Annotated in this window: 51 protein-coding genes (1 of these 51 cut by a window edge); 12 read left to right on the top strand and 39 right to left on the bottom strand. The window is 64.7% G+C overall.

The genetic code is table 11. The features are described 5' to 3' along the window. Window positions 1-111: the end of an SH3 domain-containing protein gene (locus tag AC0L3K_RS01280; protein ID WP_007598358.1), read on the top strand. Its footprint begins 420 nt before the window's first position; the window shows 111 of its 531 coding nt (coding positions 421-531); its start codon lies off the left edge, out of view; its stop codon occupies window positions 109-111. 152 nt (window positions 112-263) lie between these two features. On the opposite strand, the gene irrA is transcribed toward AC0L3K_RS01280, so the two are convergent. Continuing rightward, complete coding sequence (gene irrA / locus AC0L3K_RS01275; protein ID WP_007598357.1) at window positions 264-755, bottom strand: iron response transcriptional regulator IrrA; 492 nt, start codon at window positions 753-755, stop codon at window positions 264-266. Window positions 756-1,109: 354 nt separating this feature from the next. Between irrA and fabA the strand changes: the two genes are divergently transcribed. The 3 genes from fabA (at window position 1,110) to fabI (ending at window position 3,851) form a co-directional block, all read left to right on the top strand. Then, window positions 1,110-1,631, top strand: a complete 522-nt coding sequence (gene fabA, locus AC0L3K_RS01270) for a bifunctional 3-hydroxydecanoyl-ACP dehydratase/trans-2-decenoyl-ACP isomerase (RefSeq protein WP_007598355.1) — start codon at window positions 1,110-1,112, stop codon at window positions 1,629-1,631. Between the two features lie 39 nt (window positions 1,632-1,670). Then, entirely contained in the window at window positions 1,671-2,894 is a 1,224-nt protein-coding gene (fabB, locus tag AC0L3K_RS01265; protein WP_007598354.1) for a beta-ketoacyl-ACP synthase I, read from the top strand. Between the two features lie 156 nt (window positions 2,895-3,050). Next, window positions 3,051-3,851, top strand: a complete 801-nt coding sequence (gene fabI / locus AC0L3K_RS01260; protein ID WP_007598353.1) for an enoyl-ACP reductase FabI — start codon at window positions 3,051-3,053, stop codon at window positions 3,849-3,851. Here fabI and AC0L3K_RS01255 read toward each other — a convergent pair. The 4 genes from AC0L3K_RS01255 to AC0L3K_RS01240 all read right to left on the bottom strand — a co-directional run bounded on the left by AC0L3K_RS01255 (window position 3,848) and on the right by AC0L3K_RS01240 (window position 6,863). After that, a complete protein-coding gene (locus AC0L3K_RS01255; protein WP_007598352.1) occupies window positions 3,848-4,444 on the bottom strand; it encodes a glutathione S-transferase family protein in 597 nt (198 codons plus the stop codon). The genes fabI and AC0L3K_RS01255 overlap by 4 nt on opposite strands. A gap of 101 nt (window positions 4,445-4,545) precedes the next feature. After that, entirely contained in the window at window positions 4,546-5,373 is an 828-nt protein-coding gene (locus AC0L3K_RS01250) for a hypothetical protein (RefSeq protein ID WP_354127080.1), read from the bottom strand. Window positions 5,374-5,464: 91 nt separating this feature from the next. Then, window positions 5,465-5,929: a GNAT family N-acetyltransferase gene (locus AC0L3K_RS01245; RefSeq protein ID WP_007598350.1), complete on the bottom strand. Its 465-nt coding sequence runs from the start codon at window positions 5,927-5,929 to the stop codon at window positions 5,465-5,467. A 7-nt stretch (window positions 5,930-5,936) separates the two neighbouring features. Then, window positions 5,937-6,863, bottom strand: a complete 927-nt coding sequence (locus AC0L3K_RS01240; RefSeq protein ID WP_027514694.1) for a hydrogen peroxide-inducible genes activator — start codon at window positions 6,861-6,863, stop codon at window positions 5,937-5,939. Between the two features lie 114 nt (window positions 6,864-6,977). Between AC0L3K_RS01240 and katG the strand changes: the two genes are divergently transcribed. Next, window positions 6,978-9,146, top strand: a complete 2,169-nt coding sequence (gene katG / locus AC0L3K_RS01235; RefSeq protein ID WP_354200273.1) for a catalase/peroxidase HPI — start codon at window positions 6,978-6,980, stop codon at window positions 9,144-9,146. 193 nt (window positions 9,147-9,339) lie between these two features. Here katG and pnp read toward each other — a convergent pair whose 3' ends face one another. From pnp to rimP, 8 genes are all read right to left on the bottom strand, one after another. Further along, window positions 9,340-11,493, bottom strand: coding sequence for a polyribonucleotide nucleotidyltransferase (gene pnp, locus AC0L3K_RS01230; RefSeq protein ID WP_007598347.1), 2,154 nt, complete (start codon window positions 11,491-11,493; stop codon window positions 9,340-9,342). Window positions 11,494-11,869: 376 nt separating this feature from the next. Continuing rightward, entirely contained in the window at window positions 11,870-12,139 is a 270-nt protein-coding gene (rpsO, locus tag AC0L3K_RS01225) for a 30S ribosomal protein S15 (protein WP_007598346.1), read from the bottom strand. A 3-nt stretch (window positions 12,140-12,142) separates the two neighbouring features. Further along, a complete protein-coding gene (gene truB, locus AC0L3K_RS01220) occupies window positions 12,143-13,261 on the bottom strand; it encodes a tRNA pseudouridine(55) synthase TruB (protein ID WP_473365402.1) in 1,119 nt (372 codons plus the stop codon). Next, window positions 13,258-13,689, bottom strand: a complete 432-nt coding sequence (rbfA, locus tag AC0L3K_RS01215; RefSeq protein WP_007598344.1) for a 30S ribosome-binding factor RbfA — start codon at window positions 13,687-13,689, stop codon at window positions 13,258-13,260. Before rbfA ends, truB begins: the two co-directional genes overlap by 4 nt. 156 nt (window positions 13,690-13,845) lie before the next feature. Beyond that, complete coding sequence (gene infB / locus AC0L3K_RS01210; protein WP_219678861.1) at window positions 13,846-16,551, bottom strand: translation initiation factor IF-2; 2,706 nt, start codon at window positions 16,549-16,551, stop codon at window positions 13,846-13,848. Window positions 16,552-16,621: 70 nt separating this feature from the next. Next, window positions 16,622-17,305 (bottom strand): RNA-binding protein, encoded by a 684-nt coding sequence (locus AC0L3K_RS01205; RefSeq protein WP_473365401.1) that lies wholly within the window; start codon window positions 17,303-17,305, stop codon window positions 16,622-16,624. A 22-nt stretch (window positions 17,306-17,327) separates the two neighbouring features. After that, entirely contained in the window at window positions 17,328-18,938 is a 1,611-nt protein-coding gene (gene nusA / locus AC0L3K_RS01200; protein WP_007598336.1) for a transcription termination factor NusA, read from the bottom strand. Window positions 18,939-18,940: 2 nt separating this feature from the next. Next, a complete protein-coding gene (rimP, locus tag AC0L3K_RS01195; protein WP_473365435.1) occupies window positions 18,941-19,720 on the bottom strand; it encodes a ribosome maturation factor RimP in 780 nt (259 codons plus the stop codon). Between the two features lie 363 nt (window positions 19,721-20,083). Here rimP and AC0L3K_RS01190 point away from each other — a divergent pair, with 363 nt between their 5' ends. After that, the gene (locus AC0L3K_RS01190; protein WP_007598332.1) at window positions 20,084-21,166 is read left to right on the top strand and encodes a DUF2336 domain-containing protein; all 1,083 of its coding nucleotides are present in this window, start codon (window positions 20,084-20,086) and stop codon (window positions 21,164-21,166) included. Here AC0L3K_RS01190 and AC0L3K_RS01185 read toward each other — a convergent pair. The 16 genes from AC0L3K_RS01185 to murJ all read right to left on the bottom strand — a co-directional run bounded on the left by AC0L3K_RS01185 (window position 21,163) and on the right by murJ (window position 36,148). Next, window positions 21,163-21,873, bottom strand: coding sequence for a tRNA (guanine(46)-N(7))-methyltransferase TrmB (locus AC0L3K_RS01185; protein WP_473365400.1), 711 nt, complete (start codon window positions 21,871-21,873; stop codon window positions 21,163-21,165). The two genes, AC0L3K_RS01190 and AC0L3K_RS01185, sit on opposite strands and share 4 nt — an antisense overlap. Continuing rightward, the gene (locus AC0L3K_RS01180; RefSeq protein WP_473365399.1) at window positions 21,870-23,027 is read right to left on the bottom strand and encodes a M20 family metallopeptidase; all 1,158 of its coding nucleotides are present in this window, start codon (window positions 23,025-23,027) and stop codon (window positions 21,870-21,872) included. The genes AC0L3K_RS01185 and AC0L3K_RS01180 overlap by 4 nt, the downstream gene beginning before the upstream one ends. An 85-nt stretch (window positions 23,028-23,112) precedes the next feature. Beyond that, complete coding sequence (locus tag AC0L3K_RS01175) at window positions 23,113-23,526, bottom strand: helix-turn-helix domain-containing protein (protein ID WP_007598327.1); 414 nt, start codon at window positions 23,524-23,526, stop codon at window positions 23,113-23,115. 210 nt (window positions 23,527-23,736) lie between these two features. Further along, complete coding sequence (gene lnt / locus AC0L3K_RS01170) at window positions 23,737-25,350, bottom strand: apolipoprotein N-acyltransferase (protein WP_354170441.1); 1,614 nt, start codon at window positions 25,348-25,350, stop codon at window positions 23,737-23,739. Beyond that, on the bottom strand, window positions 25,347-26,465 hold the full coding sequence (locus tag AC0L3K_RS01165; protein ID WP_473365398.1) for a hemolysin family protein: 1,119 nt from the start codon (window positions 26,463-26,465) through the stop codon (window positions 25,347-25,349). Before AC0L3K_RS01165 ends, lnt begins: the two co-directional genes overlap by 4 nt. A gap of 1 nt (window position 26,466) precedes the next feature. After that, entirely contained in the window at window positions 26,467-26,976 is a 510-nt protein-coding gene (ybeY, locus tag AC0L3K_RS01160) for an rRNA maturation RNase YbeY (protein ID WP_007598322.1), read from the bottom strand. A gap of 61 nt (window positions 26,977-27,037) precedes the next feature. Then, window positions 27,038-28,096 carry a PhoH family protein gene (locus tag AC0L3K_RS01155; protein ID WP_219678884.1) on the bottom strand — a complete coding sequence of 353 codons (1,059 nt, stop codon included), beginning with the start codon at window positions 28,094-28,096 and terminating at the stop codon, window positions 27,038-27,040. Window positions 28,097-28,100: 4 nt separating this feature from the next. Next, window positions 28,101-29,489 (bottom strand): tRNA (N6-isopentenyl adenosine(37)-C2)-methylthiotransferase MiaB, encoded by a 1,389-nt coding sequence (gene miaB, locus AC0L3K_RS01150; protein WP_473365397.1) that lies wholly within the window; start codon window positions 29,487-29,489, stop codon window positions 28,101-28,103. A 190-nt stretch (window positions 29,490-29,679) separates the two neighbouring features. Next, the gene (locus tag AC0L3K_RS01145) at window positions 29,680-30,360 is read right to left on the bottom strand and encodes an HAD family hydrolase (RefSeq protein ID WP_354200269.1); all 681 of its coding nucleotides are present in this window, start codon (window positions 30,358-30,360) and stop codon (window positions 29,680-29,682) included. Next, the gene (locus tag AC0L3K_RS01140) at window positions 30,361-30,816 is read right to left on the bottom strand and encodes a Fur family transcriptional regulator (protein WP_007598312.1); all 456 of its coding nucleotides are present in this window, start codon (window positions 30,814-30,816) and stop codon (window positions 30,361-30,363) included. A gap of 38 nt (window positions 30,817-30,854) precedes the next feature. Further along, window positions 30,855-31,340: a ribosomal protein S18-alanine N-acetyltransferase gene (gene rimI, locus AC0L3K_RS01135; RefSeq protein WP_007598311.1), complete on the bottom strand. Its 486-nt coding sequence runs from the start codon at window positions 31,338-31,340 to the stop codon at window positions 30,855-30,857. After that, on the bottom strand, window positions 31,337-32,032 hold the full coding sequence (tsaB, locus tag AC0L3K_RS01130; RefSeq protein WP_473365396.1) for a tRNA (adenosine(37)-N6)-threonylcarbamoyltransferase complex dimerization subunit type 1 TsaB: 696 nt from the start codon (window positions 32,030-32,032) through the stop codon (window positions 31,337-31,339). Before tsaB ends, rimI begins: the two co-directional genes overlap by 4 nt. An 84-nt stretch (window positions 32,033-32,116) precedes the next feature. Then, the gene (locus tag AC0L3K_RS01125; RefSeq protein ID WP_354170455.1) at window positions 32,117-32,686 is read right to left on the bottom strand and encodes a NifU family protein; all 570 of its coding nucleotides are present in this window, start codon (window positions 32,684-32,686) and stop codon (window positions 32,117-32,119) included. 183 nt (window positions 32,687-32,869) lie between these two features. Next, window positions 32,870-33,364 (bottom strand): universal stress protein, encoded by a 495-nt coding sequence (locus AC0L3K_RS01120; RefSeq protein ID WP_007598307.1) that lies wholly within the window; start codon window positions 33,362-33,364, stop codon window positions 32,870-32,872. Between the two features lie 107 nt (window positions 33,365-33,471). Further along, window positions 33,472-34,524: a tryptophan--tRNA ligase gene (gene trpS / locus AC0L3K_RS01115; protein WP_473253898.1), complete on the bottom strand. Its 1,053-nt coding sequence runs from the start codon at window positions 34,522-34,524 to the stop codon at window positions 33,472-33,474. Window positions 34,525-34,591: 67 nt separating this feature from the next. Next, window positions 34,592-36,148, bottom strand: coding sequence for a murein biosynthesis integral membrane protein MurJ (murJ, locus tag AC0L3K_RS01110; RefSeq protein ID WP_473365395.1), 1,557 nt, complete (start codon window positions 36,146-36,148; stop codon window positions 34,592-34,594). Between the two features lie 125 nt (window positions 36,149-36,273). Between murJ and AC0L3K_RS01105 the strand changes: the two genes are divergently transcribed. Beyond that, window positions 36,274-37,275, top strand: coding sequence for an adenosine kinase (locus tag AC0L3K_RS01105; protein WP_007598303.1), 1,002 nt, complete (start codon window positions 36,274-36,276; stop codon window positions 37,273-37,275). Window positions 37,276-37,392: 117 nt separating this feature from the next. Here the strand turns inward: AC0L3K_RS01105 and AC0L3K_RS01100 are convergent, their stop codons facing one another. Both AC0L3K_RS01100 and AC0L3K_RS01095 read right to left on the bottom strand, forming a co-directional pair. Beyond that, complete coding sequence (locus tag AC0L3K_RS01100; RefSeq protein WP_473365394.1) at window positions 37,393-39,087, bottom strand: AMP-binding protein; 1,695 nt, start codon at window positions 39,085-39,087, stop codon at window positions 37,393-37,395. Between the two features lie 78 nt (window positions 39,088-39,165). Further along, window positions 39,166-40,359: a serine hydrolase domain-containing protein gene (locus AC0L3K_RS01095; RefSeq protein ID WP_007598301.1), complete on the bottom strand. Its 1,194-nt coding sequence runs from the start codon at window positions 40,357-40,359 to the stop codon at window positions 39,166-39,168. Window positions 40,360-40,707: 348 nt separating this feature from the next. Here AC0L3K_RS01095 and AC0L3K_RS01090 point away from each other — a divergent pair, with 348 nt between their 5' ends. Both AC0L3K_RS01090 and AC0L3K_RS01085 read left to right on the top strand, forming a co-directional pair. Next, complete coding sequence (locus tag AC0L3K_RS01090; RefSeq protein WP_007598300.1) at window positions 40,708-41,028, top strand: hypothetical protein; 321 nt, start codon at window positions 40,708-40,710, stop codon at window positions 41,026-41,028. A 123-nt stretch (window positions 41,029-41,151) separates the two neighbouring features. Next, a complete protein-coding gene (locus AC0L3K_RS01085; RefSeq protein WP_473365393.1) occupies window positions 41,152-42,645 on the top strand; it encodes an NAD-dependent succinate-semialdehyde dehydrogenase in 1,494 nt (497 codons plus the stop codon). 122 nt (window positions 42,646-42,767) lie between these two features. Here AC0L3K_RS01085 and AC0L3K_RS01080 read toward each other — a convergent pair whose 3' ends face one another. From AC0L3K_RS01080 to AC0L3K_RS01070, 3 genes are all read right to left on the bottom strand, one after another. After that, window positions 42,768-44,984, bottom strand: coding sequence for an SLC26A/SulP transporter family protein (locus AC0L3K_RS01080; RefSeq protein ID WP_473365392.1), 2,217 nt, complete (start codon window positions 44,982-44,984; stop codon window positions 42,768-42,770). Between the two features lie 293 nt (window positions 44,985-45,277). Beyond that, window positions 45,278-46,192, bottom strand: coding sequence for a phosphoribosylaminoimidazolesuccinocarboxamide synthase (locus AC0L3K_RS01075; protein WP_007598297.1), 915 nt, complete (start codon window positions 46,190-46,192; stop codon window positions 45,278-45,280). A 77-nt stretch (window positions 46,193-46,269) separates the two neighbouring features. Beyond that, the gene (locus AC0L3K_RS01070) at window positions 46,270-47,187 is read right to left on the bottom strand and encodes a pirin family protein (protein WP_007598296.1); all 918 of its coding nucleotides are present in this window, start codon (window positions 47,185-47,187) and stop codon (window positions 46,270-46,272) included. A gap of 272 nt (window positions 47,188-47,459) precedes the next feature. Between AC0L3K_RS01070 and AC0L3K_RS01065 the strand changes: the two genes are divergently transcribed. Together AC0L3K_RS01065 and AC0L3K_RS01060 are read left to right on the top strand one after the other, a co-directional pair. Further along, a complete protein-coding gene (locus AC0L3K_RS01065; RefSeq protein WP_473365391.1) occupies window positions 47,460-48,521 on the top strand; it encodes a helix-turn-helix domain-containing protein in 1,062 nt (353 codons plus the stop codon). 145 nt (window positions 48,522-48,666) lie between these two features. Further along, a complete protein-coding gene (locus AC0L3K_RS01060; RefSeq protein WP_473365390.1) occupies window positions 48,667-50,091 on the top strand; it encodes a serine hydrolase domain-containing protein in 1,425 nt (474 codons plus the stop codon). Window positions 50,092-50,097: 6 nt separating this feature from the next. On the opposite strand, the gene AC0L3K_RS01055 is transcribed toward AC0L3K_RS01060, so the two are convergent. Beyond that, a complete protein-coding gene (locus tag AC0L3K_RS01055; protein ID WP_219678925.1) occupies window positions 50,098-51,465 on the bottom strand; it encodes an MmgE/PrpD family protein in 1,368 nt (455 codons plus the stop codon). 123 nt (window positions 51,466-51,588) lie between these two features. Between AC0L3K_RS01055 and AC0L3K_RS01050 the strand changes: the two genes are divergently transcribed. After that, window positions 51,589-52,704 carry an FUSC family protein gene (locus AC0L3K_RS01050; protein WP_007598281.1) on the top strand — a complete coding sequence of 372 codons (1,116 nt, stop codon included), beginning with the start codon at window positions 51,589-51,591 and terminating at the stop codon, window positions 52,702-52,704. 1 nt (window position 52,705) lies between these two features. Here the strand turns inward: AC0L3K_RS01050 and AC0L3K_RS01045 are convergent, their stop codons facing one another. The 4 genes from AC0L3K_RS01045 to murA form a co-directional block, all read right to left on the bottom strand. After that, window positions 52,706-53,356, bottom strand: a complete 651-nt coding sequence (locus AC0L3K_RS01045) for a 2-hydroxychromene-2-carboxylate isomerase (RefSeq protein ID WP_354200258.1) — start codon at window positions 53,354-53,356, stop codon at window positions 52,706-52,708. After that, window positions 53,353-53,841, bottom strand: a complete 489-nt coding sequence (locus tag AC0L3K_RS01040; RefSeq protein ID WP_219678929.1) for a DUF2867 domain-containing protein — start codon at window positions 53,839-53,841, stop codon at window positions 53,353-53,355. The genes AC0L3K_RS01045 and AC0L3K_RS01040 overlap by 4 nt, the downstream gene beginning before the upstream one ends. Next, window positions 53,838-55,232 carry an MATE family efflux transporter gene (locus AC0L3K_RS01035; protein ID WP_354200257.1) on the bottom strand — a complete coding sequence of 465 codons (1,395 nt, stop codon included), beginning with the start codon at window positions 55,230-55,232 and terminating at the stop codon, window positions 53,838-53,840. Before AC0L3K_RS01035 ends, AC0L3K_RS01040 begins: the two co-directional genes overlap by 4 nt. A 214-nt stretch (window positions 55,233-55,446) precedes the next feature. Then, window positions 55,447-56,742, bottom strand: a complete 1,296-nt coding sequence (gene murA, locus AC0L3K_RS01030) for a UDP-N-acetylglucosamine 1-carboxyvinyltransferase (protein ID WP_354200256.1) — start codon at window positions 56,740-56,742, stop codon at window positions 55,447-55,449. Between the last annotated feature and the right edge of the window lie 322 nt (window positions 56,743-57,064).

Here is a 57,064-nt window from a genome sequence, read left to right as displayed (position 1 = left end):
CAGGTGAAAAAGTGCACCACAAATTGGTGCCACGTCACCGGCAACGGCTTTGACGGCTGGATTCAGCAGGAGCGCCTCTGGGGCGTCTACTCGGACGAGCAGGTGAACTGACCCAACGGGTCATCCCGGGGCGATGCACAGCATCGAACCCGGGATCTCGAGATTCCGGGCTCGGTGCTGCGTACCGCCCCGGAATGACGGCGTAAAACAATATGGCCGGGAAATCCCGGCCATGAAAATCAAATCAGTGATGTAAGACGATCTCAGCGCTTCTTGCGCAGCCGTACGACCATGTCGATGCGGGCGATCTCGTAACCCGCGGGCACCTCCGGCATCTTGGACAGCGCCAGATGCGGATCCTCGATGTCGACCAGCTCGTGGCTGTTCTCGAGATAATAGTGATGGTGGGTCGTGACGTTGGTGTCGAAATAGGTCTTGGTGCCGTCAACGCTGACCTGACGCAGCAGACCGGCGTCGGTGAGCTGGTTCAGCGTGTTGTAGACGGTGGCCAGTGAGACCGGCACCTTGGCCAACGTCGCTTCCTCGTAAAGCATTTCAGCCGTGAGGTGTCGCGCACCCTTGCCGAACAGGAGCCAGCCGAGCGCCATACGCTGGCGCGTCGGGCGAAGCCCGGCGGATTGGAGCATTTCGTTGACGTCGTGCCACGGGCAACCGGTCAAAGCCGGCTGGCGGCCCGACATAAGAGCCGCCGCGTGAGCCTCGTCGTCGCGATGGGGCGCGTTATTTTCGTTCATTTCCAGCTTCGGGCACGCGTGAACACTGTGATCTCCAACATATATGGAGAGATAGATGCAGATGCAAGTTTCTCGCAACTAGAGTGGTTCTAATTAGCAGGGGAACCGGGCCGGCGGCCCGTCATTTTACCTTCATGAGAGCGCTTTGCTACCCGAAATGGCCTGTGTTAGAGAGCCCGCGGTTCCGCTTAACCGATTTTGGCGCGACCCGGCATTGAAGGCCGTTCGCTATCCATCCGGGGTCCTTCGTTATTCTCGTCTGACAATGGCAACAGATGTTGCTTTTCGAACAGGATGGGGCCCATTTTCGCCGGAAACGCCGCTCAGTCGGGGTTAGAACACAAAGGCTTCCGCATGCTGAACAGGCGCAACGGTTACGAATATGAAGATCTGCTGGCATGTGCCCGCGGCGAGATGTTCGGCCCTGGCAATGCGCAATTGCCGCTGCCGCCGATGCTCATGTTCGACCGCATTTCGGACATCAGCGAGACCGGCGGCGAATTCGGCAAGGGGGTAGTGCGTGCCGAACTCGACGTGAAGCCCGACCTCTGGTTCTTCGGCTGCCACTTCAAGAACGATCCGGTGATGCCCGGCTGCCTCGGCCTCGATGCGCTGTGGCAAATGGTCGGCTTTTATCTGGGCTGGAGCGGCGGTGAAGGTCGCGGTCGCGCGCTTGGCCTGAACGAGCTGAAGTTCAGCGGCCAGGTGCTGCCGGAGGCCCGCAAGGTTGTGTACAACATCGATATCAAGCGCGTGATGCGTTCAAAGCTGGTGCTCGGTATCGCCGACGGATGGCTTTCGGTCGATGACCAGATTATCTATCGCGCGAAGGATTTGAAGGTCGGCCTGTTCAAGCAGGGCACGAGCCTGGGCTGAGCGCATCACCACGAAGATAACGATTGAGGCGAGGCTGTCATGAGGCGGGTTGTGGTCACCGGGATGGGCATTGTCTCTTCCATCGGAAACAACACCCAGGAAGTGCTTGCGAGCCTTCACGAGGCGAAGTCGGGCATTTCGCGGGCTGAGAAATATGCCGAGCTCGGCTTCCGTTCGCAGGTGCAGGGTGCGCCGACGCTCGATCCCTCGACGGTGGTCGACCGCCGCGCCATGCGTTTCCTCGGTCAGGGCGCGGCGTGGAATCACGTCGCGATGGAACAGGCGATCCAGGATTCCGGTCTTTCGCCTGACGAAATTTCCAATATTCGCACCGGCATCATCATGGGATCCGGCGGTCCGTCCGCGCGCACCATCGTCGAGGCCGCCGACATCACCCGCACCAAGGGACCGAAGCGCGTCGGGCCGTTTGCAGTGCCGAAGGCGATGTCCTCCACGGCCTCCGCGACGCTTGCAACCTGGTTCAAGATCAAGGGCGTGAACTATTCGATCTCGTCGGCCTGCGCGACGTCGAACCATTGCGTCGGCAACGCCTATGAGACGATCCAGATCGGCAAGCAGGACGTCATCTTCGCTGGCGGCTGCGAGGAGCTGGACTGGTCGCTGTCGGTGCTGTTCGACGCCATGGGCGCGATGTCCTCGAAGTACAACGACACGCCCTCCACGGCCTCGCGTCCCTACGACGTCAACCGCGACGGCTTCGTGATTGCTGGCGGCGCCGGCGTGCTGGTGCTGGAAGAGCTCGAGCATGCCAAGGCGCGCGGCGCGCGCATTTACGGCGAGATCGTCGGCTACGGCGCGACGTCCGACGGCTACGACATGGTCGCACCATCAGGCGAGGGTGCCGAGCGCTGCATGCGCATGGCGATGTCGACCGTGAAGACCAAGGTCGACTACATCAATCCGCACGCGACATCGACGCCGGCCGGCGATCCGCCGGAGATCGACGCGCTCCGCAGGGTGTTCGGAAGCGGCGAGAAGTGCCCGCCGATCTCGGCGACCAAGGCGCTGACGGGCCACTCCCTGGGCGCAACCGGCGTGCAGGAAGCGATCTATTCGCTGCTGATGATGAACAATGGTTTCATCTGCGAGAGCGCCCACATCCAGGAGCTCGACCCCGTGTTCGCCGACATGCCGATCGTGCGCAAGCGCATCGACAACGTCAAGATCGGCACCGTGCTGTCGAACTCCTTCGGCTTCGGCGGCACCAACGCCACGCTGGTGTTCAGCCGGCTTGATGCGTGAGGTCCTTGCGGACGCGCTGGTAATTTTCTCGTCATGGCCGGGCTTGTCCCGGCCATCCACGTCTTTGCTCACGTCTTGGCCTCCGGCTTCGAAGGGCGTGGATGCCCGGGACAAGCCCGGGCATGACGAAAGCGGAAAGTGAAAGGTGACCGTGAAATGGAAGGTTTGATGAAAGGCAAGCGCGGTCTGATCATGGGCATCGCCAATGATCATTCGATCGCCTGGGGCATGGCGAAGACGCTGCATGCCCATGGCGCCGAGCTTGCCTTCACCTTCCAGGGCGAGGCCTTGGGCAAGCGCGTCAAGCCGTTGGCGGAGCAGCTTGGCGTCGACATGGTGCTGCCCTGCGACGTCGAGGACATCGCCAGCGTCGATGCCACCTTCGATGTGCTCCGCGAAAAATGGGGCAAGCTCGACTTCGTCATCCACGCGATCGGCTTCGCCGACAAGAACGAGCTCAAGGGCCGCTACGCCGACACCAGCCGCGAGAATTTTTCGCGCACCATGGTGATCTCCTGCTTCTCCTTCACGGAAGTGGCAAAACGCGCCGCCGAGCTGATGACGGAGGGCGGCAGCATGATCACGCTGACCTTCGGCGCTTCGGAACGCGCGATGCCGAACTACAACGTGATGGGCGTGGCCAAGGCGGCGCTGGAAGCCTCGGTGCGCTATCTCGCCTCCGACTTCGGACCGCGCGGCATCCGCGTCAACGCGATCTCCGCCGGCCCGATCCGCACGCTCGCCGGCTCCGGCATCGGCGAGGCGCGCGCGATGTTCGCCTTCATGCAAAAGCATTCCCCGCTCCGCCGCGGCGTCACGCTCGACGAGCTCGGCGGCTCGGCGCTGTATCTGTTGTCGGATCTCTCCGGCGGCGTGACCGGCGAGATCCACTATGTCGATAGCGGCTACAACATCGTCCTGATGCCGAGGCCGGATGATATGAAGACGCAGGACTAACCCGCCGCGATCTGCTCCGCGCGCTGGAACGCCGGCCGTGCCATGCAGCGGGTGAGATAGGCCTCGAAGGCCGGGCGCGACGGCACCATCTTGAACAGGCGCACCGCGAAGTTCAGGCCCGAGCCGATCGTGATGTCGGCGGCGGAAAATTCCTCCCCGAGGACCCACGGCCCCTTGGCAAGCGCGGCTTCCAGCACGTCGAAGACCTGCGTTGCGCTGCCCCAGGCCGCGGTCGATGTCGGGATCTCGATCTTCGTGAAGATCTGGATGATGGCGGGTTCGATGCAGCCCGGCGAGAAGAACAGCCATTGCAGGTAACGCGCACGGCGCGGGTCCGTCACGGCTGGGGCTAGCCTGGTCTCGGGATAGCGATCGGCAATGTAGGCGCAGATGGCGGCGGCTTCGCCAAGCGCGGCATCGCCGTCGGTCAGCGCCGGAACCTTGCCCATCGGATTGACCTTCAGGTAGTCCGGCGCCTTCTGTGCGCCGGTCGAGATGTCCGTCAGCACGCGCTCATACGGCAGGCCACTCTCTTCCATCAGCCAGAGCGTCGTGAATGAGCGCGAACGGGGCGACCAATAGAGCTTGATCATGGAAGCGGACCTTTCATCGGTGGCAGCCGAACAGCGCGCAATTTCATGGCGCGTCCGCAGCGAATCCGCAATGCACTACGCCAGGTATGGAATGCTCCGGCTCAATCTTCCTTGAGATAGCCGGGGAGTCCGCGGTCGAGCCTGTCTGCGACGAGTGTTCGTGTCCTCTCGCGCAGCGTCGCGTTGGCTGAAGCTGCCGCGGGCGGCTCGGGGAACAGCGAGTTGTCGAGCTTGGTGAGCGGGTCTTCGGTCAGCCGCAGACTTGCGGCGAAGTTCGCGCCGAAATTCACAAAGGGGCGCTTGATTTCCTCATAGCTTCTGCCGTCGATCAGGTTGATCGAGATGTTGGCGAACAAATGCGAATGCCGGATCAGATTTCCGAGCCCCTGATTGAATGTGCCGATGCCGTTTAACATCAGGCGGGTGCCCGGCAGTTCTCCCTTGTACGTGGTCGCAACCAGATAGCGAGCGCAGCTCCCGTTCGGAGTGATGCCGCGCACGATCGCTGGCAGGCGTTCGTTGGGATCGGGAATGAATCGCGATTTCGGATTGTAGAAGGGTTCGAAGGCCCCCTTGGGGTAGGCGATCCTGCGAACACCGGGATCGCCACCCGTTGCGGCTTTAACCCGCGCAAACACGAGATCGTCGAGACCCCAGTCGATGGGAATCTCGGTCTCCTCGCTCTCGAAAATGGTCAGCCCGAATTTCTGGACGGAATAGCGCTCGCCGATCACCGAGATCACGCCAAGCCGGCACGGGCCGCTCTCGACCGCGACCGGCTGCTTCGCCACCGGTTTGGCCTTCGGCGCGGCCTTCTTGGCAGCTGGTTTTGCCGGTGCGGGAGATGCGGTGGTTGCGGAAGGGGTTTGCGCTACTGCCGGAGCCAGAAAGGACAGCAGGACGAGCAATGAGGCAGCAGATCGAAACATGGATTCCAGGGGAGCAGCGGCAGGAGGACATCGGAGATGCCACACTAAGTTGGGATCGTGACAACCGCAAGCTGCATCAGAAGATCGTTGTCTATGCGGAGGGCCGCTGCCGCTTCCATCTATAATACTTCATCACAAACCCGTTCGAGGGCTCGATCTCTTGCTTCTCGAACACAAAGCCCTCGCGCTCGTACCAGCGCCAGGCTTTCTCGTTCTCGCGGACGCAGCGCAGATACATCTCGTCCGGCATTTGCGTACGCGTGAAGGCGAGCAATTGGCGGCCGAGCGATTGGCCCTGATAGGCGGGCGCGACGAACAGCATGTCGAGATAGAGTTTTGGCAAATGCAGCGCCAGCATTGCGGCGATCGTGCCGTCGTCGTCGGCGACGAACAGGCTCCAACCGTCCTCGATCTCGCGCCGGACGCGTGCACGCAGGTTTGCGAGCAGGAATTCACTCGTCTCGCCGAGCCCGGTCGAGACCCAGCTCTCCATCCAGACGCGGCCGATCTCGTCGTATTCGTCCGCGCGGGCCGGGCGGATGATGGGATGCGACATCGAGGGCTCAAATCGGCTTGCTGCGCACGGATGGGCGCGCGCGCACCTTGCCCGCCGACAGGCACACCACCTCGGAGATTTGCAGGAGTTGCCGCGCCAGCGGGCTGGTCTTGCGCCAGACCATGCCAATGGTGCGTGACGGCTGCGGGTCGCGGAAGCGCGCGAGCGAGACCGAAGCCGATCGCGTCTCCACCGACACGGCCATCTCTGGGATCAAGGTGACGCCGATGCCGGCGCTGACCATCTGGACCAGCGTCGACAGCGAATTGGCATCCAGCATCTCGCGCGGCGGCGCCGATTGCATGTTGCAGAATGACAGCGCCTGATCGCGGAAGCAGTGCCCCTCTTCGAGCAGCAGCAGCCGCATCTCGCGCATCATCTCCCGCGACGGTGCCGGCGTTCCCTCATCTGCGCTCGGCCGCACCAGCAGGAATTTTTCCTCGAACAGGGCGACCTCGGTGAGCGAGGGCTCGGACACCGGCAACGCAACGATGGCGGTATCGAGCCGGCCTTCCACCAGTTCCTGGATCAGCCGCGGCGTCATCGTCTCGCGCACGCGGATGTCGAGCTCCGGATGCATGCGCGTCAAATTCTTGGTGATCGTCGGCAGCAGATAGGGCGCGATCGTCGGAATCATGCCGATGCGCAGCCGTCCGGAGAACCGGTCCTGCGAGGCGCGGGCGAAATCGCCGAGTTCGTCGACCGAGCGCAAAATGTCGCGGACGCGCTGCGCGAGCTCCTCGCCAAATCGGGTCAGCGCCACCTGCCGAGCGCTGCGCTCCAGCAGCAGGCCGCCGAGCGCCTCCTCCAGCTCCTTGATCTGCATTGACAGGGCCGGCTGCGAGATCGAACAGGACTCAGCCGCGCGGCCGAAATGACTGTGACGCGCCAGGGCGTCGAAATACCGGAGCTGGCGCAGCGTGAGATTTAGCATCAGAAAATCTTATCGCTGCGATCATTAAAGTCAACTTCCCCTGATCGAACGTGAAGCCTAGAGTGCTTCTACCTGGTCAATGGCGCGAGTTCGACGCCACCAGAGGAGGTATTCATGGACGACACTTCAAAGTGCCCGTTTTCGGGTGGAAAACGTGTGCCGGCGAACCGCGATTGGTGGCCGACCCAGCTCAGCATCGAGATGCTGCACAAGAATTCGGCCAAGTCCGACCCGATGGACAAGGACTTCGACTACACCAAGGAATTCAAGTCGCTCGACCTGAACGCGGTCATCAAGGACCTGACCGCTCTGATGACCGAATCGCAGGAATGGTGGCCCGCTGACTTCGGTCACTACGGCGGCCTCATGATCCGCATGGCTTGGCACAGCGCGGGCACCTACCGCATCACCGACGGTCGCGGTGGCGCCGGCGCCGGACAGCAGCGTTTCGCGCCGCTCAACAGCTGGCCCGACAACGCCAATCTCGACAAGGCACGCCGTCTGCTCTGGCCGATCAAGCAGAAATACGGCCGCAAGATTTCCTGGGCCGATCTGATGGTGCTGGCCGGCAACGTCGCGCTGGAGTCGATGGGCTTCAAGACCTTCGGCTTCGCCGGTGGCCGCGCCGACGTGTGGGAGCCGGAAGAGCTCTATTGGGGTCCCGAAGGCACGTGGCTGGGCGATGAGCGCTACAGCGGCGAACGTCAGCTCGCCGAGCCGCTCGGCGCGGTGCAGATGGGCCTCATCTACGTCAATCCGGAAGGCCCGAACGGCAAGCCGGATCCGATCGCCGCGGCAAAGGACATCCGCGAGACGTTCGCCCGCATGGCGATGAACGACGAGGAAACCGTCGCGCTGATCGCCGGCGGCCACACCTTCGGCAAGACCCATGGTGCCGGCGATCCGTCGCTGGTCGGACCGGAGCCGGAAGCGGGCGCGCTCGAGGATCAGGGCCTCGGCTGGAAGAGCAAGCACGCTTCGGGCATTGGCGGCGATTCCATCACCAGCGGCCTCGAGGTGACCTGGACGACGACACCGACGAAGTGGAGCAACAACTTCTTCGAGAACCTGTTCAAGTACGAATGGGAGCTGACGAAGAGCCCGGGCGGTGCGCAGCAGTGGACGGCCAAGGGCGCCGAGGCGATCATTCCCGACGCCTTCGACAAGTCCAAGAAGCATCGGCCGACGATGCTGACGACCGATCTGTCGCTGCGTATGGATCCGGCCTATGAGAAGATCTCGCGCCGCTTCCTGGAGAATCCGGACCAGTTTGCGGACGCCTTTGCCCGCGCTTGGTTCAAGCTCACCCATCGCGACATGGGCCCGGTCCAACGCTATCTCGGCCCCTTGGTGCCGAAGGAAACGCTGATCTGGCAGGATCCGATCCCGGCCGTGAATCACGAGCTCGCCAGCGAGCAGGATATCGCCTCGCTGAAGACCAAGATCCTTGCCTCGGGTCTGTCGGTGTCGGAGCTGGTCTCGACCGCCTGGGCGTCGGCCTCGACGTTCCGCGGCTCGGACAAGCGCGGCGGCGCCAATGGCGCGCGCATCCGCCTCGCCCCGCAGAAGGATTGGGAAGTGAACGAGCCGGCTCAGCTCTCGAAGGTTCTGGGCAAGCTCGAAGCGATCCAGAAGGACTTCAACGCGTCATCCGGTGCGAAGAAGGTCTCGCTGGCGGACCTCATCGTGCTCGGCGGCACCGCCGCGGTCGAGAAGGCCGCCAAGGATGCCGGCGTCGACGTCAAGGTCGGCTTCACGCCGGGCCGCATGGATGCCTCGCAGGAGCAGACCGACGCCGCTTCGTTTGCTCCGCTGGAGCCGCGGGCCGATGGCTTCCGCAACTTCATCGGCAAGCGGCAGCAGTTCATGATGCCCGAGGAAGCTCTGGTCGATCGTGCGCAGCTGCTCCGGCTTACCGGTCCGGAGATGACGGTGCTCGTCGGCGGTCTGCGCGTACTCGGTGCCAATGCGAACGGTTCGAAGAACGGCGTCCTCACCTCGAAGGTGGGAACGCTGAGCAACGACTTCTTCGTCAACCTGCTCGACATGAGCACGCAGTGGACGCCGGCCGGCACCGACGGCACCTATGAGGCCCGCGACCGCAAGACCAACGCGGTCAAGTGGACCGGCACGCGCGTCGACCTGATCTTCGGCGCACACTCGCAGCTTCGCGCATACGCGGAGGTCTATGCCACGTCGGATTCCAAGGAGCAGTTCGTCAAGGACTTCGCCAAGGCCTGGACCAAGGTGATGAACCTCGACCGCTACGACATCGCGGCTTGAGGTGTTTGACCTCTCCCGCTTGCGGGTGAGGGCTCTCTCCTCATTGGGAGTCTCTCTGCGGAAGCAACCCTCTCCCCGACCCTCTCCCGCAAGCGGGAGAGGGAGCGCAGATCGGCCGGAGCGGGCACAAACGAACACAAACAAAAAGGGCGGCCGCGAGGCCGCCCTTCGTGTTTCTGGCAGGTAGCGAGATTTACTCGCCGGCTGCTTCGCGCGCGGGCTGCTGGCTCTCGCCCTTGCCCTCGAGGTCTTCGCCGGTCTCCTGGTCGACCACCTTCATCGACAGGCGGGTCTTGCCGCGGTCGTCGAAGCCGAGCAGCTTGACCTTGACCTTGTCGCCTTCCTTGACGACGTCGGAGGTCTTCTGCACGCGCGCCGAGGCGAGCTGGCTGATGTGGACGAGACCGTCCTTGGAACCGAAGAAGTTCACGAAAGCGCCGAACTCCATCACCTTGACGACGGTGCCGTCATAGATCTGGCCGACTTCCGGATCGGAGGCGATCGACTTGATCCACTTGATCGCGGCCTTCATGGCCTCGCCGTCGTTGGAGGCGACCTTCACGGTGCCGTCGTCCTCGATGTTGACCTTGGCGCCGGTCTTCTCGACGATCTCGCGGATCACCTTGCCACCGGTGCCGATCACTTCGCGGATCTTGTCGGTGGCGATCTTGAAGGTCTCGATGCGCGGCGCGTATTCGCCGAGCTCGGCACGGGCGTTGGTCAGCGCCTTCGACATCTCGCCGAGGATGTAGATACGCCCATCCTTGGCCTGGCCGAGCGCGACCTTCATGATCTCTTCGGTGATGCCCTCGATCTTGATGTCCATCTGGAGCGAGGTGATGCCCTGCTCGGTACCGGCGACCTTGAAGTCCATGTCGCCGAGATGGTCCTCGTCACCGAGGATGTCCGAGAGAACCGCGAAGCGCTTGTCTTCGAGGATCAGCCCCATCGCGATGCCCGCGGTCGGCCGCTTCAACGGCACGCCGGCGTCCATCAGCGCGAGCGAGGCGCCGCAGACCGAAGCCATCGACGAGGAGCCGTTGGATTCGGTGATCTCCGATACCACGCGCGTGGTGTAGGGGAATTCGTGGTGCGGCGGCAGCACCGGGTGGATCGCGCGCCACGCGAGCTTGCCGTGGCCGATCTCGCGGCGCTTGGTGCCGCCGAGGCGGCCGGTCTCACCGACCGAGTAGGGAGGGAAGTTGTAGTGCAGCAGGAACGTCTCTTTGTACGTTCCCGACAGCGCGTCGATGTACTGCTCGTCCTCGCCGGTGCCGAGCGTGGTCACGACCAGCGCCTGGGTCTCGCCGCGGGTGAACAGGGCCGAGCCGTGGGCGCGGGGCAGCACGCCGACTTCGGCGACGATGTTGCGCACGGTCTTGGAATCGCGGCCGTCGATGCGCTTGCCGGTGTCGAGGATGTTCCAGCGAACGATCTTGGCTTCGAGCTCCTTGAACACGCCGCCGATGCGCAGCTTGTCGTATTTCGGCTCCTGGCCTTCCGGGAAGTAGTGCGCGATCACCTTTTCCTTGACCTTGCCGACCGCGGCGTAGCGATCCTGCTTGACCGGAATGGCGTAGGCGGCGCGCAGTTCCTGCTCGACCATGCCGAGCATTTCCTTTTCGAGCGCCGAATTGTCGATCGTGGTGACCTCGCGCGGCTCCTTCGCGGCCTTTTCGGCGAGCTCGATGATCGCGTTGATCACCGGCTGGAAGTGGCGGTGACCGAACATCACGGCGCCGAGCATGATCTCTTCGTTCAGCTCCTTGGCTTCCGATTCGACCATCAGCACGGCGTCTGCGGTGCCGGCGACGACGAGGTCGAGCTGGGTGTCGACCATCTCGTCGAGCGTCGGGTTGAGGATGAACTCGTCATTGGCGAAGCCGACGCGCGCGGCGCCGATCGGGCCCTTGAAGGGAGCGCCCGACAGGGTCAGCGCAGCCGACGAGGCCACCAGCGCGACGATATCGGGATCGTTCTCCATGTCGTGCGAGAGCACGGTGACGATCACCTGGGTCTCGTTGCGCCAGCCGTCGACGAACAGCGGACGGATCGGGCGGTCGATCAGGCGGGAGACCAGCGTTTCCTTCTCGGTCGGACGACCTTCGCGCTTGAAATAGCCGCCGGGAATGCGGCCGGCTGCGTAGGTCTTCTCCTGGTAGTCGACGGTCAGCGGCAGGAAGTCGACGCCTTCGCGCGGTGACTTCGCGGCAACGACGGTGGCGAGCACCACGGTCTCGCCGTAGGTCGCGACGACGGCGCCGTCGGCCTGGCGGGCGATCTTGCCGGTTTCGAGCTTGAGAGGGCGTCCACCCCAGTCGATCTCGACTGAATGCTTATTGAACATAGAGGTCTTCTTTCATGGGTTCTCGAAAGAAGGACGGGTCGAAAAACAAAAACCATGCGCAAGATTGCGGGACGTTGATCGAAGCGGGCGATCAGCGTCCTGCGATCCTGCCATGGGTTTTGGATTTCGGATGGCGTCCATCCCTTCGGGTCATACGGGCGCCTTGCCCGTTGTGCCCAGCCGCCGGATTGCTGCTGGACTGTCAGTCGGCACGAACGCGAACACCGAAGCGCGGTGTTCGCCCATCATGCCCGGATGCTCGCCGTCAACGGCTCGCATCCGACGCGCACGCAGCCTCGACGAAAAACCTTTAAACAAACGCTTTCGTTCGAAATCACGCGCGAAAACGCGCGCCGGTTGGCGCGCGCAAGAACTCTTAACGACGAATGTTGTGCTTCTCGAGCAGCGCCTTGTAACGCGCCTCGTCCTTCTTCTTCACATAGTCGAGGAGCGAGCGGCGGGTCGAGACCAGCTTCAAGAGGCCGCGACGCGAATGGTTGTCCTTCACGTGGGTCTTGAAATGGTTGGTGAGGTTGGCGATGCGTTCCGACAGGATCGCGACCTGAACCTCTGGCGAGCCGGTATCGCCGGCCTTGTTGGCATTCGTCTTGATGACTTCCGCTTTGCGTTCTGCGGCAATCGACATCGGTCAATTTCTCTCGTTGCGATCGGCGCTGGCAGTCAGGCCGGTCAGGTTGAACACACGCTTGGGGATGATTTCGCCATTGCCGACTTCGGCAAGCGCGAGAAGCCGGCCTGCCACCGTGACATAGACTGTGCCGCTACAAGTGGGCGCATCCCGTCCGCGCAACAAAACGGCTTGGCCCCGATGGAGCCTTGCCGCATCAGCCCGAGTGAGGGCCAGTGCCGGGATGTCGTCCAGCGCGGTCTCAACGGGCATAAGCGCGTCGGCGAGGCTACCCTCGCCGGACGCGGCTCTATCGCACAAAGCCTCCAACTGATCCAGCGGAATCATGTCGTTCTCGCCAAATGGGCCGACCAGGGTCCGCCGCAGCGCGCAGATATGGCCGTAAGTGCCGAGAATCCGGCCCATATCGCGGGCCAGCGCGCGGACATAGGTGCCCTTGCCGCACTCGGCCTCGAACACGGCCCGGTCACTATCCGGTTGATCTACAAGGCTTAAACGGTGAATCTCGACGGGGCGGGGGGCCAGTTCCACGATCTCGCCGTCGCGGGCGAGGTCGTAGGCGCGCTCGCCCTGGACCTTGATCGCGGAATAGCGCGGCGGGATCTGCTGGATTACCCCGGTGAAACGGGGCAGCAGGGCCTCGATGGCCTCCCGGGTCGGGCGCTGGTCCGAGGTTGCGGTCGCCCGGCCCTCGATGTCGTCGGTGTCGCGCTCCTCGCCCCAGCACACCGTGAACCGGTAGCGCTTGCGGCCGTCCATGACGAAGGGGACGGTCTTGGTGGCCTCACCGAGCGCGATCGGCAGGCCGCCGGAGGCGAGCGGATCGAGCGTGCCGGCATGGCCGGCGCGCTTGGCGTTGAACAGGCGCTTGAGCACGGCAACAGCCTGCGTCGAGGTCATGCCGATCGGCTTGTCGAGCACGACCCAGCCATGGACGTCGCGGCGATCGCGGCGCGGCTGGTTGCCCTTCTGCTTGTTGGCGCGCGGATCGTTGTTGACGCGGCGCGGCTCCTGGTGCGGCTGAGAATTGCCGCTCACATCCGCAAAATTATTTTTCTGCACGTCGAGCTGATCGGCCTCTTCGCCGCCGATCGTGCCGTGAGCCGGGTCCATCGTCATCGTTCTTCTTCCCGATCCGTATCCGGATCCTGTTCCAGGTCCTTCTGCACCGCGGGTGTTCGCAAAAGCTTCTCGATCCGTTCCGCTTCGTCGAATCGTTCGTCGACGCGGAAGCGAAGGTCAGGTGCAAATTTCAGGTTAACGCGCCGCGCGACCTCGCCGCGCAGGAATTTCTTGTTGCGCTCGAGCGCAGCGAGGACGACCTCGGTGTCGCGGCCACCGAGCGGCATCACGTAGACTGTCGCGAGCTTCAGGTCGGGCGACATCCGCACCTCCGGCACGGTGATGATGTGGCCTTCGAGGTCAGCATCATGCACGCTGCCTTGCGCCAGAATCTCGGCTATCGCATGGCGAACCTGCTCGCCGACCCGCAACTGACGTTGCGAGCCGCCGGACGCGGAACTCTTTTTCTGATGATGGCGGGGCATGGTCTGAAAATCACCTCGTCATGCCCGCTTTTGGGACACGGGCATTGTCATTTGTCTTGCTGAAACGAAGAGGGGTGGATGGCCGGAAAAAATCCGGCCATCGCACTCCCGCAATTCAGTTCAAAAAAGATCCAGGCGCTTCGGTAAGATTTGGACTTACAGGGAGCGCTGGATCGTCTCCACGCGGTAACACTCGATGACGTCACCGGCGCGCATGTCGTGATAGTTCTCGAAGGCCATGCCGCATTCCTGGCCGGACTGGACTTCCTTCACTTCGTCCTTGAAGCGCTTCAGCGTCGACAGCTTGCCTTCGTGCACGACGACGTTGTCGCGGATCAGACGCACATTGGCGCCACGTTCCACGGTGCCGTCGGTGACGCGGCAGCCAGCGACCTTGCCGACCTTGGAGATGTTGAAGATCTCCAGGATCGCGGCATTGCCGAGCATGGTTTCCCGCAGGGTCGGCGCGAGCAGGCCGCTCATGGCCTTCTTCACGTCGTCCACGAGGTCGTAGATGATGTTGTAGTAGCGGATCTCGATGCCGTTGCGCTTGGCGGCCGCAGCGGCCTCCTTGTTCGCACGAACCGAGAAGCCGATGATCGCGGCGTTGAAGCCTTCCGCGAGCGTCACGTCCGATTCCGAGATGCCGCCGACACCGGCATGCAGGATACGCGCGGCGACTTCGTCGGTGCCGAGCTTCTCCAGCGAGCCGAGGATCGCTTCCAGCGAGCCCTGCACGTCGGCCTTGATGATCAGCGGGAATTCCTTGCGGCCCGCCGTCTTCAGCTGCGACATCATCTGCTCGAGCGAGCCGCGCATGCCGGAGATCGAGGCAGCCGCGTTCTCGCGCTTCTGGTGCGCGCGGTAGCTGGTGACCTGGCGGGCGCGGGCTTCGTTCTCGACCACGGCGAGACGATCGCCGGCTTCCGGCGGACCGTTGAAGCCGAGCACCTCGACCGGCACTGACGGACCTGCCTCCTGCACCGTCTCGCCCTGATCCGAGATCAGCGCGCGGACGCGGCCCATTTCAGCGCCGGCGACGATGATGTCACCGACACGGAGCGTGCCGCGCTGGACCAGAACGGTCGCGACCGGACCGCGGCCACGATCGAGCTTGGCTTCGATCACGGTGCCTTCGGCCGGGCGATCCGAATTGGTCTTGAGGTCGAGGATGTCGGCCTGGAGCGCGATCATCTCGAGCAGCTTGTCGAGATTGGTCTTGTTCTTCGCCGACACTTCGACGTCGACGACTTCGCCGCCGAAGGATTCCACCTGCACCTCGTGCTGGAGCAGCTCGGTGCGCACGCGCTCGGGCTTGGCGTCGGGCTTGTCGATCTTGTTGATCGCAACAATGATCGGCACCCGCGCCGCCTTGGCGTGGTTGATGGCTTCGATCGTCTGCGGCATCACGCCGTCGTCGGCCGCAACCACCAGCACGACAATGTCGGTGACCTTGGCGCCGCGGGCGCGCATCGCGGTGAACGCGGCGTGGCCGGGCGTGTCGATGAAGGTGATCTTCTTGCCGCTTTCGGGCGACAGCACCTGATAGGCGCCGATATGCTGGGTGATGCCGCCGGCTTCGCCGGAGACGACATTGGCATGACGGAGCGCGTCGAGCAGCGAGGTCTTGCCGTGGTCGACGTGACCCATCACGGTCACCACCGGCGAGCGCGGCTCGGTGTCGGTGGAATCGTCGATGGCGTCGAACAGGCCTTCTTCAACGTCGGACGCGGCAACGCGCTTGACGGTGTGACCAAGCTCCTCGGCGATCAGTTGCGCAGTGTCGGCATCGATCACGTCGGTGATCTTGTGGATCGCGCCCTGCTTCATCAGCATGCGGATGATTTCCACCGCGCGCTCCGACATGCGGTTGGCGAGCTCCTGGATGGTGATCGCTTCCGGAATGACCACCTCGCGGATGAGCTTTTCCTTCGGCTCGTTCGCGGCATGGCCCTTCAGGCGCTGGGTGCGGCGGCGGAACGAGGCGATCGAGCGCTCGCGGACGTCGTCGGCATTGAAGGCGGTGACGACCGTCAGGCGGCCGCGCTCCTTCTGCGGGCCGGGCTTGTGGGTGGGCTTGGGAGCGACCACAGGCCGCGCAGCGCCGCCGGGGCCGCGACGGATCTGGCGCGGACCTTCGTCCTCGTCCGGTCCGGCTGCGACAGCGGGGGCGCGGCCCACCGGGCCTCCCGGCCGCTGTGTGGTCGTTCCGGGCCGCGCGGTCGTTGTTCCCGGGCGTGCCGTGGTGGTTGTGCCGGGTCGCGCCATCGGCGCGCCGGGGCGCGCTGCAGGAGCGGCCGAGGTCGCCGTTGCAGGGCGGGCCGCAGATTGCGGTTGCTCGCCTTCGCCAAAACGCTTCTTGGCCTCGGTTTCGGCCTTCCGCTTGGCTTCCTCTTCGTGGCGGTGACGCTCCTCCTCGGCCTTGCGACGGGCCTCGGCGGCCTCGCGATCGGCACGCTCGGCGCTTTCGCGGACCGCGCGGCGCTGGGCCTCTTCCTCGGCATGGCGGCGCTCTTCGACTTCGCGCACCTTGGCATCGGCCAGCGCGCTGGCGCGGGCGGAACGTTCGTCCTCGGTCAGCGTACGCAGCACCACACCGGAGCCGGCGTTGCGCGGCGGCGCGGGGCGGGCCGGAGCAGGCTTGGGCGCGGCGGCGGCCGGCGCGGGCTTCGCCACCTCGGCCACCTGCGGCTCGGGGCTGCCGTCGACACGGCGCTTGCCACGCTTCTCGACCACGACCTGCTTGCTACGGCCATGACTGAAGCTCTGGCGCACGGTGCCCGTTTCGACGCGCGGCTTGAGCGATAGCGTCTTGCTCGGAACGCTCAGCTTCTTGTCGCCAGGGGTCTTGGTATCAACCATTAAGCAGTCCTAATCCTGATCTTGTTGTCTTGTGCGTTGCCGCACCGTGCTATCGGGTGGTCGTTGTCTCTCAGAAATCCTGGCCGGGCTTTTCGGCAGTCCTGTCAGCGTCCGCCATCCGGTATCGGACCAGCATCTGGCTACGTGACAGGAATGACTTGCTCGCCGGGCCCGCGAGCAGGGCAGCATGTATCACATTTGACCGGGTAAGTGCCAAATCCAATTCTGTCGATTTTAGTGCGGTGACGACCGGAATCGGCGGCTTGGCGCCGCGATTTCCCTCATTTTGACGCGCCAGCATGTCCAATTTGCGGATTCCGTCCGCGGCCCCGTCGCTGGCATGGATCAGGACCTCGACCGTACCTTCCCGAAGCGCGCTTTCGACCTTGCCGAAACCGGCGACGATCTGGCGCGCTTTGGCCGCAATCCCAAGGGCTTCGACCACGCTCCGGACCAGGAGCGCCTCGAGGTCGGCGGGAAGCGTCTGAGGGATGCGCAGCTCGCGCTTGAAGGCTTTGGTAAAATGGTGACGCCGAACGGCTTCCGCAACCACCTCGCGCGAGGCGGTGACCCACATGCCGCGTCCGGGCAGCTTGCGCTTGAGATCGGGAACTATGTGCCCTTGGGGCGAGACGACGAAGCGGATCAGCTCGTTGATCGGCCGGACCTCGCGGCTGACCGCACACATCCGCATGGTCGCGGACCTTTCGGTCCGCGGTCCATGGTCGAGTTCGGGGTCAGTATCGGCGAGCATCCGGGTGACATCCTCCTTCGCCCTAAGCCGGCTGATCTTCGGTCGCCTCGGCCTCTTCAGCGGGCTTGGCGAGATCGGCCTCGGTAATCCAGCCGGCCTTGACGCGGGCCTGCATGATCATCGCTTCAGCATCGTCACGCGAGATATCGAGGCCATCGAGCGCACCCGGATATTTGGTCTGTTCGCCGCCTTCCTTGCGCTCGGTCCAGCCGACCAGATCGTCCGTGGCGCAGCCGGCGAGATCGTCGACCGTCTTGATGTCGTTCTCGCCGAACTTCACCAGCATCTTCGAGGTGACGCCGGGCACGTCCTTGACGGCGTCCTCGACCCCGAGCTCCTTGCGCCTGGCCTCGAGCTCGGCTTCCAGCTGTTCGAGATATTCACGGGCGCGGTTCTGGAGCTCCTGCGCGGTCTCCTCGTCGAAACCTTCGATGCCGGCGAGTTCCTTGACGTCCACCATCGCGAGTTCCTCGACCGAGGTGAAGCCTTCCGACGCCAGCAATTGGCCGACCACTTCGTCGACATTGAGAGATTCCATGAAGACGCGGGTGGAGTTCTCGAAATCGGCCTGGCGGCGCTCCGATTCCTCCTGCTCGGTCAGGATGTCGATGTCCCAGCCGGTGAGCTGCGAGGCCAGTCGCACATTCTGGCCGCGGCGGCCGATCGCCAGCGAGAGCTGGTTGTTGGTGTCGGGCACGACGACCTCGATGCGCTCGCGGTCTTCGTCGATGACGACCTTGGAGACTTCGGCCGGCGCCAGCGCGTTGACCACGAAGGTCGCGATGTCGGGCGACCAGGGGATGATGTCGATCTTCTCGCCCTGCAATTCGTTCACCACCGCCTGCACGCGCGAACCGCGCATACCGACGCAGGCGCCGACCGGATCGACCGAGGAATCACGGGAAATCACGCCGATTTTCGCGCGCGAGCCTGGATCGCGGGCAACCGCCTTGATCTCGACGATGCCGTCATAGATCTCGGGCACTTCCTGCGCGAACAGTTTTGCCATGAACTGCGGATGGGTGCGGGAGAGGAAGATCTGCGGGCCGCGGGTCTCGCGGCGGACGTCGAAGATGTAGGCGCGGACGCGGTCGCCGTTGCGGAACACTTCGCGCGGTAGCATCTCGTCGCGGCGGATGATGGCCTCGCCGCGGCCGAGATCGACGATGACGCTGCCATATTCGACGCGCTTGACGACGCCGTTGACGATGTCGCCGATGCGGTCCTTGAATTCCATATATTGCCGGTCGCGCTCGGCTTCGCGCACCTTTTGCACGATCACCTGCTTGGCCGACTGCGCGGCGATACGGCCATATTCCAGCGGAGGCAGGGTGTCGGCGATGGTGTCGCCGACCTGGGCACCGGGATTGGCGCGCTGCGCATCCACCAGCGAGATTTGGTTGGAATGGTTTTCGACCGTCTCGACCACCAGCATGTGGCGCGACAGCCGAAGCTCGCCCTTCTTCGGGTCGATCTCGGCGTGAACGTCGGTCTCGCTGCCGTAACGGGCCCGCGCCGCCTTGGCGATGGCATCCTCCATCGCCGCGATGACGATGCCGCGGTCGATCGATTTCTCGCGCGCAACGGCGTCGGCGATCTGAAGCAATTCAAGTCGATTGGCGCTGACTGCCATGGCTAGTCTCCTTCGTCAGGATCGATCTCGCCCCGCCGCGCGCGTTCGGCGGCCAGGCGATGTTTCTTGGTATTGGTCGGAGCCGGCTTTTTCGTCGCGGCCGGCGCCGGCTTCTTGGTCGGTTTGGTGTTCTTGGTCGTTTTTTCGCTGATGCTGGCGTGCGGCGCCGCCGGCGGCTCGAGGCCGAGATTGCGGCGCATCTCGCGTGCCTGGGCCTTGCCGCGGCGCATGGATTCAGCGATCAGCTCGTCGGTCAGCACCAGCCGCGCCTCTGCAATGTCCTCCATCGTCAGGAGAACCTCGGCAGCCTCGCCCGCCTTGACGTCGTCGCGATGCAGATGCACGCGGTCGCCTTCGACGGGGCCGATCGTGCCGCGGAACCGCTTTCGGCCCTCATGGGCGACCGCCATCTCGACCTTCACCAGATGGCCGACATAACGCTCGAAATCGGAGCGGCGCACCAGCGGGCGGTCGATCCCCGGTGAGGAGATTTCCAGCCGATAGGCGCGATCGACAGGATCGGCGACGTCGAGCACGGGCGACAGCGCCCGCGAGATCGCCTCGCAATCCTCGATCTGCATGGAACCGTCCGGCCGCTCGGCCATAACCTGCACCGTGCAGCCGGATTCCCCGGAAATACGGATCCGCACCAGGCGGTAGCCCATGCCTTCGAGCACCGGTCCGGCGACCGCGGACACCCGTGCCGCCACGCCCGGCTCGACTACGAGCCTCGGCTCGGCCAGCAATTCGGCATCCGTGGAACCAGGGTTCGGTTCGGTCATGTCAGAGGTCAAGGCGCTCGATATGGTTAAGGCTTGGTTTAAGATCTCAAAGCTCGCTTCGGAACTCTCCCGACAGATCGCCGGGCCGCACATCTTCCACCAAGCCGCGTTCAGGTAATAAAAAAGAGCGGGTCCTTTCGGGCCCACTCTCACTACGCGGATCGTATGAGAAGATGAATTGGCGCTGATATAGCCCTTTCCGTCTTCCCGGACAAGGCCCATGCAAGGCAGGCTGGGCTTTTTGCGCCCTGCCTGCGGCCCCGCGCAACGCTTCCTTCACCTCCGAGGCCTAAATTCCCTGCTTGTGGGGCGGCTTGGACCAAGGGCGCACCCGCGGCGTGCCCCGTACGAGTTTGCGTTTTCATGACCGTTGCCACGTCGCTCATTCCCGGACTGGACGATATCGTCAAACGCGGCGACCCGCGGCGTCGCGGCGAGATCGCGCACGCCATCTCCCAATTGTTCTTTCAGGACGCCGAGAACCTCCGTCCCGATGTCATCGATCTCTTCGACAATCTGCTGATCGATCTCGTCCCGCATGCCGAGCTTGCCTCGCGCGTCGATCTCGCCGAACGCTTCTCACGCCTGAGCAACGCGCCCCGGCATCTCGTGAGTCAGCTCGCGCGCGAAAACGAAATCGCGGTGGCGGGTCCCGTGCTGCGCCATTCCCCCGTGCTCGACGACGATGCTCTCGTCGAGATCGCGCGACTGAAGGGCCAGGGCCATCTGCTGGCGATGAGCGAGCGCCCCACGCTGTCGGCTGTCATCACCGACGTGCTGGTCGAGCGCGGCGATCGCGACGTGGTGCGCCGCGCCGCCGGCAATTCCGGCGCGGAGTTCTCGCCTGGCAGCTATTCCGAGTTGATCAAGCGTGCCGCGCAGGATGGCGTGCTGACGCTCAGGATCGGCCAGCGTAGCGATCTTTCGGGCGAGAACCTGAAACAGCTTCTTGACGGTACGCTCGACGTCATCCGCCGTCGCCTCTCGAGCGTGGTCAATCCCGTGCGCCAGGTCGAGATCAAGCGCGCCATGGCGGCCATCGAGGAAGCCACGCTGCCGCCGGGCCCGCGTCGCGACTTCTCGGGAGCGCAACGTACGATTCTGGCCTTGCATCGCGGGGGCCATCTTGGCGAGAGCGCGCTGTTTGGCTTCGCGAAGGCCCACAAATACGAGGAGGCGATCGCGTCGCTCTCGGCGATGTCCGGCGTCCGCCTCTCTGTCCTCGACCGCCTGATCACGGGTGACCGCTACGATCCAATTCTGGTTCTGGCACGTGTGCTGAATGTCAGCTGGCCGACGGTGCGGGAGCTGATCCTGATGTGGTACGGCCCGAATCGCACGCCAGCCGATGCCGACCTTGAGCAGGCGCGCGCGAACTTTACTCGGCTGATGCCGACGACCGCAGAGCGCGTCGTGAATTTCTGGCGCAACCGGCAGACGATCTAGACCCGCCTGAATCGCAGATACGCCGCCTTGCGGCCTTCGCGCGTGGCCTTTCGGCCGTAGCGCGTCATCGTGTATCCGTCCCACGGCAGGCGAAAATCATCGGCGCGCTCCGCGAGCCAGACAAAGTCCTGCGAACGCGACAGATGCGACAGCGTCCAGGCGCAGTAATCGTCGATGTCGCAGACGAAACGAAATTCGCCGCCCACCTTCAACACGCGCGCCATCGCGGCGATGGTCCGGTCCTGGACGAAGCGCCGCTTCCAGTGCCGCCGTTTCGGCCAGGGATCGGGGTGGATCAGGTCGATCCGCGACAGCGAAGCTTCCGGCAGCCAGGCCAGGAGCTCGGCGGCATCGCCTGCGAACAGGCGGATGTTGCCGATGTCGGCGGCCTCGATCTGCGCGAGGATCTTCGCCATGCCGTTGACGTAAGGCTCGCAGCCGATGAAGCCGGTCGTGGCGAAGGTTTGCGCTTCCGCAGCAAGATGCTCGCCCCCGCCGAAGCCGATCTCGAGCCGCAAATCGTCGGCTGCGGGCCCGAAGATCTCGCGGGCATCCGCCGGCGCTTCGCGGTCGATGGCGAGCGCAAGGCGCGGCAGCAGATGATCGACCAGCTCGGCCTGGTGCTGCCTGAGCTTGTGGCCCTTGCGGCGTCCGAAGAAGGCGCGCTCGCTGTCCTCGCGATCGGGATCTGATTTGCGCTCACTCATCGTAGCGTCTGGTACAGGCGATGGAGCAGCCGCGCGCGCGGTTCGAGCGACGAGACGTAGAGCTGCTCGTGATGGGTGTGCGCGCCCTTGCCGTCGACGCCGAGCCCGTCGAGCGTCGCGGTGTGGGCGGCGGTGAAATTACCGTCCGAGCCGCCGCCGGTGTGAACGTCGAGCAGCTCGAAACCGATCTCCGTGGCAACGGTCTTTGCATGTTCGTACAGCGAGGCGCCTGCATTGCTCTTCTCGTAAGGCGGACGATTGAGCCCGCCCGTGACCTTGACGGTGACGCCATCCGTCTTCGATGTCAGGGCGAGGATCTTGCCGACGAATTCATCCGCGTCCTTGAAGCTCGGCACGCGCAGATCGATTTCGGCATGGGCTTCTTCCGGCGTCACGTTGGGCCGCGTGCCGCCGCGCACCACCCCGACATTGACGGTGACGCCGCGCGCCAGATCGTTCATCGCTTCCAGCGCCAGGATGACATTGGCGAGCTCGCGGATCGCGCTGCGGCCATCCTGGGGCCGCGTGCCGGCATGCGCGGGCACGCCCTTGATGAACACTTCGAATCGCCCGACGCCCTTGCGGCCGGTGACGATCTTGCCACCGTCGCGGGCCGGCTCCGTCACCAGCACGTATTTCGCCTTGCGCCCTTCGGTCTCGATGAGTGCGCGAGAGGTGGGGCTGCCGATCTCCTCGTCGGAGGTGAACAGATGGGTGATGCCGAGCGGCGGGCGATCGGCCGTGGCACAAAGCGCGCGAAAGGCGTGATGGGCGATGTAGGCGCCGCCCTTCATGTCGTAGATGCCGGGACCGAACGCGCTGTCGCCTTCGACCTTGAACGGCAGGCGCTCGATGAATCCCATGGGATGAACGGTATCGAGGTGGCTCAGCACCAGGATGCCGGGCCGGTCCTGGCCCCAGGTCGAGCGCGCCACGAGATGATCGCCGCAGCCGTCGACGCCGGCGATGCGCTCCAGCGAGACAGGGAGATCGCGGTATTGCTCCGCGACCATCGAGACCAGCTTGTTGACCTGTTCAGGTGCGTCAGTTGGCGTCTCGACCTCCACCCAGCGGCGGATGCCATCGAGAATAGTTTGGGAATCGAACCAATTGGAGCTGACCATGAGCGCATCTGTGCCTTTGAATCGCATCATCGAGGAGGACGCGCATCAAAGCGCGGCCGCAAATGACGACATAGGCCAGATTTGACGCAGTCTCAAATCGGATTGAGAGGGCGCGTCAGCGCTTGTCGGGGCCTTCGCGGGCCGCGATCTGCTCGACGAGATCGACGATCGAGCGGCGCATCTTCGAATCCGTGATTCGGGTGAACGCTTTGGTCAAAGCGAGTCCTTCGGAAGTTGCGAGGAAATCCGAGACGTAAGACGGCGATGCGCCTTCCGCGAAGCCGTCCGGCCCCGCCACGCCGCTCGGACCGCCCTCGAACAGGAAGGACACCGGCACCTGGAGAATTTCGGCAATTTGCTGGATGCGGCTCGCGCCGACCCGGTTTGTGCCCTTCTCGTATTTCTGCACTTGTTGGAAAGTCAGGCCCAAAGCTTCACCGAGCTTTTCCTGGCTCATGCCCAACATGATGCGGCGCATCCGCACGCGACTGCCGACATATTTGTCAACAGGGTTGGGCGCTTTCGACATTTCCTCAGCCCTCCAAACATCACCTTCGGCGCAATCAGGAATGCCTCAGGTGTAAGCAACGTCAAAATCAGACCCTGTTATTGGAAAACATTGCGGAGAAATTTAGCAATGCCCACTGTCTTTTGCAGCCGGTGCAGAATGAGGAGGCCGCGTGCAGTCTGTCAACCGTGGGACTACGGTTGTCAAAAGTTATCGGCCGCGGCTGCGTGATCAGGGGCGCCGCTTGGCAACACGTCGGCGGACCGCCAGAAACACGGCGAGCGCGACGAGCATGGCCGCGGGGACATCGCCCACGCGCGCATAGATGGTCGGCGGGATCGCGGCGGGCAGATTTGCATCCAAAACGCCTTCGATCCCGAGACCGAGGCTGGCGACGATGCGTCCCACCGGATCGATCACTGCGGAAACGCCGGTATTGGCGGAGCGAACCAGCGGCAATCCGAGCTCGATCGCGCGCATCCGCGCCTGTTCGAGGTGTTGGTAGGGGCCGGTCGAGATTCCGAACCAGCCGTCATTGGTGAGGTTCACGATCCAGCCCGGACGCTCATTGCGTCCAGCCACCTCGCCGGGAAAGATTGCTTCGTAGCAGATCAGCGGCAGCGCGGACGGTGCGCCGGGGACCGCCAGCGCATGCCGCACGGTGCCGGGAATGAAGCCACCGCGCACACGCGTGAGTTGCTCGAAACCGAGCTTCTCCATCAGACCCTGGTAGGGAAGAAACTCGCCGAACGGCACCAAATGCAGCTTGTCGTACATAGAGAGCACGCTGCCGTCGTGATCGATCACATAGATCGAATTATAGGCGCGGGTGATCGGCGTGCCCCGCGGCAGGTCGGGCGCGCGGACCGAGCCCGTGATCAGCACCGTGCCCTTGGGCAGAAGCTCCGCGATTTGCGCCATCGCATCGGCTTCGCGAGTGAGGAAGAACGGAAAGGCGGATTCCGGCCAGATCAGGATGGTGGCATCACGCACGCCGGTCGATTGCGGTCCGGAGGCGCGGTCCGACAAGGCCAGATATTTCTTCATCACCTCCGCCTTGGCGGCGTAGTTGAATTTCGCGTCCTGCTGGAGATCCGGCTGCATCAGGCGCAATTTGGTGCCGGCGACCATCGTGGTCGGATGCAGCGACAGGCGGATCGCGCCGAAGATACCCATGACAAGCAGGAGCGCCAGGGCCGCGGCCGGTGCGCGCCACGCCAGGCGGCGATCGGGCGTGCGGTCGATCAGCGCCGCGGGGCTCGCGAAGATCGCAACCGTCAGGAACGTCATGCCCCACAGGCCGATCAGCGACGCCGTTTGTGCCAGCGGCAGCGGCTCGGACAGCGCATAGCCGAACGCGTTCCAGGGAAAGCCGGTCAGCGCATGACCGCGCAGCCATTCGGTGATGGTGAGGCTTGCCGCGAGCGCAAGCACGCGCGTCGCGTTCTTGGTCCAGAGCAGGCGGGCGAGCGCAAAGCCCATTGCTGTGAAGATGGACAGATAGGCCGGCAGGCCCAGCACGGCGAACGGCGTCAGCCAGGCGAATACATCAGCGTCGACGAAGAAGGCGTAGCCGATCCAGTAGAGGCCGGGCACGAAATAGCCGAGTCCGAACCAGTAGCCGGTCAGCGCTGCGGCGGGGACGCCGCGATATCGTCCCGCGCCGGCGCCGTCGATCAGCCAGACCAGCACCGGAAAGGTGATGAAAAGCACCGGGAAGGCGTTGAACGGTGCCAGCGCCAGCACCGAGAGCGCGCCGGCAGCCATCGCGACGAGCGCGCGCTTCCATCCCCAGGTCAGGATGATGGCAAGCGCGATCTGGCGAAATCGCTGGAAAGGGCTCACTGCGGACCGGTCCCGTCGCTTGGCGGCGGGGTGGGGGTGTCGCTGGCCGCCGGCTGGCTGCCATCCGGCGCGGCCTCGCGGCGCCGGCTCTCGCGCTGGGTGCGCGGTGCGGGACGCTCCTTCCGCGTCGAGATCCGCAGTCGCTTGACCCGGCGCGGATCGGCATCGAGCACCTCGATCTCGTAATGGCCGGGGCCCGAGATCACCTCGCCGCGCACCGGCAGGCGCCCGACGAAACTGACGAGATAGCCGCCCAGCGTCTCCACTTCCTCGCCGGCCTCGCCGGTGACGAAATCTTCGCCGATCACGGTGCGGACGTCGTCGAGGCTGGCGCGGGCATCCGCGATGAAGGCGTTGTCGGGCAGCCGCACGATCGAGGGCGGCTCGTCACTGTCATGCTCGTCGTCGATCTCGCCGACGATCTGCTCGACGATGTCCTCGAGTGAGACCAGCCCGTCGCTGCCGCCATATTCGTCGACCACCAGCGCCAGATGGATGCGAGTGGCCTGCATCTGCGCGAGCAGGTCGATCGCCCGCATCGACGGCGGCACGTAGAGCAGCTTGCGGATGATGCGCGCTTCCTCGAGCGGCAGCGCGAGATCGACCGTACGCAGATCGAGCCCGGCCGGCAGCGGTTTCTTGCGCTTGGTTTTCGTGACCCCCGACACGCGCGCACGCGCGGTCATGAAGGCAAGCAGATCGCGGATATGGACGATGCCGACGGGATCGTCGAGCGTCTCGTTGTAGACCACAAGGCGCGAATGGCCGGCGCTCTCGAAGCGGTCCATCAACTCGCCGAGCGGGATGTCGCGCTTCACCGCGATGATGTCGGCGCGATGCACCATGACATCGGCGATGCGACGCTCGTGCAGGCCGAGGATGTTGCGCAGCATGGTGCGCTCGACCGTCGAGAAGCCGGTGTCGTCGGGCGTCGTGGCGTCGAGCACGACCTGGAGGTCGTCGCGTACCGAACCCGCCTTCCAGCCGAACAGGCTGCGAATGGCACGCAGCAGCCAGCCTTCCGCGGTCGGGCGCATCACCTCGCCTGAGGTCACCACGACCGGTAAATTGGCCGTGTGGCGCGGATTGTCGTGAATCGGGTCCGAATCCGGCATCTCAATGCGTCCCTGGGCGGTCGGCATAGGGGTCGGGAATGCCGAGATGAGCCAGGATCTCTCGTTCGAGCGCTTCCATTTCCTCGGCGTCGTCTTCGTTTTCGTGGTCGTAGCCGACCAGATGCAGGAAACCGTGCACGGCGAGATGGCTCAAATGATGATCGAACGGCTTTTGTTCCTCGTCCGCCTCACGCCGCATGGTCTCGTAGGCGATCGCGATGTCGCCGAGCATGCGCGGCGCATCGCCCGGTTTCCATTCGCCTTCCGGCTGCAGCGCGGGAAACGACAGCACGTTGGTCGGCTTGTCGATGCCGCGCCAGTTGCTGTTCAGCGTGCGGATGCCGGCATCATCGGTCAGCATCACCGCCACTTCCGCCTCCGCAACGTCTTCGTCGACATTCTCGGCGGCGGCCGCCACGGCGCGCTGGATCACGGCCTCGGATTCGGGCTCCCGCTGCCAGCAATCGGCGACGACGAGGACCTCGGTGATGGGAAGGTTGGGGTGTGACATTGTCCTTGTTCCGAACGAAGGGGCGCCGTGTCCGCGCCCATATGGTCCGGTTGCTGCCTCGTCAGGATTTACCGGCGGCCGGCCGCTGCGGCGCCCCTTCGTAGGCGGAGACGATCCGCGCCACGAGCTCGTGGCGGATCACGTCTTCGGCCTTGAAATGAACTTGCGCAATGCCTTCGACGCCGCTCAGCAGGCGCGTCGCTTCGGCGAGGCCCGAGGTCTGGCCGTTCGGCAAGTCGATCTGCGAGGGATCGCCTGTCACGATCATGCGGCTATTCTCGCCGAGGCGGGTCAAAAACATCTTCATCTGCATCGACGTGGTGTTCTGCGCCTCGTCCAGGATGATGGCCGCGTTGGTCAGCGTGCGGCCGCGCATGAAGGCGAGCGGCGCGATCTCGATCTCGCCGGTCTGCAGCGCGCGCTCGACGATGCGCGCGTCCATCAGGTCATAGAGCGCGTCGTAGATCGGGCGAAGATAAGGATCGACCTTCTCGCGGAGATCGCCGGGCAAAAAGCCGAGCCGCTCGCCGGCTTCCACCGCCGGGCGGGACAGGATGATCTTGTCGACTTCCTTGCGCTCGAACAGTTGCGCGGCATGCGCGACCGCGAGCCAGGTCTTGCCGGTGCCGGCGGGGCCGATGCCGAACACCAGCTCGTGGCGCTTCAGCGCGCGGATGTAGGAATCCTGCGCCGCCGTGCGCGCGCGCACCGGGCGCTTGCGCAAATTGATGCTGTCGAAGGTGGATTTGGCTGACTTGGCGTCGAACTCGAACAGCGAGCCCTGCGCGATCACGGCACGGATCGCGCCCTCGACCTCGCCCTGGTCGAGGTCCTGTCCCTTCACGGCCTGGGCGTAGAGCGTCTCCAGCACGCGGCGCGCGGCATCGCAGCCGTCACGCGAGCCGCCGATGGTGATGTGATTGCCCTTGGAATCGACGACGACACCGAGCCGCCGTTCGATCTGTGCCAGATGCTGGCCGTAAGGGCCAACCAGCGCGGACGCGGCGCGGTTGTCGTCGAAGTCGATGACGACCTGGGTCTCGGGCGGAACCTGCATGTCGCGGTCAAATTTGCGGCTAGGAGCGATGGAAGAAGACGAATCCGATGCGCTTTTGGGCAAGGGTTCAGGCTCCAGTGGCGATGGACGATATAGCGGGCTCGTGCGCCATGGCGAGCTCACCGAGGAAGCTGTAGCGTTCGAGGCTGTCGATCCGGACCGGCAGGATTTGTCCGATGATGTCGGGCGAGGCCATCACATGGGCGGGCTGGAGGAATGCGGTGCGGCCGACGATCTGGCCATCCTTGCGGGCCGGACGCTCGAACAGGACATCGACCGTTGAGCCAATCGCAGCCTTGTTGAAGGCCGATTGCTGGCTGTCGATCAGTTCCTGGAGCCGCTCCAATCGCTGGTCCATCTCGGAGGGGGACACCGTCTCCTGCATATCCGCGGCCGGCGTTCCCGGCCGGGCGGAGTATTTGAACGAATACGCAGCAGCGTAGCCGATTTGCGTGACAAGCGCGAGGGTCGCGAGAAAATCTTGCTCGCTCTCGCCCGGGAAGCCGACGATGAAATCTGATGAGAAAGCAATGTCTTGGCGTGCGGACCGGAAACGGTCGATGACATCAAGATAATCATCGGCGGTATGTTTCCGGTTCATGGCGGCCAAAATCCGGTCCGAGCCCGACTGCACCGGCAGGTGCACGAACGGCATCAAGGCATCGAGGTCACGATGGGCTGCGATCAGACTGTCATCGACATCGCGCGGATGGCTGGTCGAATAACGCAGCCGCGCGATGCCCGGAAGCGCCGCGAGGTGCTCCAGCAGCCGGCCGAGCGGCCAGCTTTTTCCGTCCGGCCCCTCGCCATGATAGGCGTTGACGTTCTGCCCGATCAGCGTGAGCTCGCGCACGCCGTTCTCAGTGAGCCGCTTTACGTCATCGACGATCTTTGCCACCGGCCGCGAGACTTCCGAGCCACGCGTGTAAGGCACGACGCAGAAGGTGCAGAACTTGTCGCAGCCTTCCTGCACCGTGACGAAAGCGGAAATGCCGCGGGCGCGGATCGCGCCGGGCTTGGGCTGCGCGAGGAAGCCGAACTTGTCCTCCGCAGGGAATTCGGTCTCGATGGCGCGGCCTTCATTGCCGGCGCGCTTCAGCAGCTGCGGCAAATGATGATAGCTCTGCGGTCCCACCACGACGTCGACCGCGGGCGCACGGCGCACGATCTCCTCGCCTTCGGCCTGTGCCACGCAGCCCGCGACCGCTATCTGCATGGTGCGCCCATCGCGCGCGGCGGCGTCCTTGGCGACGCGCAGGCGGCCCAGCTCCGAATAGACCTTTTCCGAGGCCTTCTCGCGGATATGGCAGGTATTGAGGATGACGAGGTCGGCGTCATCAGCGCTGGCCGTCTCCACGAATCCTTCCGGGGCCAGCGTGTCCACCATGCGCTGGGCATCGTAGACGTTCATCTGGCAGCCATATGATTTGATGTGCAGCTTGCGCGGCGGCGTCATGGAACCCGGAAATGAGGTGGGAGGACCGCCCTCAGATATAGGCTGGGGCTGCGGAAATCCAGCGATTGGGGTCTTTTTGGTCGCATTCCGGGGCGCGGCGCAGTCGCGAACCCGGAATCCAGAGGTTTTGGCACGAGATTCCGAGTTCGATGCTGGCGCATCGCCCCGGAATGACGCCGAGAGGAGGGATTCAGCTCGCCAGGGTGTCCGCCGCGACCTGCCGGACCAGCTCCGGCAATTGCCGCATATCGTCGAACGTCAATCCGGCCCCGGCGGCTCGTAGTCTTTCCGCATGGCCTGGCGGGCAATGGCTACCACCGTGAAAGCCCAGCACGGTCATCCCGGCGGCATGCGCGCCGGTCACCCCGGGGACGCTGTCCTCGATCACAAGACACCGCTCCGGCGCGACATTCATCTGCGCGGCGGCGAACAGAAAGAGATCGGGCGCGGGCTTGCCGCGTGCGACCTGGCTCGCGGAAAAGATGTTCGGAGCGAGCAGATCGTAGAGACCGGCGCAGGTCAGGCCGTGGTGGATCTTCTCCGGCGTGCCGCTCGACGCAACGCATTTGGGCAAATCGATTGCGCCAATCGCTGCGGCCACATGGGTGATCGGCTGCAAATCGCTGGCATAGAATTGCAGCGTCGCCGCATTCACTTGGCTTTCGAGATCGTCGGGAAGATTGCGGCCGATCTCCTGTTCGACCATTCGCCGTGCGTCTTTCTCGGATACGCCGAGAAAGCGGACCAGCACCTGCTCCGATGTGATCGGATAGCCGTGCCTGGACAGCACATCCGCATGCGCGCGACAGGAGATCACCTCGCTGTCCACGAGCACGCCATCGCAATCGAAGATGACGAGATCGATCGCCACTTAACTTGTGGGTTTGTCGTCGTCGAGCGGGACGCAATAGAGCTCGAGCCGATGATCGACCAACTTGTAACCGAGCTTGCGGGCGATCTCCGCCTGGAGCTTCTCGATCTCCTCGGAGGTGAACTCGATCACCTTGCCGTCGCGCAGGTTGATGAGGTGGTCGTGATGGCTGTCGCGCATCTGCTCGTAGCGCGCGCGGCCTTCGCGGAAATCATGGCGCTCGATGATGCCCGCATCCTCGAACAGTTTGACGGTACGATACACCGTCGAGATCGAGATCTTGTCGTCGACCGCGACACAGCGGCGGTACAGTTCCTCGACGTCGGGATGATCGACCGCCTCCGCGAGCACGCGGGCGATGACACGACGCTGCTCGGTCATGCGCATGCCGGTGGCGGCACAGCGCGCCTCGATGCCGGACGCCTTGGAAGCGGGGGAAGGTTTAAGACCAGTCATGTAATGTCCGCCTGACGGGGCGCTTTCTGCCATCAATGTTACGACAAGTCACGTCGCATCAGAAGTGCGTTCAATTGTTCCCCGTTCGGCTGCTTATAGTAGCGTTCGCGGCGTCCGACCACCATGAATCCGGTTCTGTCGTAGAGCCGCCGTGCCGGCTGGTTATTTTCCTCGACCTCCAGAAATATTGTGCGCACGCCGCGTCCTGCCAGATGGCCGAGATGGGTCATCAGCAGCGTGCGAGAGAGGCCGCGGCCGCGATGGGCCTGGTCGACCGCGATCGAGAGGATCTCCGCTTCGTCCGCACCGATCCGCGACACCGCGAAGCCCACGGTGTTGCGGCCGAGGCGCAACCGGTGCACCAGCGTGTTGCGCTCGCTGAGCATGCTCTCGAACTCGCCTTCGCCCCAACCGCGCGCGAAGGAGGCGCCGTGGAGCTGCGCGAGCCGTGCGACGTCGCGCGCGACAGCCGGCTCGACGACGGGCGTCCCGCCGCGCCACCATTCCGAGAACCATTTCATCATGAGCTTGCGGCTTGTGCTGCAAGCGGCAGTTGTGCAGACGGCTTGGCGTCGGGCGCCCGCAGATAGAACGGCCGCGCCGGATTTGTTGCGGGATCGGCCGCGGCGCCAAGCCATGCGACCCAGCCGATGTCGGGCGCGGGCTGCGCGTCCACCGCGACCGGCTGCGGCATGTCTTTCGGCCAGCGCTCGGCGAGAATCTTCGCGGCATTGCCGACCAGATGCGGCGCGCCGAATTGTGACGCCGCGATCGCTTCGTCGACGGGAGCGACGCCCGGCCGCACCAGCTGACTGCCGTCACCGGCCACGATCTGGAAATAGACGTGGTCGTGCCGCGCGTCGATCGCCGAGATCACCGGCGCCGCTCCGCTCTGGCCGACGACGGCGGCGGCATAGGCCGACAAGGTGGTCAGGCCGACGGCGGGCCGCTTCGCAGCGAGCGCAAGGCCGCGGGCCGCCGAAATGCCGACGCGCAGGCCGGTGAAACTTCCGGGGCCCATGGTGACCGCGATGCGGTCGAGCGCGGTGAAGGCGAGATTGGCTGACTGCATCACGCGCGCGATCATCGGCATCAGCGCTTCGGCGTGGCCGCGCTTCATCAGAAGCTGCTCCTGTGCGAGGAGCTGGCCGGAATCGGTGTCGAGAACGGCAACCGCGCACGCTTCCAGCGCGGTATCGATGGCGAGGATCAGCATGGAACGATCGTAGCACCATCTGTCATGGAATACTCGCCATCATGGCCGGGCTTGTCCCGGCCATCCACGCCTTTGCGGACCAGCCTACATCGGTCGGACTTCGACCACGTCGGGGACGAAGTGCTTGAGCAGGTTCTGGATGCCGTGCTGGAGCGTCGCGGTCGATGACGGGCAGCCGGCGCAGGAGCCCTTCATGTTGAGATAGACGATACCGTCCTTGAAGCCGCGGAAAGTGATGTCGCCGCCGTCATTGGCGACCGCGGGGCGCACGCGGGTCTCGATCAGATCCTTGATCATGTCGACCGTCTCGGCATCGGCCTCGTCGAAGAATTCGTCCTCGTCGTCGAGATCGACATCGCTCGCGGCAGCACCGTCGGCGAGCAGCGGCGCGCCGGACATATAGTGCTCCATGATGGCGCCGAGGATCGCGGGCTTGAGCTGTTGCCATTCACCGTTCGCCTTGGTCACGGTGATGAAGTCCGATCCGTAGAACACGCCGGTCACACCGGGGACCTCGAACAGCTTTTCGGCGAGCGGCGAGCGTGCGGCCGATTCGCGGTTGGCAAATTCCATCGGTCCGCCGTCGACCACGACGCGGCCGGGAATGAACTTCAGCGTGGCGGGATTGGGAGTGGCTTCGGTTTGAATGAACATGGTTTTCTCCAGACGTCGCCGGTTCAAGGCCGGCGCGTGCTCTATCCACTAGCAGATGGCGACGGCGAACGCACGGTCAAGGGGTAAGTTGGCCGTTCACCTGTTATATCAGCGGGTTAGTGTAGGGGTGCCAAACTCCCGCGGCGTCACGGCCGGGAGCCCGGGCATGACGAGCGCTTGAGTTTACGACAGCGAATCCACGCTCTGGTCGCTCAGCGCGCCGGAAATGACCGTCACTGGCACCGGGAACGTGCCCAGCGCGTGCGCGAGCAGCGAGACCAATGGCCCCGGGCCCTCCGCGCCGGGGTTCGCGGCGAGCACCAGCATGGCGATGTCGGGGTCCTCGTCGATCACCGCCAGCAGCTGTTCCATGGCGGCACCTTCGCGGATCACCCGTTCCGGCGTGATCGCGGCGATGCCGTTGGCGCGGCCGGCGGCACGGTCGAGCGCGGCTTCCGCTGCCTCCTGCGCTTCGGCGCGCATGATGTCGGCGACCCCCAGCCATTCCTGGCTCTGCTGCTCGGGCTCGATGATGCGGAGCATCACCACGCCGCCGCCGGCGCGGATCGCCCAGCGGCTGGCGTAATAGACCGCACGGTCCCACTCGGCAGTGTCGTCGACGATGACGAGGCATTTGGGCTTGTGACCCGGCTCGAAACAAAGTCGCTTGCTGGTCATGCATGTCCCGGAATGTGCACGGCTGACATGCTGCCACACTCCGTCGTGCTTGGGGAGAGCGGAAGCGGCCGGCGCCATGACGTCGGCCGCGTTTTCGCGAACGCGCTTTAGCGCCGGCGGATGAAGCCGACGATGTCCTTCGAGAGCTTCATGGTCTCGTCGGCGATCGCGCGCGCCCGGTCGGCGCCGTCGTTCAGGATCGCGTCGATATGGCCGGGGTCGGCGACGAGGCGCTTCATCTCGCCGGCGATCGGCGCGAGCTTGGTGACGCACAAATCCACCAGCGCATTCTTGAAGCTGGAGAACTGGCCGCCGCCGAAATCCCTGAGCACGTCAGCCTTGGAGCGGCCGGAAAGCGCGGCGAAGATGCCGACGAGATTGTCGGCCTCGGGACGCGCTTCCAGACCCTTCTCCTCGGTCGGCAACGGCTCCGGGTCGGTCTTGGCCTTGCGCACCTTCTGCGCGATGGTGTCGGCATCGTCGGTCAAATTGATGCGCGAATTGTCCGACGCGTCCGACTTCGACATCTTCTTGGTGCCGTCGCGCAAGCTCATCACGCGCGTCGCCGGGCCCGTGATCAAGGGCTCCGGCAGCGGGAAGAACAGGCCGTCATTGGCGCCCTGGCTGCGGATCGAGTCGGCGAAGTCGTTGTTGAACTTCTGCGCGATGTCGCGCGAGAGTTCGAGATGCTGCTTCTGGTCCTCGCCGACCGGAACGTGGGTGGCGCGGTAAAGCAGGATGTCGGCGGCCATCAACACCGGATAGTCGAACAGCCCGACGGACGCGTTCTCGCGGTCCTTGCCGGCCTTCTCCTTGAACTGGGTCATGCGGCCCAGCCAGCCCATGCGCGCGACGCAGTTGAAGATCCAGGCGAGCTCGGCGTGGCCCGAGACCTGGCTCTGGTTGAACACGATGTGCTTCTTCGGATCGATGCCGCTGGCGATGAACGCCGCGGTCACCTCGCGGGTGTTGCGCGCGAGCTCGACCGGTCCACCCCAGACATCCACGCCCTGCGTGATCGCGTGCATGTCGACGACGCAATAGATGCAGTTGTGGGTTTCCTGCATCTTCACGAAGTTGACGATCGCGCCGAGGTAATTGCCGAGGTGCAGATTGCCCGTCGGCTGGACGCCCGAAAAAACCCGTTCAACGAATGCCATGGCAGCTTTCCTGCAAGATACGGGGCGTCGTTTCCAACAGCGGCGCTGCCCCGTCAAGGGTATTTCGCTAAACTCGGGCGCCGGGATCGGGCTGGGCGGGGCGCTTCAAGGCACCGGCCGCCTCGCGCCAGGACGCGACGCGGAGGATTTGCAGGAGCAAGCCATAGACGACGATTCCGGCGGCGATCTGTGATCCCAGCGCAATGAAGCGGATGAGCCCATGGGCCTCCGAAGGCAAGAGGCCCGCCGTCAGCCACAGCAGGCCGCCCATGACGAGCGCGGCGAGCACGATCCGCGGCAGCCGGTTGCGGGCGGCGGCATCGACCGAGAAGCCGAATTCACTGTTGCCTTTCCGGAGCAGCGAGATCGCACTGCTCCAGGCGCCGGCGGCAATGCTGGCGGCGATCCCGCTTGCGCCGAAGAAATGACCGAGCAGGCTCGCGAGCGCGACCGCGACCACGAACCCTTTGGCAGTCGCAAGCAGCGGCGTCATCGTGTCGCCGCGGGCAAAATAGGCTGGCGAGAGCGCCTTGATCAGCACATGCGCCGGCAGTCCCAGCGCCAGCCACATCAGGGCGCACGCCGTGGCCGCACTGTCCTCCGCGCCAAAGGCGCCATGCTCGAACAGCAGCCGCACGATCGGCTCCGCCAGCACGATCAGGCCGAGCGTCGCTGGCAATGCCAGCCCGGTCGCGAGTTCCAGCGCGCGCGATTCGGCATGCGCAACCGCGTCACGGTCACCGCTCCTCACCGCGTGCGTCAGCTCCGGCACCAGCACCGTACCCATGGCGACGCCGACAATGCCAAGCGGCAGCTCGATCAGGCGGTTGGCGAAATAGAGCCAGGAGACCGCGGCGGGCGTGGCGGAGGCGATGATCGCACCGGCCACCATCAGCCATTGCGGGCCGGAGCTCGCGATCATGCCCGGGATCGCCTTGGCGAAGAAGCCGCGCATGTCCTTGTCGAAGCTCACGCGCAGCGGTGTCGCCAGACGCGCCCTTCGCTGCGACAGCAGCATCAGCAGCTGCAACAGACCGGCGATGCCGACGGTGGCCGCCAGCATCCACGCGGCAAAGACGGCATCGACGTGCCAGACAAGCAGCAGCGTGATCGCGGCGATCAAGGCGATGTTGAACAGCAGCGGTGAGAACGCGGTGAGTGCGAAGCGCCCCTGCGCGTTGAGCAGGCCCATCAGTACCGTGACGGGTCCCGCGAAGGCGAGATAGGGCAGCATCAGCCGCGCATTCTGGACGGCGAGATCGAGCGATGCGCTGCCGACGAAGCCCGGCGCGATGATCATGATGATCAGCGGCATCAGAAGTGCAATTACGACCGAGATTGCGATCAGGCCCGCGCTCACTGTGCCGAGCACGCGTCCCGCGAACGCCGCCGCAGCCGCCTCGCCTTCGCTGTCACGAACGCGCAGCCAGGCCGGGATCAACGCCGCATTCAAGGCCCCCTCGCTGAGCAGGCGCCGCACCACATTGACGAGCTGAAATGCCACCAGAAACGCGTCCGCCACGGCGCCGGTGCCGAGCAGCGCCGCGATCAGGGAATCGCGTGCAAAGCCCAGCAGCCGTGAAGCCAGTGTCCCCGTCGAGACGGTCAGGAAGGAGCGGATCATCGGAACTGCATAATACCGTTGCTTGCCCGCGGAGGGCCGGCCGTGATAGGCCGCGAGCCAGATTTCAGACCGACAGGAAGCGGATTTCCGCGGGTATCGCAATCCGCCAAACAGGATCAAGGTGAATGGCTGACGTGAAATATGACGTTCTCGGCATCGGCAACGCGCTGTTCGACGTGCTGGTCAAGACCGATGAAGCCTTTCTGGGCAAGCACGGCATGACCAAGGGCAGCATGTCCCTGATCGACGAGGCGCGGGCCGCCGCCATCTACAAGGACATGGGCCCGGCGACGGAAGTTTCCGGCGGTTCGGCTGCCAACACCATCGTCGGCATCGGCAGCCTTGGCGCGCGTGCCGCCTATGTCGGCAAGGTCAAGGACGACCAGATCGGCAAGCTCTACGTCCACGACATCCGCGCGGCCGGCGTCGCCTTCAACACGCCCGCGGCGAAGGACGGCCCTGCGACCGGCTGCTCCTACATCCTGGTGACCGATGACGGCGAGCGCACCATGAACACCTATCTCGGCGCCGCGCAGGATTTGTCGCCCGCCGACATCGACCCGGCCGAGATCGCCGCGGCCGGCATCGTCTACCTCGAGGGCTATCTCTGGGACCCCAAGAACGCCAAGGACGCCTTCGTCAAGGCGGCCAAGATCGCCCATGATGCCAGGCGCAAGGTGGCGCTGACATTATCGGATTCCTTCTGCGTCGATCGTTATCGCGACGAATTCCTGGGGCTGATGCGCAACGGCACCGTCGATATCGTGTTCGCCAACGAGTCCGAGCTGCATTCGCTCTACCAGACCTCGGACTTCGACACGGCGCTCAAGCAATTGCGCAACGACGTCAATCTCGGCGTGGTCACCCGCAGCGAAAAGGGCTGCATGGTGGTTTCGGCTGAAGACGCCGTCGCAGCGCCGGCGTCTCCGATCGCGAAACTCGTGGACACCACCGGCGCCGGCGACCTCTTCGCTGCCGGCTTCCTGTTCGGTCTGGCGCGCAACCTGCCCTACAAGCAGTGCGGCGAGCTCGGCGCGCTCGCGGCCGCCGAAGTGATTCAGCACATCGGCGCGCGTCCGCAGGTGTCGCTGAAGGAGCTGGCTGAGCAGCGCGGGTTGACGGTTTAAGGTGGACTCTCTCTCACCCGTCATTGCGAGAGCGCAGCGACGAAGCAATCCAGACTGCCTCTGCGGAAAGATTCTGGATTGCTTCGCTGCGCTCGCAATGACGATTGAGTTGGCAACCTACGCAGTCTTCGCGGCCTTCAGTCCAAGCCGTTGCTCCACCTCGTCGCGCATCAGGAATTTCTGGATCTTTCCGGTCACGGTCATCGGAAACTCGTCGACGAATTCCACGTATCGCGGAATCTTGTTGTGGGCGATCTGGCCGTCGCAGAAGGCGCGCACCTCTTCCATCGTCAGCGTCTCGCCGGACCTGACCCGGATCCAGGCGCAGAGCTCCTCGCCATAGCGGGTATCCGCAACGCCGAAGATCTGCACGTCCTGAATCTTGGGGTGCCGATAGAGAAATTCCTCGATCTCGCGTGGATAGAGGTTCTCGCCGCCGCGGATCACCATGTCCTTGATGCGGCCGACGATGTTGCAATAACCCTGGTCGTCGATGATGGCGATGTCGCCGGTATGCATCCAGCCATTGGCGTCGAGCACATCCGCGGTCTTCTCCGGCTCCTCCCAATAGCCCAGCATCACGCTGTAGCCACGGGTGCAGAGCTCGCCCCGTTCGCCGCGCTTGACGATCTTGCCGTCGAGATCGACGACCTTGACCTCGACATGCGGATGGATTCGCCCGACCGTCGAGACGCGGCGATCGAGCGGATCGTCGACGGCGCTCTGGAAGCTGACCGGGCTCGTCTCGGTCATGCCATAGGCGATCGTGACCTCGCCCATGTTCATCTCGCTATTGACGCGCTTCATCACCTCGATCGGGCAGGGTGCACCGGCCATGATGCCGGTGCGCAACGATGTCAGATTGAAGTTCGAGAATTCGCTGTGGTCGAGTTCGGCGATGAACATCGTCGGCACACCGTACAGCGCGGTGCATTTTTCCTGCTCGATCGTCCGCAGCGTCGCGAGCGGATCAAACCCCTCGCCGGGATAGACCATGGTCGCGCCGAGCGTGACGGAGGCGAGATTGCCCATCACCATGCCGAAGCAATGATAGAGCGGCACCGGAATGCAGATGCGGTCCGCTTCGGTCAGGCGCATGGCGCGGCCGACGAAATAGCCGTTGTTGAGAATGTTGTGATGGGTCAGCGTCACGCCCTTGGGCGATCCCGTCGTTCCACTGGTGAACTGGACGTTGACGGCATCGTCGAATTGCAGGGAGGCACCGAGCGCGGCGAGCTGCTCACGGTGCGGGGGTCCGGCCATGCCGGCGACCTCGTCGAACGGAATCGTGCCCGGACAGGCGGGGCCGCCGATCTGGATCACGATGCGCAAGTCCGGCAGCCGCGCGGCGCGCAATTGCCCGGGCTTGGCGGTCGCAAGCTCCGGCAACAGCGTGTTGAGCATGTCCATGTAGTTGCTGGTCTTGAACGCCGTCGCGGTGACGATGGCGCTGCATCCGACCTTGTGAAGCGCGAATTCCAGCTCGCTCAGCCGGTAGGCCGGATTGATCGTCACCAGGATAAGGCCGGCCTTGGCGGCGGCGAATTGTGTCAGCGTCCATTCCGGCCGGTTCAGCGACCAGATGCCGATCCGTTCGCCGCGTTCGAGACCGAGCGCGACAAAGCCGGCGGCGAGCGCGTCGACCCGCTCGGCAAACTCCCTCCATGTCCACCTCACGCCGTGGCTGGGCGAGACCAGCGCCTCGCGATCGCCCCAGCGCCGCGCGGCCTGATCGAGGCTGCGCCCGATGGTGTCGCCGAGCAGCGGCGTGTCGGAGATGCCGCAAACGTAACTGTCGGCTTTGTCTGCCAAGATCATGTCCTCCAGTCAGGTGCGTGACGGCCGGGACAACAAGCCCGGCCGTGACGCGTCGTGAGAGTCAGGCGCGCCTTACGCCGCCTTCTGCCCGCTGCCGGCATCGAGCCCGGCATAGACACCGCGCTCGAAGCCGGCAAAAGCCTCGAGACACTTTGCGTCGGCGAATGGCAGCAACTGCATCAGGATCACGCCGGTGACGTCGCGCGCCGGGTCGATCCAGTAGTAGGTGTTGGCGAGGCCCGCCCAGGCGAGGCTGCCCGCGCTGCGCCCCTCGGCGGTCTTGGCGGTGTTGATCATGAAGCTGAGGCCCCACTTCTTCACCTGCTCCGGATAGAGATCGACGTCATTGGTGTACATCGGCGCCGCCGTGGTCATCTTGCCCATGGCGAGATCGCCGATGTGGTTCTGCCCCATCGTCGCGATGGTCTCGGCCTTCAGCACCTGATTGCCGTTGCCGCGGCCCTTGTTGAGGATCATCTGGGTAAACCTGATATAATCGGCCGCGGTCGAATAAAGGCCGCCGCCACCCATATGGAATTCCGGCTCCTGTTCGAGCTCGAACGGGATCGCGGCGAGCTGGCCATCCTCGCCACGCGCATGCATGCCGACCAGGCGCTTGCGCATGTCGGCGGTGATCTTGAAAGCGGTATCGCTCATGCCGAGCGGTGCGAACAGATTGTCGCGCAGATAGGCATCGAGGCGCTTGCCGCTGACGGCTTCCACCGCCTTGCCGACGAAATCGATATTGGTGCCGTATTCCCAGCGCGTGCCGGGGTCGGTCATAATAGGCGTCTTCAATGCCGCGTTCTGGCAGGTGGTGATGGCGGGGATGCCGTTCTTGTCCAGATAGACCGCGAGATCGCCGTTCCACATGTTGTAGCAGAAGCCTGCCGTGTGGGTCATGAGCTGGCGCAGCGTGATCGGCCCCTTGGCTGGCCGCAGCTTGGCCTCGCCCTTGGCGTCAAAGCCTTCGAGCACCTGCGGCTTGGCGAGATCAGGCAACACCTCGCCGATCGGCGCATCCAGCGACAGCTTGCCCTGTTCGACGAGCTGCATCGCGCCCGCTGATGTCACCGCCTTCGTCATCGATGCGATCCAGAACACGCTGTCGGCGGTCATCGCATCCGGCTTGGACAGGTCGCGTTTGCCGAACGCGCCCTGATACAGCACGTCGGTACCGCTGGCAGCAATGGCGACGACGCCGGGAATCTCTCCGGCTTCGCTCTTCTGGCGCAGAATCTGATCGATCTCAGCTTTGCCTTGCATACGCGTTTCCTCCGGTTTGATTATTGTTGGAAGCGATCGATTGTCCTCCCGCGTCCGCCGCCCGGCAAGCACATCCGCGTACCTGCCCCGGTCGCGATGTCGTGACTTGACGGTCCGTCACCCACGCAGGACGACAATAGGCCGAACCGCAACACGCAGTCACAATCTTCGGTGGATGTCCGCAACCAGCCGTGCCCTTGGATGGGCCTGGGCGAAATGTTTCGAAAGTTTTCGAGCACTTGAAACATTTTGTGAGTTGTGGCGTTCAGCACCGGGCCCAATCGCGGGCAAACGTTAAGACTTGATGCAAATTTGGCGGCCGCCCACCGGCCGCCAGGGGGACCTCAGATGATTTCGACCTGGAGCGAATGGAAGCGCTATCCCCGTGCCGGACGGGGCGAAAACCTGGAAGCGCCGATCGCGCCTGGGATCTATGAGGTCCGCATCGCCGGCACCGGTGCGCTCTATTCGTTCGGCGCGGTCGACAATCTGGCGCAGGCGCTTGCGCTGCTGCCGGTCGGCTCGAAGTCCTGGTTCGGCCGCCGCAACGCGTCCGACGTCCCCGATCTCGAATACCGGACCTGCGCGACCTCCTCCAAGGCCGACGCCAAGGCGGCCGCCGAGCGCATGATCGGACGGCGTGAGACCTATCTGAGCGGCGCGGCGTAAGGATGCGCCGCTCCTAGCCTGGCTCCCAGCAGATGTGCGTTGCGGGACGGTGCATTGCGCGCCGCTTCTCCCTATATTCCGGCCGAACCGGAACAGCCCGCAAAGCCCCGCAGGAGCAACGCCATGACCCCGACCGCCGCCGCACGTGCCCAGCACGCCACGTCCAATTTGCGCGACCGGTTGAAGGACCCGTCGCTGCTGAAGGAGGCCTGCTACATCGACGGCGCCTGGGTCGGCTCGCCCGTCTTCGCCGTCAACAATCCCGCCACCGGCGTCGAGCTCGCAAAGGTTCCACAGCTCTCCGCGGATGATGCCACCAGGGCGGTCGAGGCAGCCGAACGCGCCTTCCCGGGCTGGGCCAAGCACACCGCCAAGCAGCGCTCCAATATCTTGCGCAAATGGTTCGAGCTGATCATCGCCAATCGCGAGGACCTCGCGCTGATCCTCACCTCTGAGCAGGGCAAGCCGCTCAGTGAAGCGCTCGGCGAGGTCGACATCGGCGGCGCCTATGTCGAATTTTTCGCCGAGGAAGCCCGCCGCGTCTATGGCGAGACCATTCCGACGCAGCGGCCGGATGCGCGCTTGCTCGCGATCAAGCAGCCGATCGGCGTCTGCGGCGCGATCACGCCGTGGAATTTCCCGAACTCGATGATCACACGAAAGGTTTCGCCGGCGCTTGCGGCCGGCTGCACCGTGGTGCTCAAGCCCGCCAATGAAACGCCGCTGTCGGCGCTGGCGCTTGCCGCGCTCGCGGAGAAAGCCGGCGTGCCCAAGGGGGTGTTCAACGTCATCACCGGCGATGCCGCGCCGATCGGCAAGGTGCTGTGCGAGCATCCGGCCGTGCGTTTCGTCGGCTTCACCGGCTCGACTGCGGTCGGCAAGATTCTCTACCGGCAGGCCTCCGTCGGCGTGAAGCGGCTCGGCCTCGAGCTCGGCGGCAACGCGCCGTTCATCGTGTTCGACGACGCGGATATCGATGCGGCGGTCGAAGGCGCCATCGTCTCGAAATACCGTAACATGGGCCAGACCTGCGTCTGCGCCAACCGCATCTACGCCCAGGACAAGATCTACGACGAGTTCGTGCAGAAGCTGTCGAAGAAGGTCGCGGCGATGAAGATCGGCGACGGTACGGAAACCGGCGTCACGCAAGGCCCGCTGATCAACTTGAAAGCGGTCGACAAGGTCGAGCGCCACATTGCGGACGCCGTGAAGCGCGGCGCCAAGGTCGTCACCGGCGGCAAGCGCAGCGAGCTCGGACGCTCGTTCTTCGAGCCGACGGTGCTCTCCGACGTCAAGCCGGACTCGCTGGTGGCGCAAGAGGAAACCTTCGGCCCGCTCGCGCCGGTGATCCGCTTCAAGGACGAGGCCGACGTGATCGCGATGTGCAACGCCTCGCCGTTCGGGCTCGCCTCCTACTTCTACTCCCGCGATCTCGGCCGCGTCTGGCGCGTCGCCGAAGCGCTGGAGTCGGGCATGGTCGGCGTCAACACCGGCCTGATCACGACCGAAGTCGCGCCCTTCGGCGGCGTCAAGGAAAGCGGCCTCGGCCGCGAAGGCTCGCATCACGGCATGGAAGAATATGTCGAGATCAAATACGTGATGATGGCGGGGGTGTAAGGGCTCGCCATCATTCCTCCACGTCATTGCGAGCGAAGCGAAGCAATCCAGAATCTTTCCACCGAGACAGTCTGGATTGCTTCGTCGCAAGAGCTCCTCGCAATGACGAAGCTACGCGCTAATCACCGCCTCAACACCGCGATCGTCCGGTTCGCAAAGGTCAGCCGCTCCGCCATGACCGACACGAAATAGGTCAGCAGCTTGTGGCTGAGTGCGGGATCCTCGACCTTGATCGCGTCGAACTGGTGCGTATTCAGCACGTAGAGCACGCTGTCGACTTCGGCCTGGATGGTGGCGCTGCGCGGTGTCTGTGACACCAGCCCCATCTCGCCGATCGTGGTGTAACGGCCGAGGCTGCGCACGCGCGTGGTGCGGTCGTCGTCGGCAGGAATCATGATACCGACGCGGCCCTCGAGGATGAAATGCATGGAATCGGCGGGATCGCCGGCTTGCACGATGACCTCGCCGGCTTCGACCTCGATGCGCTGGCAGCGGCGGATCAGTTCGTCGGCGCCATCCTCGCTGCCAAGCATTCGCGTGAACCAGTCGCGCAGGCTGGCTTCTTCCTGCGCCAGCTCCTGATGCTGCGAGATGAGCTCGTTCTCGCACCATTCCAGCGCGCGATCGAGCTCGGGGATGATGGTGACGCCCTCGCCGACGAAGTCGCTGGAGCGCAGTACCTTCTCGGCCGTGGCCGACAGATGCACCAGGATCAGCTCGACGCCGAGTTCGCCGGCGCTGCGCTTGATCTGGGCGAAGCTATAGGCAGCCGATGAATCCACGCCGGTGACGAGCTTGAAGTCAAACAGCAGATAGCGGCATTCGGGCCGCTCCTGCAGCAGCCGCTTGACGTGCTGGTAGAGCCGGTTGGCCGAGCCGAAGAACAGATAGCTCTGGAGATTGAGGCCCTGGATCTTGCCGCCATGGGCCAGCAGCACGTCCTGATCGTCGCGCGAGCGGTCGAGCGAGGAGCGGTACTCCGAGCCGTCGAAACTGTACTTGATCGACTCCACCCGTGCGGCGCTGAACGCAAACGTCGCGCAGCCGATGATGACGCCGATCAGGATGCCCGGCACAAAACCCCAGGCGACGATGATCGCGATGATGGTGATCAGCGACAGATATTCCAGCTTCGACAGCCGCTTGCGCGACTCGACGATCCATTTGTGCAGCTGGTCGGCGCCGAGATAGAGCAACAGGCCGCCGAGCACGAATTTGGGGATGAAGCCGAGCAGCTCGGGTGCGACGGCGAGCACCAGCAGCGACAGCGCTGCGGCCGTGAGGCCGGACAGGCGCCCGCGGCCGCCGCTGGAGAAATTAAGCATCGAGCGGCTGGTCGAGCTGCAGCCGGGATAGCCGCCCAGCACGCCGGTCAGGATATTGGCGGCGCCGGTGACGTTCAGCTCAGATTCCAGATTGGCTTCGCGATGCGTGGCCACCTCGATGCCGGTGGTGTTGAACAGCGTGCTCGAGGCGGTGACGAAGATGACGGCGACGACATTGCCAAGCAGGTCCGGGATGGCAAACCAGGGATATCGGGCGAGATCGTCGCTGTGCCAGGGCAGCATGAAGACCGCTTGCGGCGGGGACTGAAAGGTCCAGCCCAACGTGCGCGCGTCGTCGAAGGAAACGCCGGTGATCCAGAATGCCAGATGCGCGGTGAGCACGCCGCCGACCAGGATGATCGGCAGTCCGAACGGGCTGCGCGAGCGGTGCCAGGTGAAATACAGCACCAGCGCCATCGCGCAGGCGGCACCGAGCTCCAGCAGGATGGTACGGTTGGCGAAGTGCGACAGTGTCGCGAATTGCAGGGGATGGTCGGTGATCACCCGGACCGCACCCATGACGATGAGAAGTCCGGTTGCGCCGAGGAAGCCGCCGACCACCGGATAAGGCACGTAGCGGATGGCGCGGCCAAGCCGGGTCAGGCCCAGTCCACACAGCACCAATCCTGTCAGCATCGTCGACAGGCCGAGCGTGATCAGGACCGGTGACAGCAACGGCGCTGACAGGTTCGCCGTCTCGATCCGTTCGACCACGGAGGCCGCCAGGATACCCGTCACCGCCGCGGTCGAGCTGTCGGGGGCTGCAATCGCGAAGGGCAGGGAGCTGCCGAGCGCGACGACGGCCGCAAGCACCGCAGAGCTGACGAAGGTTGCCGTGATGCCGTAGGACAGATAGGGCGACAACGGCCCCGCGAAGATCAGCAGCGAGTAGGACAGTCCGAATGTGACGGTCAGGACGCTGGCGGCGCTCCCGCCCAATATATCATTCAGCGCGCGCTTGAGGGCCGGAGTAAGCCCGGTCGACGGAGTGAAGCCAATCGCTGGATCTGTCACGCCGTGACACTCGCTCGTGAATATTCCCCTCCGAGAGGTAGACGACTGCGAGCCCAGCGCAACAGGATTCTTGCAAGCCGGATGGAAGAAACCGAAGCGCCCGCCATTCGTCGTCGTCCTGGCGAAAGCCAGGACCCATTACCCCAGGGAGCAGTTTGGCGAAGACTGTGCGTTCGGGATTTGCACCGAACGCACGCGATAGACCTCGCGGTATGGGTCCTGGCTTTCGCCAGGACGACGCCGGGGAGGCATCGAGCCGGCGGGCAATGACGGAGCGGGACGAAACAGCCGAGCTAAATCTTCAGCTCACTCCCCGTCACCCGGCGGTATGCTTCCAGATATCGCTTGCTGGTCGCGTCCACCACGCTTGCGGGCAAAGGCGGCGGCGGGGCGTCGCCATTCCAGCGGCCGGCGCGGCGTTCGACGTCGAGATAGTCGCGCAGCGGCTGCTTGTCGAAGCTCGCCTGCGGCTGGCCGGGCTTGTAGGCGTCGACGGCCCAGAATCGCGAGGAGTCCGGCGTCATGACTTCGTCGATCAGGATGATGCGGCCGTCCTTGTCGCGGCCGAATTCGAACTTGGTGTCGGCGATGATGATGCCCTGCTCGCGGGCGAGCTCCTCGCCGAGCGTGTAGATCGCGCGCGTCATGCTCTCGAGCGTGTAGGCCGTCTCATCGCCGACGACCTCGCGCATCTTCGCGATGGTGATGTTCTCGTCATGGCCGGTCTCGGCTTTGGTCGCCGGGCTGAAGATCGAAGGCTCCAGCTTCTCGCTTTCGACAAGGCCTGCTTTCAGCTTCTCGCCGGCCAGCGTCCCGCTTGCTGCATATTCCTTCCAGGCCGAGCCCGAGAGATAACCGCGGATCACGCATTCGATCGGAAATACCGTGGTGCGGCGGCACAGCATGGCGCGGCCGAGAATTTCGGCGCGATGCGGCTTCAAGGCCGGCACAGCGGCGATGATCTCGTCGGTGTCGGCGCTGATCATGTGATGCGGCACCACGCCTTCGAGCTCGCCAAACCAGAAGGCGCTGATTTGCGTCAGCACCGCGCCCTTCATCGGAATGGTCTCGCCCATCACGACGTCGAAGGCGCTGATGCGGTCGGTGGTGACGAGCAGCAGGCGGTCGTCGTCGACGGCGTAGATATCGCGCACCTTGCCGCGCCCGATCTTAGGCAGGGGCAGGTCGCTGGAGAGCATGGCGGTCATCGGCAGAACTTTCGGAGCAAGGCCTTGCGACAGGACATCCGGCCGCGCCTGATCGCGCGACCGGAAACCGGGATAGCCTATTCCGGCAGCGGAATGAACTCATGTTCCTGCGGAACTGCGGCGAAGCGGCCGGTTTTCCAGTCCTGCTTGGCCTGCTCGATCCGCTCCTTGCTGGAGGAGACGAAATTCCACCAGATGTGGCGCGGGCCCTCCAGGGCGTCGCCGCCCAGAAACATCATCCGCGTGGCCTTGAGCGCCCTCACCGTGATGCGGTCGCCCGGACGGAAGATTAGCAGTCGCGGCCCCTCGTAGCGCTCGTTCGCGATCTCGACCTCGCCATCGACGACGTAGATGGCGCGCTCCTCGTGATCGGGATCGAGCGGCACGATCGCGCCCGCGACCGCCGTGACCTCGGTATAGAACCAGGGCGACACCATCGAAACAGGCGAGGTGACGCCGAAGGCCGAGCCCGCGATCACCTTCGCGGTGAAGTCGCGCTCGGAGACCATCGGCAGGTCACCCGCGCCGTAGTGCTGGAACGACGGTGCGATCTCTTCCGATCCGGCCGGCAGCGCGATCCAGCTTTGCAGGCCCAGCATCTTCTGCCCCGAGGCGCGCTGCACATCCGGCGTGCGCTCGGAATGCGCGATGCCGCGGCCGGCTGTCATCAAATTCATCGCGCCGGGCTGGATCTCCTGGATGTTGCCCTCGCTGTCGCGATGCATGATCGCGCCGTCGAACAGATAGGTGACGGTAGCAAGCCCGATATGCGGGTGCGGCCGTACGTCCATGCCCTTGCCGGAGACGAATTGCACCGGCCCGAAATGATCGAAGAAGATGAAGGGTCCGACCATCTGCCGCTTGCCGTGCGGCAGCGCGCGCCGCACCGCGAAGCCGTCGCCGAGATCGCGCGTGCGCGGCACGATGACGAGATCGAGCGCATCGCAGGACATGGGATCGCCGAGCACGGGATCGTTCGAGGGTTGCCAGCTCATGGTAGGGCTCCTTTTGGCTTTTTCGAGCTAAATCGTAGCAGGATTTCGTGCGGCCGTCGCGGCTAAGCCTGGGCCACACACTCCGCCGTCATCGCCCGCGAAAGCGGGCGATCCAGTACGCCGCGGCCTATCGGTTCGATCACTGCCGTCTCGGCGTACTGGATCGTCCGGTCAAGCCGGACGATGACAGCTGTGGTGCGGATGGTGCTTGAAAACATACGCCTGACGAAGGATGTTTGGCTGATGTCAACCGCGACCCATCGCATCACCCGATGACCCTTGCCGCAACCGAGCTCGCCTTTCGCGCCGCCGCCGTGGCGCTGCTGCTGGTGCTGGCAGCGTCATTGCTCTCGGATTTCCGCAATGTGCTGGCAGCCCGGCTCGGTGCAGCCTTTGCGCTCGGCTCGGCCGCGCATGCTGTGAGCTATTCCGTCGGAACTTCATCGCTGGTCCCGGCATGGCATGCGCCGCTGATCGCGGTGTCGACCGGCAATATCGTGGTGTTCTGGCTGTTCACGCGCGCATTGTTCGACGATGAGTTTCGCCTGCGCCGGTGGCACGGATTGACCTGGGGGTTGGTGACAGCGTTCAGCTTCGTCAGTTGTCTCTGGATCGCACCCGGCGGACATGTCCGGTTCGCCGTCACCGCGGTGAACCTGATTGTGCTCGGCTTCATTGCGCTCGCGATCATGCAGACGATCGGCTCATGGTCGGCCGATCTGGTCGAGCGCCGCCGCCGTGTTCGCATCTTCATCGTCTGTGCTGCCGCGCTCTATGGCGGATTGAACGCGCTGCTCCAGATCCTCGTCGTCGGCAGCGACGTCGGCGATGTCGCCAACACCGTCAATACAGGCGTGCTCGCCAGCATCGTCGCGGCCATCGTCTATGCGATGATGCGGGTGGACGGCGCCGACCTGTTTCCAGCCGCCGCGGAGGCTGCGCCGGCGATCGCGGCGAGCCAGCCTATGGGCGAGGACGCCGCCGACCAAAAGCTGATCGACGCCCTGATGCGGCTGATGGCGCACGAGCGGATCTATCGCCAGGAGAACATCAGCATCGGCGTGCTCGCGGGCCGGCTGAAAATTCCCGAATACCGGCTGCGCCGGCTGATCAACCAGGGGCTCGGCTACCGCAATTTCAATGTGTTCCTGAACAACCACCGGATCGAGGAGGCCAAGGCAGCCCTCGCCGATCCCGCCCAGGCCGAGGTCCCCGTCATCACCATCGCGATGGATTCCGGCTTCCAGTCGCTCGGCCCGTTCAACCGCGCCTTCAAGGCCGTGACCGGCGTGACGCCGACAGAATACCGGCGGCTCAAGGTGAATGCCGTCTGATCTTTAGTGTACTGAAATATCTAGGTTATTTTGGAATCGACGAGCGTCTCGCGGTTTCCAGCTACGCCGTTTTCCAAATTCGGCGAGCGGGCATCGCGTGAATGCCGCTTCGTCTCCGGCACACGCCTCAAGCCGGAGCAAGCCCGTGACCCGCCGCAAGATTGTCCTTCTCACCGCCACCATCGTCTTTGCCGGCCTCGCGCTCGGCGCGGTTCGCGCCCATGACGTGCCCAAGGTCGCCACCGGCTTCATCGCCGACGTGCTCTGTTCCGAGACGTTTGTCTCGGGCCTCGATGTCAGGCGTAATTTGACGGAGACCATTGATGCGATGCCGGGCGCCGGTTTGCTCACCTGGGCGATGGACTATCAGGTCGATCGCGCGCGCAAGGACGTTACGGTGACGCTGTTCGGCATTGGCCGCAGCCATGCCGTGTATCGCGAGGGCCTCGGCTGCACGCTTGAGCACGGTGCGGAGATTGCCGACGTCCGGCTGCCGCCGGATGACAGGCCGCCGGCGGTGTTGCCCGAGATCACCGGCCCCGCAATCGTGTCGCCGCAAAGCCCGGAGCTGTCAGCCGCGCTCGATCGCGCCTTCGCTGAGCCGACATCGCCGCCATTCCGCCGCACCCGCGCAATCGTCGTCATGAAATCGGGTCGCGTCATCGCCGAGCGCTATGCGGACGGCATCGGACCGGAGACGCCGCTGCTCGGCTTCTCCATGACCAAGTCCGTGATCTCGGCTCTCACCGGGATTCTCGTGCGCCAGGGCAGACTGAAGCTGGACGGGCCCGCACCGGTCGCCGCCTGGACAAATCCGGACGATCCGCGTCACGCCATCACCCTCGATCAATTGCTGCGCCACACCGCGGGCCTGGCGCTCGGCAGCTCGCTGCAGGCCTCGCTCGGCTCGGCGTTCGAGCCGGTCAATCGCATGAAATTCGTGGAGGCCGACATGGCCGCCTATGCCGCGAGCATGCCGCTTGCGACCGCGCCGGGCACCGTGTGGAATTATCACGATGGCAACACCATCATGCTCGCGCATCTGATCCGCAAGGCCGCCGGCGGCAATTCCGAAGGAGCGCTTGCCTTCGCGCACCACGAATTGTTCGTGCCGCTCGGCATGCGCCACGTCACGCTCCAGCTCGACGGCGCCGGCACGATCAAGGGGTCGAGCGAGATGCTCGCATCCGCGCGCGACTGGGCGCGGTTCGGCCAGCTCTATCTCAACGACGGCGTCGCCGGCGGCAAGCGCATCCTGCCCGAGGGCTGGGTGAATTATTCGGTGTCGGCGACGCCCAATGCCTGGGTCGGTATCGGCGCCGGCTTCTGGACCAACCAGGGCGACAGCTTTGGCGCGACCTTCCGCGTCGAGCACGGCTGGCCGCGCGATGCCTTCTTCGCCAAGGGCACCATCGGTCAGTACACGATCGTGATTCCGTCGGAACGACTCGTGATCGTGCGGTTAGGCCGTTCGCCGAACGCGCCGCCGGAAGCCGACGGTGTGTTCGATCTGGTGCGCGACGTGGTTGCGGTTACGCGCGAGAAGGGAAAGCTGGCGGGGGTGAATTGAGGTGCTTCACCTCCCCAGCTCCGTCGCCTTCGCCACGCGATCGAACCGCTCCAGCGTCATGATCGCGTCCGCGAATTTCTCCGCGCGCGCGTTCAGCACCGGGCGGGCCAGCGTCAAAAACTTCTGCTGCATCGCCCGCGCATCGGGGAAGGAGGTCGGCTCTCCCGAGGGATCGGCATAGAGCCGCTCGTGCACGCCGTCGTCCGTCGTGATACTCACGCGCGCGCCAAAGGGGTGAGTGCGGCCGACTTCGAGACGATCGTCCTGTACCACGTCGAACTTGTCGGCGAGCGCGTCGATGGCTGCGTCCCCAAGGCGGGTGTAGTCGTCCCAGCCAAATGACCCCTGATCGAGCGCGAGCGCGCCGGTGAAGAACATCGAGAACTGGCCGCCGACGATCGAGGTCGGGTGCCGCTTGGTCGCGGCGTCGCCGGTGAGCGTGATGCCGTTGCGATGCAGGCCGATCTCCACCCGCTTGACCTGATCGGGTGTCAGATTGTGCTCGCGCCGCATCGCGATCAGCGCGTCGATCGCGGCGTGGGTATAGCGGCAGCTCGGATACGGTTTGACGCCGATCTTCATGGTCTCGTAGGTCTTGCCGAGCTCGGCGACCGCCTTGTCGGGATGCGCATCGTCGGTGTAGCCGGCGAGCAGGCCATGCTTGCCCTCGACGGATTCCGTCGCGCCGACGAAATCGTTGCGCGCCAGCGTCGCGGCGATCACGCCATTCATCGCGGCGGCGCCGACCTGGTAGCGTTTGTTCCAGGCGCCATTGACCAGGAATTGCAGCGAGCCCGCGGCTTGGCTGCCGGCGACTCCGAAGGCGGCGATGAGCTGTTGCTCGGAGAGGCCGAACAGTTTGCCGGCGGCCGCGGCTGCGCCATAGGTGCCGGCGGTGGCGGTCGGATGGAAGCCGCGGGCATAATGCGAGGTCGGGTCGAGCGCGTTGCCGAGCCGGCAGCAGACCTCATAGCCCGCCACGATCGCGGTCAGCACGTCGCGGCCCGACGCGCCGACCATCTCGCCGACGGCGAAGGCGGCCGGAACCACCGGCGCGCTCGGATGCAGCGAGGAATCCGCATGCGTGTCGTCGAAGTCGAGCGAATGGCCGAGGGCGCCGTTGAGCAGCGCCGCGACCGCCGGCGTCCAGGTCTTGGTGTCGCCGAACACGGTGGATTCGCCCTTGGTATCGAGCGCAAGCGCCTCCAGCATCTTCAGGATCGAGGGGGTGGATTCCGCTTCGCTGCGGGCGCGGATGGCGCTGCCGAGGAAGTCCAGCGTCAGGACTTTTGTCCGATCCAGCACTTCCGCCGGAATATCCTGGAATTTCAGGTTGGCGACATAGGCGGCGAGCGTTGCGGTTTCGTGAGCCATCGTGTTTCCTCGTTTTGGCGCGCAAGTTAGGCGGGCTGATTTGGCCTTTCAAGCGGCCTCGGGGCTGCGGGCATCAGCTATGCTTTTGGCTGGCTTACGAGGGTTGGACGGGGATACGCGACCATGGCATTCGCAGGAGAGCTGTTCGACCGGGTCTGGTCGCGAAAGACCCAATTGGGGCTGGCGGTCCGGGTCACGGTGGCGGCCACCGGCGCCTACGCGCTCGCCACCGCGCTGCATCTCTTGTTGCCGCTCTGGGCCGTCCTCACGTCCATCATCGTGACCCAGATGAGCGTCGGGCGCTCGCTGAAGGCGACGCGCGACTACATGCTCGGCACCATCGGCGGCGCGATCTATGGCGGCGCCATCGCAATCCTGATCCCCTATTCCGGTGAACTGGGCTTGCTGGGTCTGCTGGTGCTGGCCGTGGCGCCGCTTGCCTTTGTCGCATCGATCTATCCGAATCTGAGCTCTGCAACGGTGACGGCCGTGATCGTGCTCGTGCTTCCCTCGATGCATCATGCCGATCCCATGGCCTCTGCGATCGATCGCGTCAGCGAAGTCGCGGTCGGCGCGGTGACGGGGCTGCTCGTCTCCTTCCTGGTGCTGCCCTCGCGCGCGGTGCGGCAAATCCGCGCCAGCGCGGCAAAACTGCTCGAATTGATCGCGGAGGCCTTCACCGAATTGCTCGCGGGCCTGACGCGCGGCCGCGACAATGACGCGCTGCATCGGATTCAGGACGGTATCGGCACCGCAATGGTGGGCATGAATACCATTGGCGCCGAAGCCGAGCGCGAGCGCTCGGCGCGATTGTCGAGCGGGCCGGACACCGGCCCGTTGTTGCGCACGATCTTGCGGCTGCGCCATGACGTTGTGATGATCGGCCGCTCGACCGTGGTGCCGTTGCCGGCCGAGGTGCAGACACGGCTTGCCGCGCCGCTGACGGAAGTCTCGACCGTGATCGCGCGCTTCCTGCGTTCGGCGGCCGCCGCCTTGCGCGAGGGCGCCGGCGCGCCGCCGATCCACCCCGTGCATGTCGCGCTTCAGCACTATGCCGAGGCAGTCGCCGCCGTGCGTCAGGATGGCCTGATCCGCGGCCAGCCCAGCGACACCGCGGAGCGCTTCTTCGCGCTCGGCTTTTCGCTGGAGCAGATGCACCAGAATCTCTGCGATCTCGATCGCGTCGTCGGCGAATGGTCGGAGGCCGCGACCGACAAGCCCGCGCGCGTGGCGGAGTGAGCTAGCGCCGCGTCAGGCCCTTGTCCTGCATGCGCCAGACCAGCAAATCGATGCGGTCCTGGCCGAAGAACGGCTCGTTCTCGAACACGAAGGTCGGCACGCCCCAATGGCCGGAGGCGGCGTGGTCCTTCTCGTTCTCCGTGATCACCTGCTCGTAGCGATCCGGGTCGGCGGTGATCGCGGCATCCATCGCGGCGAGATCGAAGCCGGCCTTGTCGGCGGCGCGCGCAAGATGATCGCCTTCGTTCCAGCCCGCCACCGAGCCGTCCCACAGCACGCGGGCGATCGCGTCGGTGAATGCGAGCGAGCGTCCCTCGAGCTGCGCCATGGCACCAAGCCGGGTCAGGCGGTGGATGTAGGGTTGCTCGGCCGCGACGTCGAATGTTGTCTTGTCCTGGACGATCGGATCCGGCCTCGGAAAGCGGAACGGAATGCCCTCGTGCTGCGCCACGCGCGTGCTGTCGAGCACCACATAGCGAATGAAGTTCGGGCTGGCCTTCTTGAAAAACCCGGGCACTCGGGCTGCGAGCGGATAGACCGGCCGCAAATTCACCGCCAGATCGTAGTCTTCGACGAGCTTCAGCGTCTTGGGCAGCGCCAGATAGCTGAACGGGCTGCGAAAGGAGTAGAAGAGGTCGACGGAGAGCGTCACCGGGCCGGCTCCGCAATCCGCCCCATCATGCTGCGGGCCACAAGCTTGTGGAAGGGCGTGATGAGCGCGAGGTAGGCGCGGCCCAGCCGATTGTTGGTCCGCACCAGCGTGGTCAAGGTGACGTGGCGCGGCACCGCTTCGCCGGCCACATCGACCACGATGCGGAAGTCGAGATGATAATCATTGAACCCGGCGACCAGCTGCTCCGGCGTTTCGCTCAGCACCGGAAACAAGCCGATCAAACCGCCCGGCGCTGGCGTGCCCTCGCCCGATGTCTTCAATCCAAATGGCGTCACCAGAATGTTGCGCAGGCGTGTCAGTGCACCGATCCAGCGCGGTCCCTGCAACACCATCCTGGTGCAGGCCTCGCGGGCATTCACCGGTGCTGTGCCGATCTCTACGCGAAAGGCGTCGATGAACTGCGCACCGGCCAGCAGCGTGCCGGCGTCAACATCGGGGGTAACTTCGCGGACAGTCCCGTTCATCCCGCCAGTCTGCGCGTCAGCATCCGGAAGCGCAAGATCAGAAGTCCGGCATAGACGAACGATCCGATCGACAGTCCGATCCAGACACCGACCGCGCCGAGATCGGCGTGAAAGGCAAGCCACCAGGCGATGGGAAAGCCCACGCACCAATAGCCGATCGCGGCGAATACCAACGTCATCCTAGTGTCATTGATGCCGCGCAGCGCGCCGCCCATGATGGTCTGGATGGCATCGGCAATGAAGAAGGTCGCGCCGACCAGCAGCAGCGTTGCGGTCAGCTCCACGGTCGCCATGCTGGCTTCGCTGCTGCCGAAGAACAGCCGTCCCAGCTGATAGCGGCCGAGAATGATCGCAACGGTCAGCGCCGAGACGAACGCGATCCCGATCACGGCGGCGACGAGACCTGCGCGCTTCACTGCGGCCGGGTGGCCGCGGCCGAAGGCGTGGCCGACCCGCACGGTGGCCGCCATGCCGATGCCGAGTGGGACCATGAACAGCACGGCGGTGACCTGGAGCGCGATCTGATGCGCCGCGAGCGCAGTGATCGAGATCAACCCCATCAGCAGCGCCGCCGAAGAGAACAGGCCATATTCCAGCAGCAGCGAGAACGAGATCGGGGCGCCGATCGCGATGAGTTTGCGCATCAGGGGCCAGTCGATTCGCCAGAGATGGGCAAGCGGACGATAGTCCGCGAACGGCTTGCGCAGCCCCGCAATGGCGAGCGTGGCGACGAACGTGCCGAGATTGACGATGGTGGTCGCAAGCCCCGCGCCGAACAGGCCGAGCTCCGGCAGGCCGAACAGGCCGTGGATCAGGGCGTAGACCAATGCGGCATTGACGGGGATCGCCGCGAGCGTGATCCACAGCGGGGCCTGCGGCCGGTTCACCGCGCTCATCATGCTGCGCAGCGCGATGAAGCCGAGCGCCGGCGCGATGCCCCAGGCGAGGCCATTCAGATAACGCTGGGCGAGCGCGGCCGAGTGCGGCGCCTGACCGAGTGCGACCAGGATGTGCTCGCCATAGAGCGGCGAGGCCATCATCGGCAGCGAGATCAGCAACGCGACCCACAAGCCGACGCGCAAGGAGCGGCGGATGCGCCTGACATCGCCGGCGCCAAAGGCCTGCGCGACCAGCGGCGACACCGCCGCCATCAATCCGAGCCCGAAGGTGAAGCTGACGAAATAGACCGTATGCGCCAGCGCCGCTGCTGCCACTGCGCTCTCGCCGAGCCGCCCGATCAGCGCGAGATCGGTCGTGATCATCGCGATCTGCCCGAGCTGCGTCAGCATCATCGGTACGGCCAGCCGCAGCGTCTCGACGAATTCGTCGGCGAGAGGATTTGGCGGCACGCCGGCTTGCGGCTGCGAACGAGGCTGGACGGTGTCGAGCATGGCCGGGTCAATAGCACAGCCGGGCGACGAAAACATGGCCTCGCGCGTGTCCCGGACGCGCTGCAGCGCGAAGCGATGCTGCGCAGAGCCGGGACCCAGAAAATCGCGAGCGCAGTTCTCGGCCGCATGGGCCCCGGCTCAGCAGCGCATCACTGGCGTGCTGCGCTGCGTCCGGGGCACGAGACCATTCTTCGATCTCGAGCCGGAAAGCGCCTCACCCCTTCCGCTCGGGCACGCGCCTGATCTTCGCGCCGAGCGCATTCAGCCGTTCGTCGATGCGCTCGTAGCCGCGCTCGATCTGGTCGGCGTTGTTGATGGTCGAGGTGCCCTCGGCACAGACGGCCGCGAGCAGCATGGCCATGCCGGCGCGAATGTCCGGTGAGGTCATCGTCGCGCCGTGCAGCCGGCTTGGACCGGCGATGATGGCGCGATGCGGATCGCACAGCACGATGCGCGCGCCCATCGCGATCAGCTTGTCGACGAAGAACATCCGCGATTCGAACATTTTTTCGAACATCAGGATCACGCCCTCGCATTGCGTGGCGGTGACGATCGCGATCGACATCAGATCGGCCGGGAAGGCCGGCCAGGGCTGGTCTTCCAGCTTCGGCACGTGGCCGCCAAAATCGTCCTGGATCTTCAGCGTCTGGTTCGAGGGCACGATGAGATCGTCGCCCTCGATGCGGCAGACGATGCCGAGCCGCTCGAATCCCATGCGGATCGAGCGCAGATGCTCGACGCCGGCGCGCACGATGCGAAGCGGCGAACGCGTCACGGCGGCAAGCCCGATCAGCGAGCCGACCTCGATATGGTCGGGCTGGATCCGGTAGGTCGCGCCGCCCAGCGTCGCCGGACCGCGCACAATCATGGTGTTGGTGCCGATGCCCTCGATCTCAGCGCCGAGCGCGACCAGGAAGTTGGCGAGGTCCTGCACATGCGGCTCGGACGCGGCGTTGCGCAAATAGGTGGTGCCTTCGGCGGCGACGGCCGCGACCAGCGCGTTCTCGGTCGCGGTCACGCTGGGCTCGTCCAGGAACACGTCGGCGCCGGTCAGCTTCGAAGCGCGGAATTCGAGCCGGTCGGTCGCGGTGACCTTGGCTCCCAATTGCTCGAGTGCGAGGACATGCGTGTCGAGCCTGCGGCGGCCGATGACGTCGCCGCCGGGCGGCGGCAGCATCACTTCGCCGCAGCGGGCGAGCAGGGGGCCCGCGAGCAGGATCGAGGCGCGGATGCGGACGCACAAGTCCGGATCGAGATCGGCGGAGCGGATGCTCTTGGCGTGAATATGAAGCGTATTGCGGGCGGTCCATTCCGCGGCAGCGCCGACCGAGCGGATCAGTTCGACCAGCGTCTCGGTGTCACGGATCCGCGGCACGTTTTCCAGCGTCACCGGATGCTCGGTGAGCAGGGCTGCCGCGATGATCGGCAGCGCGGAATTCTTGTTGCCGGACGGCTCGATCGAGCCCGAGAGCCGGTGACCGCCCTCGACGATGTACTGGATGGGCGCCACGTGGTCTCTCGCTGTGTTTTTGGGTGGGGCGGCTGGTTTGGAGGCGGAAACTACCGAGAATTGAGCGCGGGAGCAATTCTGCACTTGTCGCGGCTCGATCGCTTCGCAGCCCCGACACAGGTGCGCTCCCTCTCCCGCTTGCGGGGGAGGGCTGGGGAGGGGGTGCTTCAGCGATGGGATTGTCGAAGTTTACGGAGCGTATCCCGGCGAGGAGAAAGCCCCCACCCCGCGCCTAGCCCCGCCCAACCCCCCCCGCGGGGGGGGGTTGCGCCGGGGCCTGGGCGGCCGGTGCGACTCCAACAGCCCCCCGGCGCCGCGATCG

Source organism: Bradyrhizobium sp. MI1.10 (assembly GCF_055811035.1).
This window is presented reverse-complemented; position numbering and strand designations above follow the sequence as displayed.

What these genes read in the sequence shown, in the direction of transcription:
- irrA (WP_007598357.1), bottom strand. Translation starts at nt 755, where the DNA reads ATGAACGAAAATAACGCGCCCCATCGCGACGACGAGGCTCACGCGGCG.
- fabA (WP_007598355.1), top strand. Translation starts at nt 1,110, where the DNA reads ATGCTGAACAGGCGCAACGGTTACGAATATGAAGATCTGCTGGCATGT.
- fabB (WP_007598354.1), top strand. Translation starts at nt 1,671, where the DNA reads ATGAGGCGGGTTGTGGTCACCGGGATGGGCATTGTCTCTTCCATCGGA.
- fabI (WP_007598353.1), top strand. Translation starts at nt 3,051, where the DNA reads ATGGAAGGTTTGATGAAAGGCAAGCGCGGTCTGATCATGGGCATCGCC.
- AC0L3K_RS01255 (WP_007598352.1), bottom strand. Translation starts at nt 4,444, where the DNA reads ATGATCAAGCTCTATTGGTCGCCCCGTTCGCGCTCATTCACGACGCTC.
- AC0L3K_RS01250 (WP_354127080.1), bottom strand. Translation starts at nt 5,373, where the DNA reads ATGTTTCGATCTGCTGCCTCATTGCTCGTCCTGCTGTCCTTTCTGGCT.
- AC0L3K_RS01245 (WP_007598350.1), bottom strand. Translation starts at nt 5,929, where the DNA reads ATGTCGCATCCCATCATCCGCCCGGCCCGCGCGGACGAATACGACGAG.
- AC0L3K_RS01240 (WP_027514694.1), bottom strand. Translation starts at nt 6,863, where the DNA reads ATGCTAAATCTCACGCTGCGCCAGCTCCGGTATTTCGACGCCCTGGCG.
- katG (WP_354200273.1), top strand. Translation starts at nt 6,978, where the DNA reads ATGGACGACACTTCAAAGTGCCCGTTTTCGGGTGGAAAACGTGTGCCG.
- pnp (WP_007598347.1), bottom strand. Translation starts at nt 11,493, where the DNA reads ATGTTCAATAAGCATTCAGTCGAGATCGACTGGGGTGGACGCCCTCTC.
- rpsO (WP_007598346.1), bottom strand. Translation starts at nt 12,139, where the DNA reads ATGTCGATTGCCGCAGAACGCAAAGCGGAAGTCATCAAGACGAATGCC.
- truB (WP_473365402.1), bottom strand. Translation starts at nt 13,261, where the DNA reads ATGACGATGGACCCGGCTCACGGCACGATCGGCGGCGAAGAGGCCGAT.
- rbfA (WP_007598344.1), bottom strand. Translation starts at nt 13,689, where the DNA reads ATGCCCCGCCATCATCAGAAAAAGAGTTCCGCGTCCGGCGGCTCGCAA.
- infB (WP_219678861.1), bottom strand. Translation starts at nt 16,551, where the DNA reads ATGGTTGATACCAAGACCCCTGGCGACAAGAAGCTGAGCGTTCCGAGC.
- AC0L3K_RS01205 (WP_473365401.1), bottom strand. Translation starts at nt 17,305, where the DNA reads ATGCTCGCCGATACTGACCCCGAACTCGACCATGGACCGCGGACCGAA.
- nusA (WP_007598336.1), bottom strand. Translation starts at nt 18,938, where the DNA reads ATGGCAGTCAGCGCCAATCGACTTGAATTGCTTCAGATCGCCGACGCC.
- rimP (WP_473365435.1), bottom strand. Translation starts at nt 19,720, where the DNA reads ATGACCGAACCGAACCCTGGTTCCACGGATGCCGAATTGCTGGCCGAG.
- AC0L3K_RS01190 (WP_007598332.1), top strand. Translation starts at nt 20,084, where the DNA reads ATGACCGTTGCCACGTCGCTCATTCCCGGACTGGACGATATCGTCAAA.
- AC0L3K_RS01185 (WP_473365400.1), bottom strand. Translation starts at nt 21,873, where the DNA reads ATGAGTGAGCGCAAATCAGATCCCGATCGCGAGGACAGCGAGCGCGCC.
- AC0L3K_RS01180 (WP_473365399.1), bottom strand. Translation starts at nt 23,027, where the DNA reads ATGATGCGATTCAAAGGCACAGATGCGCTCATGGTCAGCTCCAATTGG.
- AC0L3K_RS01175 (WP_007598327.1), bottom strand. Translation starts at nt 23,526, where the DNA reads ATGTCGAAAGCGCCCAACCCTGTTGACAAATATGTCGGCAGTCGCGTG.
- AC0L3K_RS01165 (WP_473365398.1), bottom strand. Translation starts at nt 26,465, where the DNA reads ATGCCGGATTCGGACCCGATTCACGACAATCCGCGCCACACGGCCAAT.
- ybeY (WP_007598322.1), bottom strand. Translation starts at nt 26,976, where the DNA reads ATGTCACACCCCAACCTTCCCATCACCGAGGTCCTCGTCGTCGCCGAT.
- miaB (WP_473365397.1), bottom strand. Translation starts at nt 29,489, where the DNA reads ATGACGCCGCCGCGCAAGCTGCACATCAAATCATATGGCTGCCAGATG.
- AC0L3K_RS01140 (WP_007598312.1), bottom strand. Translation starts at nt 30,816, where the DNA reads ATGACTGGTCTTAAACCTTCCCCCGCTTCCAAGGCGTCCGGCATCGAG.
- rimI (WP_007598311.1), bottom strand. Translation starts at nt 31,340, where the DNA reads ATGATGAAATGGTTCTCGGAATGGTGGCGCGGCGGGACGCCCGTCGTC.
- tsaB (WP_473365396.1), bottom strand. Translation starts at nt 32,032, where the DNA reads ATGCTGATCCTCGCCATCGATACCGCGCTGGAAGCGTGCGCGGTTGCC.
- AC0L3K_RS01125 (WP_354170455.1), bottom strand. Translation starts at nt 32,686, where the DNA reads ATGTTCATTCAAACCGAAGCCACTCCCAATCCCGCCACGCTGAAGTTC.
- AC0L3K_RS01120 (WP_007598307.1), bottom strand. Translation starts at nt 33,364, where the DNA reads ATGACCAGCAAGCGACTTTGTTTCGAGCCGGGTCACAAGCCCAAATGC.
- trpS (WP_473253898.1), bottom strand. Translation starts at nt 34,524, where the DNA reads ATGGCATTCGTTGAACGGGTTTTTTCGGGCGTCCAGCCGACGGGCAAT.
- murJ (WP_473365395.1), bottom strand. Translation starts at nt 36,148, where the DNA reads ATGATCCGCTCCTTCCTGACCGTCTCGACGGGGACACTGGCTTCACGG.
- AC0L3K_RS01105 (WP_007598303.1), top strand. Translation starts at nt 36,274, where the DNA reads ATGGCTGACGTGAAATATGACGTTCTCGGCATCGGCAACGCGCTGTTC.
- AC0L3K_RS01095 (WP_007598301.1), bottom strand. Translation starts at nt 40,359, where the DNA reads ATGCAAGGCAAAGCTGAGATCGATCAGATTCTGCGCCAGAAGAGCGAA.
- AC0L3K_RS01090 (WP_007598300.1), top strand. Translation starts at nt 40,708, where the DNA reads ATGATTTCGACCTGGAGCGAATGGAAGCGCTATCCCCGTGCCGGACGG.
- AC0L3K_RS01085 (WP_473365393.1), top strand. Translation starts at nt 41,152, where the DNA reads ATGACCCCGACCGCCGCCGCACGTGCCCAGCACGCCACGTCCAATTTG.
- AC0L3K_RS01075 (WP_007598297.1), bottom strand. Translation starts at nt 46,192, where the DNA reads ATGACCGCCATGCTCTCCAGCGACCTGCCCCTGCCTAAGATCGGGCGC.
- AC0L3K_RS01070 (WP_007598296.1), bottom strand. Translation starts at nt 47,187, where the DNA reads ATGAGCTGGCAACCCTCGAACGATCCCGTGCTCGGCGATCCCATGTCC.
- AC0L3K_RS01065 (WP_473365391.1), top strand. Translation starts at nt 47,460, where the DNA reads ATGACCCTTGCCGCAACCGAGCTCGCCTTTCGCGCCGCCGCCGTGGCG.
- AC0L3K_RS01055 (WP_219678925.1), bottom strand. Translation starts at nt 51,465, where the DNA reads ATGGCTCACGAAACCGCAACGCTCGCCGCCTATGTCGCCAACCTGAAA.
- AC0L3K_RS01050 (WP_007598281.1), top strand. Translation starts at nt 51,589, where the DNA reads ATGGCATTCGCAGGAGAGCTGTTCGACCGGGTCTGGTCGCGAAAGACC.
- AC0L3K_RS01040 (WP_219678929.1), bottom strand. Translation starts at nt 53,841, where the DNA reads ATGAACGGGACTGTCCGCGAAGTTACCCCCGATGTTGACGCCGGCACG.
- AC0L3K_RS01035 (WP_354200257.1), bottom strand. Translation starts at nt 55,232, where the DNA reads ATGCTCGACACCGTCCAGCCTCGTTCGCAGCCGCAAGCCGGCGTGCCG.